This is a genomic window from Marinomonas balearica (assembly GCF_004362145.1).
GTDB classification, from domain to species: domain Bacteria; phylum Pseudomonadota; class Gammaproteobacteria; order Pseudomonadales; family Marinomonadaceae; genus Marinomonas; species Marinomonas balearica.
The window spans coordinates 252,991-310,661 of record NZ_SNXC01000015.1; the positions used below are offsets into that span (position 1 = coordinate 252,991).

Genomic DNA, 57,671 nt, shown 5'->3' on the forward strand with positions numbered 1-57,671 from the left:
CAGACTGCGCTATACTCCGAATGGCTCCCTGAACTGGACTCGAACCAGTGACCCAATGATTAACAGTCATTTGCTCTACCAACTGAGCTATCAGGGAACAACTAATTTTTTCTCACAACCTCTTTTCTGAGAAAAGGATCTTCCAAGAAGGAAGATGGCGGAGGAGGAGAGATTCGAACTCTCGGTAGGCTATTAACCTACGCCAGTTTTCAAGACTGGTGCATTAAACCGCTCTGCCACCCCTCCGTTGCGAGCGAGGTGTATATTACGGATTTGAAATTTCAGTGCAACACTTTTTTTAAAAAAATTTAACTTTTTTGCATTGCAGCCAAAAAAACACGTCCGAAGTTAATTTTGAATGTAGTTTTCGTCGGCAGAAGGTCGAATCCAAACGTTTGAAAACCAATGGTAGTGTTTAGCACTCTTATCTGGCATCGTGCAGTTGATACGACCTCTTCCCGCTGTAAATGCTTTTGGCGCGCTTGCAACGACATGATGTGCATCAATCCAACTTAGTTTGGCTTTTCCCTGACCGGATACATAGCAGGTTAGGTCTTTTAGCCGATAGTTACCTTCTTTAAAAGTCAGACTAATGGATACCGGTTCGTTATCTGCATAGATGCCTCCATTATCATAGGAAACTAAGGGCATTGGTTGAGATGCTAGCTTTGTTTTAAGAGGGCCTAATTTCGCGTAATGGCCAGCGGCAGGAAATCTAGGAAGGTTCGCGAAGTTAGAGTCCGCATTAACAACGCCAGATTGCTGTCCAAACCCAACGATTCCTTCGGATGTTAACCATTGCTGTATTACGTCATTTGATTCGCCATAAGGGTATGCGATCATTTTTGGGCTTGAACCAAGATGCATTACCAGTGCTTCTTCTACACTTGATACCTCTCTTTTCATTCGTACTAACCATTCTTCGTCTGTTTCATTCTCTATTTTTCTGAGCATGTATGGATGACTGAATGTGTGGTTTGCGAAGACGCCTCCGAACTCTGACATTTCTTTCATTTGAGTCCAGGTCAGAAAATGTCGATTTTTTTGTTCTATTTGCAGTGTGTTAATAAAGACAGTAAACGGGAACTGATGTGACTTTAATATAGGGAAGCCGTTTTCATAAATGTTTCTGTACGCATCATCAAAGGTAATAGCTACGGACTTTTCTGGCAGGGCAGTGCCAGCTTTAATCTTATCAAGAGCCGACTTTAGGTCGATTACGTTGAAGTTCTCTTCCTTTAAATAGTTCATGTGCTCTGTGAACTGCTCAGGCGTTAGACTTGTTGAGAACGGAGTGGCTTGTGAAACGTGGTGATATTGCAGTATCGGCAAATAATTTTGTGCGTAGGACATAAAGGGTGCTAATACGGCGAATAAAACTAGAATGCTTCGTAATGTGGATCGACTTGAAAAAATGAACATAAATTGGCTATCTCTGATGGTGACTTGCGTTCAGCATTGTCTCATTAGATTGTGAGATGGGAAATACATTCGTGATCTTTTCGACTTCTCCCTCTGGGGGGAAATTGGGTGCTACACTGGTTATCTAGGCGAGCCGCGGCTAAGGGCGCTTTGGGGCGGTCTGGACAAGTTAATCTCGGTTTTGTTAGATCCGTTGTAATAGGAGCAATGGGCTTTAGGGTCATAAACGAAGGTTAGAGCTTGATCTGTTTGCCGGATGGACCGTTTTTTAATCTGTTGGCAATACTAAAGGGTGATAGGAGATCAAAATGAGATCACTGGCAAAGTTATTTGATGAACCTGGAATTTGGTTAACGGATACGGATATTCCTGCGTACGGGCACAATGATGTGGTAATAAAGGTACGTAAAACAGCGATTTGCGGTACAGATATACATATTTATAACTGGGATGATTGGGCTCGAGCCACTATTCCAGTGCCCATGACAGTTGGTCATGAATTTGTGGGTGAAATTGTTCGTAAAGGACGAGACGTGACTGATTTTTCGGTGGGCGATCGAGTTTCAGGTGAAGGTCATATTACCTGTGGGCGATGTCGAAATTGCAGAGCAGGCAGAAGACACCTTTGCCCCGAAACTCGTGGCGTTGGTGTTAACCGAGAAGGTGCATTCGCTGAGTTTTTAGTCATTCCATCCAGTAATGCATTCAGTATTCCTGATGATATTAGTGACGAACTGGCTGCGATTTTCGATCCGTTTGGCAATGCTGTTCATACGGCATTGTCGTTTGATTTGGTAGGCGAAGATGTCTTGATAACGGGAGCTGGCCCGATTGGAGCGATGGCCGCTGCGGTTGCTCGCTTTGTAGGTGCTCGGAATGTGGTTATTACAGATGTAAATGACTACCGCTTGGCGTTGGCAAAACAATTAGGAGCAACACGCACGGTTAATGTTGCAAGAGAGTCTTTAGAAGACGTGATGTCTGATATTGGAATGGTCGAGGGTTTTGGTGTCGGTCTAGAGATGTCGGGCAATGGAAGTGCTTTTGAGCTTATGCTTGAAAGCATGTCTCACGGAGGGAAGATCGCAATGCTGGGTATTCTAGGGAAAGAATCTCCGATAGATTGGAATAAAGTGATATTTAAAGGTCTGTTGATCAAGGGAATATACGGCAGAGAGATGTATGAAACTTGGTTTAAGATGGTCGCTATGCTTCAGTCTGGTTTGGATATTACGCCAGTAATTACCCATAGATACGATATTCAGGATTATCAGCAAGGGTTTGATGTGATGGCATCAGGAAGGGCGGGAAAAGTCATTCTCGATTGGTCGATGGAGCTTTAGCCAGAATTTTGGAATATAGGAATAAGCAATATGAATTCGTGCATTATACGATTATTCATATTGCTTTATTGAGAAGCCTAATGACGATTAAAGGGTACAGAGAAATCAATTTGTGCTTTTTAGGAAAGTACACGTTTAAGGCTGATTCTACGTCGTTCTTTATCGATGTGTATCACCTCAACTTTTAGAGTTTCCCCTATTCTCACTATTTTCCTAGGGTCTTTAACAAATTGATTTGATAACTCTGAAATGTGTATTAGGCCGTCTTGGTGTACACCAATATCAACAAATGCACCGAAAGCTGTTACGTTTGTTATTACACCTTCAAGAACCATGTTTAAATTTAAATCTTCAATTTCTTTTATGTGGGGAGAAAATTCTGCATATTTAAATGTTGGCCGTGGATCTCTAAAAGGATGAGATAATTCAGAAATAACATTTTCAAATAAATAATATTCCTCTCCTGCATATCTGTCTTTGTAGCGCGCTTTAATTGTATTTATTGTTTCGGTGTTTCCTACTATTTGATGGATAGGGAGATTCATCTCTTCTGCAAGTCTATAAACGATTGAATAAGACTCTGGGTGCACTGCTGTTTTATCTAAATACTCATCGCCATCATCAATTCTTAAAAAGCCTGCACTAAGTTGAAATGCTTTGCTCCCAATACCTTTGATATTTAGAAGTTGTTTTCTGTTTTTAAACCTTCCATTGGACCGTCGTTGTGAGACTATATTTTGAGCCGTTTTTGACGTTAATCCCGATATATACTGCAATAATGATTCTGATGCTAGATTTAGGTCTACGCCAACCGCGTTTACACAGTCTTCGACTGTATTCGCTAACCCTTGGTTTAAATCCGCTTCTTTGAGGTCGTGTTGGTATTGTCCAACACCGATTGCTTTTGGCGGTATTTTTACTAATTCTGATAGGGGATCTTGGAACCGTCTCGCGATAGAAATAGCGCCTCGTAGGGATACATCAATGTTTGGGAATTCATTTGATGCAATTTCTGAAGCGGAATAAATAGACGCCCCCGCTTCAGAAATAACAATTACCTTGCACTTGAGCTGGTGCTTTTGGATCATTTCTCTAGCGAAATGCTCAGTTTCTTTAGATGCCGTGCCATTTCCTATTACAATCCACTGGGTTGTGTAACGTTTTAATATCTTGACTAAGATGGCTTCACTTTCGCTAATGTGTGTTTTCGGAGGAGTAGGGTAGACGACTCCCGTGCATTTCAAGGTTCCTCCAGCATCTAATGCTGCGTATTTGACGCCATTTTTATAGCCTGGGTCGAGTGCTAGCACTGAGGTCGAGCCGGCAGGTGCTGCCATAAGAAGATCTTTGAGGTTATTTGCAAAAACGTCTATGGCACTTTGCTCTGCGCATTCTTTCAATATTACGCGAACTTTTCGCTCTGCGTAACCTAGCAATTTTTGGTCCCAGCTGAGTCTTAACCAATATCGCTTACTTTCTTTTTGACATAGAATTTCGGATCCGTTGAAGTCGATTGTTAAAGGAGTGCCCATCAAAAATAAGGGAACCCCTGAAGAATCTATGTCTTTTTCTACAATTAATGAAATTTTAAGACTCTTTTCTTTTTCTCCTCTAAATAAGGCCAGTAGCCTATGGTGTGAGATATGTGTAATTTTTTCTCTGAGGTTCCAGTAATCTCGATATTTCTCAGACTTCTCTTTCTTTCCTTTGACCACTTTTGACTGGAGCTCTCCGAAACGTTTTAAGTGTTCTGTGCATTTCTTTATAAGCGTTAGATTGTGGGTTAATTTCTCGAGAATAATATCGTACGCTCCGTCTAACGCTTCCTTGTCTGATAAATCACTCAATCCGTTTTCTGATAGCCAGGTTGAGGCAACTTTTAGATGACGCACATCCGTTCCTTCTGTAGACCAAATCTTTTTAGCCAACCCTAATAATCCACGGCTTTCAGCAATTTTCGCTTTGCTTTTTTTAGAGCTTTTATAGGGGCGATAAAGATCTTCCAATTCAGTGAGAGATTTTGCTTCTTTTATAGAGATTATTAATTCGTTTGATGAAGTTTTGTTAATGGACAAAGCATTGATAATTGTATTACGACGTGCGTCTAGTTTTAGTAAATACAGGTAACGGTTGTGAAATTGTCTCAGAATGACATCATTCATTCCTTCTGTTTGATCCTTTCTGTATCGGGCTATAAAAGGGACGCTCATTCCTTCTTCGAAGAAGGAGATTAATGTTCTTACAGTCTTTAGAGAATAGTTAAATTCATCTCTTAGTGTTTCTTTAAGCATGCTACCCCTATTCTTTCCTTATTTTTTGAAATGATTAAACAATTATTAGATCGCCATTAGAAAAAAAAATGATTAAACTACATAAGAGATTAAAATAGATGGAATATCTCTTTAGCTCCTACTATAACAATAGTGAAGGCTAAATTTATAATTTAGGGAATCGAGAAAATCCACAGTAGTAAAATTAGAATTTAAAATAGAGGTAAAATATGGGGTTGTTAGAAGAACTAGCGGGAAATAAAGCCAAAGCACGTGCCGCTGCCAAAGAGCTGAATGTTGCTCAACTTGAAAATTTGATTGCTGGTTTCAACAGTGCCTTAGAGAAAGTAAAGGAAGAAGAATCTGTACGTCTTGCTGCCGAAGCTGAAAAAGCACGCCAAGCGGAAGAGATTGCTAAAATCATAGAAAAGAGCGGTTTAACGCTTGATGAAATTGCAGCTCTAAGTGCACCACGTACAACAACGAAAGGCCGTTCTGTACAGCCAAAGTATCGTATAGTTGTTGAAGGTGAGACTCATGAATGGACAGGGCGTGGTCGCACACCAAAAGTCTTTCAAGAGTATTTTGATGCTGGAAACTCTCGCGAAAGCTGTGAGATCTGATAGTAAGTACTAATTTTTTAGTGCGTGTAAAAAAAACCGACTTAATAGTCGGTTTTTTTTAATTGAAAATGGCTCAACATACATTAGTTCTTTGAGTAAATCAGATCCCATACTCCGTGTCCTAGTTTTTCGCCGCGTTGCTCAAACTTTGTTAATGGACGCCATTCAGGTCTCGGATGGAAACTACCTTTCCCTGAAATGTTTTCGTAGTTAGTTTGCGCATCCATTACTTCCATCATGTGCTCTGCATAAGGTTCCCAGTCGGTTGCCATATGGAAAAGTCCATTCGGTTTTAATGTGTCTGCAACTTGGTTCGCAAAGAGCGCTTGTACTATTCGACGTTTATTATGTTTCTTTTTATGCCAAGGATCAGGAAAGAAAAGCTGGAAGGTTGACGCTTGTTCTTTTGGAAGACATTGAGCCATGACTTCAATGGCATCATGGCAATAAACCCGAATATTAGAAATACCTGCTTCCGCCGCAAGCATCATTAATTTAGCGACGCCTGGTGGATGAACTTCAATCCCAATAAAATCTCTTTCAGGTGCTTTTTTTGCCATTTCTACCAGAGAGGCACCCATACCAAAGCCAACTTCTAGCGTGATATCTGAATCTCGGCCGAATACTTCCTTATATTCAATTGCGCCATCTTCAAAATTCAATCCATAAGTTTGCCAGTTGTTGTCGTAGGCTTTTTGTTGGCCTTCTGTCATACGACCGCCACGAACAACAAAGCTTTTGATAGTTCGCATTTTTAAGTCTTTACTTTCGTCTTGCATAAATTGGTTTTGCCAAATCTGATCAATGGATATAGCGTGTATCCTACCGAAATTATAATCATTAGATAAGTGATACATGCGGTCTGGAAGAAAAAAATTGCTTAAGGCCTTGGTGCGATGTTTCTGTAGGCAAAAGCTGCCAAAAGCATCCAGCCTATTAGATAGAGTGTGCCGCCAACGGGAGTAATTATTCCGAGTGTTTTTATGTTAGTTATCGCCAGCGCATAAAGACTGCCTGAGAAGAGAACATTACCCGCGATAAAAAAGAATGAAGGATGCTTTAGTGCCTTAACCGGTTTTATAATCAGTAAACTGCATAGTCCGGACAAAGTATGGAACATCATATACAGCGTCCCAGTTTGCCACCACCCCAGCGCAGCTTCGGTAAGAGTGCCTTTTAGAGCGTGGGCGCCAAATGCACCTGCTAAAACGGACGTGAATCCCATTAAAGACAGCGTAATTACTAAATAGTGGTATATACGGGGTGAGTTCATTGATTGGAAAGGAATCCGATTGGGTAATTTCTATTGAAGAGTATTTAGGTAACCGTTACTGCCAATTGCGTAATATCGCGCATCAGTTCCAAAGGCTAGTGCTAAGACGCTTGCCGCAGTGGGGCGAAGTACATCTTTTAAATAAAGATCCCATTCCCTTTCTATCTTCCCTGTCGCGGTATTTGCGAGTTTTACTCGTCTATTAACTGAACCAAGAAGAAGTTGGCGATTATCTTGTGAAAATTGGACTTTGCTTATTGTTGAGTTGCGCTCTTTCAATGCACCTGTATCTATATTCGAAAACTCGATGCCTGTTACCGTTTGCCAAACTTTTGCCTCACCTAACTGTGCAGCGCCGAAGACATAAGACCCGTCATCAGAAATAGCAACACTTGCGATGTTGTTAGAAAGTGTCCATTGCTTTTTTACTTGGCCGGAGTTTAGGTCCCAAAGTGTTACGTTGTTTAGGTCGTCGCCCGTTACCGCGAGTTTTCCGTCAGGTGTGACATCAACAGAGCGAACAACTGCATTTGTGCGCAGTGTTTGTAGAATCCCGCCATTTTTCACATCGAAATATCGGGCAGTTTGATCATTCATACCCACTAATGCAAAATCGCCATTTTGAGTGAGTTTTATATCGCGAATGTCCCCTGGTGTATTCCAGTATCCTGCAGATTGACCATTTTGAGTATTCCATAACACGAGAGTTCGTGCACCACCTGTAAGAGCGAAGCGACCAGAAGGGTCAATATCCACGGAGATGAGCGGCGTAGCAGTACCCTGAGCATGGTTCCAGTTATAAAGGCGTTGACTGGGCGCAAGTGACCAATAACTACCCCCATGCTGAATGGAGCCAATTAGGGCATTTTTTGCATTGGGGCTTAATGCCGCTGAATACAGCCCTTGGATTGCCAGTTTTTCTTGGTTGCTAGGGCTATCAGCTGAGCAGCCAAATAATGTCAGACTTAAGGCAACAAGAAGTGCTTTAGGCCGTTTTTTCACTGTGAGCATGGTGTAATCGTTCAATTAATTTATCTTCAAGACCGAAGCGTTCTGCCATTACGACACTTACTGTCTGAATAGAAAAAGGTAACTCTTCTAACTGAGCATTACAGTGATCTTTCGTATCGTATTTGTCGTTAAACTCAATTGCTACTTCGGTTGTACTGTCGATTTCAGGCATAAGCGCTTTAAAGAGTTCAAGAGCTCCAGTGTCATTGAAGTCTTTTGCTTCAAGAGCGAGCTGTTCATAAACACCAAAATGTCCTACAGACACATAGTCAACCAGCATTTCACACAAGCGTTGAATTTTTGGCGTATCGGTTGGGGTATATTCACCTCGTTCTTTGGTAGTGACTAATGCTTCGATTAATTGTTGGCGTTGAAGTAACCAACGGTCAATAATTTCATGCACGCCGCCCCACCTTTCTTGAGCAGATTTACAACGTTCCAACATAACTTTATCCCCGTTTTCATTATTAGTATCAAAACATCATACTATTATGTTTTTAGAATATTCCCTTAGAAATCACGGTGCAACCTATTTAGGTTGCACTTATTGTAATGTTTGGAAACCGCTGTTGTTAATTTTGATTTGAGAACTTGATTGAAATCACGAGGTTCGCAACGACAATTGACGTGAAAGCAACAAGAGTCCAACCAGGTATGCTTAAACCTAGAAAAGTCCACAACGTATCTCCACATTCTCCGGTGCCCATTACCATTGCTTGCATGATTTCTTGCCATGGGAACACTTCAAACATGTAACTTAACCCCGGTAAACACGCAGGTAATTCATCGAAGGGAAGGCTTTGTAGGTAAAGGTGGCGTATGGACAATCCTGCGCCAATAGCTGCGAAGGTGATGATAGTCGGTAGGTAGAATTTTCGCCCTGCTTTATGTAAAGCTGAAAGCGTTGCTGCTATTGCAACAATGAAAAACATGATTCGTTGTAGCATACACAATGGGCACGGCTCTAGTCCCATGGCATATTCCATATAAAATGCGACACCAAGTAGAGACAATGATGTGACGGCAATTAACAAATGAAAGTTACGTACAGTAATGAAGTGGCGCATTAAGGCGATGTCCTTGTATGGTGATCTCTTTTATAGGCTTCGAATATGCTAACTGTTAGCTTATACTATGAAAAGCTAGGATTATGAAAATCACTGACTTTTGCGAATTTTGCGTTAGCGTGTCTTGAGACCGCGAGCGAGCGAGAAAGTGCCCCATTTTTATTGTCCAATTCAAAAACTATATTTCGTCCATATAACGAGGCATAACCCAACTATTATGTCTACGCGAGGAGTGCTATGAGTATACTGACCCGAATGATTAAAGGCTGTAGGATAAAACTATGCTTAATGGTGTTTGGCTGCTCGCTGTTTGCATCATTAGCATCCGTTGTTCATGCTGAAGACGAAGCTGGGGCTCCGATGCCTGTATATATCGAGCTGACGCCTGATTTTATCGTTAACTACTCTGCGAGTGGTGGCAAACTAAAATATATAAAGACTAAAATAAGTTTGCGTTCTAGTTCTGATATGGCAGGTGCGATAGAAGGGAATATGCCGCTTGTTCGTGATGCTATTGTGATGTTTTTGAGTTCAAGAAGCCAAGAGCAAGTTTCCGGGGCGCTTGCCCGTGAGGAAACGAGGGGAGAAGCTGCCGTTGCAGTCAACGAGGCACTAAAAAATGAAACAGGGTTAGAACCCGTCAAAGACGTTTTATTTGCGAGCTTCGTAACACAGTAGCAGTTCTTCTTTTAGCGAGTGCGAATGTTTTTGGATAAACTTCGCACTCCTATTGTTGTATATCGCTTGAGCTGTACCGATCTAGAGCTCTTGAATATCATCAGGACTTACATAGCCCTGAAGTTGATCTGTCTTTTCATTATTAAAAAACTTTTCCATTTGTTCTATTAAGTAGCTTCGTGTAGCGGGCTCCATCAGATTTAAATGCTTTTCATTAATGATCATTGTCTGAAGCGATTGCCATTCAATCCAAGCTTGTTTTGACACACTTTCGAGTATTTCCTGGCCTTTTTTGCCCGGCAGAGGCGCGCGCTGCAAACCTTCTAATTCTTTTTGATACTTTTTACAAAAGACCGTAGTCATCAGTTTCTCCAAATTAAATTTTTATACCAGTGTAACAGACTCTCAAGGCTTTTTTTGCGTGAAAGGCAAAGGACGAAAGGTTGAAATAATTATAACTTTTAAAAATGAGTCGCTTTAACTAATATTTATTATTGAAACATCGTTTCCAAAATAAAAATACATTGCATCATTTATTTTTGGTTCTGATTTTGGTCGAAATAAATGATAAAAACGAAGTGGAGAAAGGAATGAACCGGTATCACTATTTAATGAGAAGTACAGCGATTGCTTCTGGTCTATTAATTGGAGCTGAGGTGAATGCGGCTAAGGATCTGTCTTGGGAAAAAGCGGACCTTCATGAAGTTGCGATTATGATGAGCGAGCCTATGATGCGAGTCGATGGAAGCTATCATGAGTTGTTAGATGCTTACTATCTTAAACCTGTGTATGGGGCGAATAACACCGTAATGGCGCCATTGGAGGATATTTTAGATGAGCTTAATGGTTTTTACGTCACGAATGGCAACCAAGTTAAAATCGAACTGAATGGGCGTATCGTGGAAATGTCGCTTGGTTCCCAAATTGCTTTGGTCAATGAAAATACGGTAGAAATGCCCATCACACCTCAGAAATTTGATGATGCCCTGTATCTTCCATTTAAATTTGTGTTTGAGCAACTAGGCGCAAAATACAGTTGGAACAAAAAAAGGGAGCGAGCAGTTGCCACTTTGTTGCGTCCTAAAGGATCCATGTTTAAGTCTGAAAAAGGTCCTATCTCGCTAAAAACGATCTATAAAAAAGACGATGGGTGGTTTGTAAGCGCTGAAGCCAAACAGGTAGCTGAAGCGATGTTAAGAAACCAAAATACAGATGGAGGTTGGTTTAAAGTCGGAAGCTCTGCGAGCCTAGCGCAGGTTTATAACCGCGATACGTTTCCAATGTATCGACAAAAGTCGACGATCGACAATGATGCAACCTATGTCCAAATTACCACACTCGCTAAGGTTTATGGACATACACAAGATGAACGTTACAAAGAGAGTGCTTTAAGAGGAATCGAATATCTGATTAATGGTCAGCTGAACAACGGTGGTTGGCCTCAATTCTTCCCGGAAACACGAGGCTATCATAAACACATTACCTTTAATGATGATGCCATATCCAACACTCTTACAGTATTAAGAGACGTTGCTAGCCAAAAAGGCGGTTATAAGTTTATTTCAGATACAATGGCGAGTGCGGCAAAAGAGGCCGTTGAAAAGGGCATTGCATTAATACTGGACCGACAGGTGGTCGTAAATGGTAAAAAGACAGGTTGGTGTGCCCAATATCATTATCAAACACTAGAATGTGAAAAAGGCCGCTCGTATGAGCTGGCAGCCATCAGTGGTGGTGAAAGCGTTAAAGTGGTGAAGTTCCTAATGTCAATTGAAAACCCTTCTCAAGATGTTATTAATGCGGTCCACGATGCCGTCGCATTCTTACAAAGCCAAAGCATAAAAGATAAAAAATTGGTAAAAGTGAAGGATCCAACGCTTGAGTTTGGGGTTGATCGCGTTGTGATTGATAAGAAAGGCGCTGTTTCTTGGCCTCGTTTCATTGACAGCACAACGCTTGAGCCATTGTTCTCAAATCGACAAGGTGACCGTTTGAATCGTTTTGATGATATAAGCTATGAGCGAAGCGTGAAATACAGTTGGTTAGTTACCTCTCCAAATAAACTCATCAATGAACTTTACCCTAAATGGCAAAAGAACTATGCCTCTACAATGCATGTGAGTTTATAGCTCCAGTTGAAAAATGAGAGAGAAGAATGGTTCCCTCTCTCATTTCATCTGTCACTATTCCTCGTACTTCATGAATACAAATGCTGTACCACTCAATACTTACTTCGCTTGTCATACATACACGCACATGTTCGAGTGGTATTATTTGGTTAAAGGTTAACCATTTTTACTGGTGATCGTGCAAGTAAACTAATTGGATTCAGTGAGGGATAGAATGAAAATTGCGGTTTTAGGCTCAACCGGATTTGTTGGACAAGCGGTCTTAGAGCGAGCATTAGCCGCAGGGTTCGACGTAAAAGTGCTGGTAAGAACGCCTGAAAAATTGAAAAACAGAGCAAGTAATCTTGAAGTGATTCAAGGCACACTCGAAGACGCGGATAAAGTAGCGGAAACATTGGAAGGTTGTGTTGCAGTGGTGAGTGCTGCTGGAGGTGTGAAAGGGTCAGACCAATACAAAGCGTTTGAAACTATTACTCATATTCTGGTTGCTGAGATGAAGAAAGCAGGGATCAAAAAACTGGTTAGCATTAACGGCTCTGGCACTATTTTACCTAATGAATATGTTGGTATTAAGCGTAAAATCTTAAGCACAATGGTCGGCATCTTCCTTAAGCATATGAAAGACGCCAAGGTCGCTGAAATGGATATTTTGCTAAAAGAAAAAGAAATTGATTGGGTCAGTGTCAGAGCCAATTTAATATTAAAGAAACCGCTTGTTGGTCATGTTTTGGCGGATGATCAAAAGATGCCAGGAAACTCGATTACATTGCCTGATCTGGCCAAGTTTATGGTTGATCAGGTAAATAGCGATACTTGGGTTCATAAAGCGCCATTTGTTTCGATCGCCTAGAAAATCACAGTACGGAGTTTCTCTGGCGACTTGTATGTTAGACGCCAGTTTCTAAGTTGAGTGACTGAAGCAGTATGTTCTCCTATTTATTCAGGCTTACTGCCAAGCAACTCTCAATCAACTCTTTGAGCTGCTGTTTTATAAACGGTAGCTTGTCTTCGTCTAATAGGTAGTGCCCCTCTTTTTGAGCCTTTTCATTTAGGTAGGTCGCCTGAGAAAGTTCCAATTGAATGGCATGAACCCCAGTATTTGGCTGACCAAATTGACGGGTGATGTAGCCTCCTTTGAAGCGTCCATTGAGTACTTGAGTGTAATTGGGTCGTAGTACTTGGGTGACGACATTAGCAATCAAATCAGCGCAGGATTGCCCTTCGTTAGTGCCCCAATTAAAGTCCGGTAATACTCCATCAAACAGCATAGGAACTTCTGCAGCAATACTGTGGGCGTCGAATAGAATAGCGTAACCGAACTTCTCTTTTAGACGCTTCAGTTCTTGCTCAATGGTGTTGTGATATGGTTTCCAGATTAGCTCTTTGTATGTGGATTTTTGCGAATCATCTGGCGCTTTATTTGGCTCAAAAACCGGAGCGTCTTCAAATAGAATGTCAGGGAAGAGCCCAGTCGTTTTGGTTTGATAGAGTGGTTTATCGTCGTACGGGCGGTTTAAATCGATGACATAGCGTGAATAATTCGCTTTGATGCAACCGACTCCTAACGTTTCCAAAAAGTCGTATAACTCGGGGATATACCAATCGGTGTCGGGAAGTTTTCGTGCTTGTTCTGTTAAGCCGGCTTCGACTTCAGATGTTAGCGCTAGGCCAGAGTGAGGCATACTGACTAAGATTGGAGTGTCGCTTTGGTGGAATTCAAATGCAGGTACATTAAGATTCGGCTGCTGACCTTTTTGTATTATTTGATCGTTTTTTGATGTCATAGTCTGTCGTTCCAAAATGGATAGGATGCGTCAATGTTAGCTGATAATACCGTTATAAACTCGATGCTTAACAAGATTTCCACCTAGCCAATAACTTAGCTCCGCGGGTGATTCTATCTGCCAATGGACGAAGTTTGCCTGTTTTCCTATTTCTATCGATCCAACTTGATTGTCTATACCGAGTGCTTTTGCCGCATGGATCGTCACGCCAGCCAGTGCTTCTTCAGGCGTCATAGCGAATAACGTGCATGCCATGTTCATCATAAGACGTAGAGACAATGCAGGCGATGTACCAGGGTTTGCGTCAGTCGCGATCGCCATCGGTACGTTGTGTTTACGAAACCAATCAATCGGCGGCTTTTTGGTTTCTTTTAATACATAGAACGCGCCCGGAAGAATGACAGCAACGGTTTCTGATGCGGCCATTGCGATAACATCTTCCTCTGTGGCGTATTCAAGATGGTCCGCAGAGAGTGCTCTATATTTGGCGGCGAGGCTTGAGCCTCCAAGTGACGAGAGCTGTTCTGCGTGGAGCTTAACAGGTAAACCTAATGACTCTGCGCATTCAAAATAGCGTGTTACTTGAGCAGGAGAAAAACCAATGCCTTCACAAAAAGCATCGACAGCATCGGCCAAACCGAGTTTTGCAACTTCCGGTAATACTTCTTCGCATAGATAATCTATGTATTCGTCTGCATTGTCTTTAAATTCAGGAGGAAGTGCGTGTGCTGCGAGACAGGTGGTTTTCACATCCACAGCGTTTGAGCTTGCTAGCGATCTTGCTGCTTGAAGCATAGCGACTTCACTTGATGTATTCAGGCCATAACCTGATTTAATCTCTACGCTGGTGACACCATCGGCCATTAAACTTTCTAATCGGCGTTGAGCCGATTGAGTCAGTTGCGACAGGGTTGCGTTTCGCGTGTCTCTGACAGAAGAAACGATACCGCCGCCGGCTTTGGCAATGTCTTCATAGTTTGCGCCGTTTAGGCGCATTTCAAACTCGTTCGCTCTGTTACCACCAAAAACGATGTGGGTATGGCAATCCACGAGACCGGGCGTAATCCATCCACCTTTTAGATCCATTTCTTGATCGGCTTGGTAATTTGGTAAATCAGAGCGCTCGCCAACCCAATCAATCTTGCCATCCAATACCGCCATCGCTGCGTCTTCGATTACAGAGTATTGACCGTTTTGCATGGTAGCGATGTTCATCCCATACCAAAGGCTGTCGCAATGACGTGAGTGGAGGGTGTTTGCAGGCATCTTGTGTTTCACTTCTTTGTTTTGATGATCTGTCCTTCCCGGCACTCCAACGTTACGGAGTACCGGGAAGGAATTCGTGCGTATAAATACCGAGCAGTTGTTAAAGGCTTGGCAATAATCCTGCTGGCATTGTGTCGTTGTGTGCGGCTTCTTGGATCAAGTGGGATGCTTTTTCGATATCCATCGCAAAGTAACGATCTTTGTCATAAAAAGGAACGCGGGTTCGCAATGTTGCTTTCGCTTGTTCAAGCGTGTCAGATGTTTTTAATGGCGCGCGGAAGTCTAATCCTTGTGCCGCAGCCAAGAGCTCTACCGCCAATATACCGCGTGTATTTTCTGCCATGTCTTTCAATCGACGTGCAGCGAAGGTCGCCATAGAAACGTGATCTTCCTGATTTGCAGACGTCGGTAAGCTATCGACCGATGCAGGGTGTGCGAAGGTTTTGTTCTCACTCGCCAACGCCGCCGATGTTACTTGAGCAATCATGAAACCAGAGTTTACGCCGCCATTGTCTACTAAAAATGGCGGCAGTTTGCTTAGATTGCTGTCGATCAACAGAGCCATACGACGTTCTGATAGACTGCCGATTTCTGCAATGGCAATGGCCAGATTGTCGGCAACCATTGCGACAGGTTCCGCGTGGAAGTTACCTCCAGAAATGATGTCTCCATCCTCTGCGAATACTAATGGGTTATCGGATACGGAGTTTGCTTCTACGCACAGTACTTTGGCAGCATTTCTGATTTGCTCAAGACATGCTCCCATGACTTGTGGCTGACAACGCAGCGAGTATGGATCTTGAACCTTTTCGCAGCCTACATGAGAACCGCCAATGTCGCTGGTTTCGCCTAAAAGGTGGCGATATGCCGCGGCAACATCAATTTGTGTTTGATGACCACGAACCTGATGGATACGATCGTCAAACGGACGTCGGCTACCTAACGCCGCTTCGACGGACAAAGAACCACAGGTGATCGCAGTGGCAAACAGGTCTTCAGCTTCAAATAAACCTTCTAACGCAAAGGCCGTCGACGCTTGGGTGCCATTTAATAATGCGAGCCCTTCTTTTGGTGCAAGCGTTATTGGCTCTAAGCCTGCAACCGCAAGTGCTGCCTGACCCGAAATAATTTCGCCTTTATAACGTGCTTGCCCTTCTCCGAGTAAAACGGCACTCATGTGAGCAAGTGGTGCAAGGTCACCGGATGCGCCGACTGAGCCTTTTTGAGGGATGCAAGGGTAGACTTCTTTGTTTATTAAGGTAATCAGCGCTTGAATAACATACAGACGAATGCCGGAGAAACCACGCGCAAGGCTGTTTACTTTTAATGCCATGACCATTTTCACGGTTGCGTCGTCCATTAGCTTTCCTATGCCTGCCGCATGAGAAAGAACAATACTACGTTGCAGTTCTTCGAGATCTTCTTCAGCGATGCGAGTATTAGCCAATAAACCGAACCCTGTATTAATGCCATAAACGGTGCGGTCTTCGCGAATGATATCATTGACGACTTTTGTGCTGGCTTCAATGGCCGAAAATGCGTCCTCGTCTAGAGTGATTTTTACATCGTTACGACTGATTTGACGTAAGTCGGAAAGAGTCAATTGGCCGGGTTTTAAAGTGAATTCAAACATAATTAGTCTCTAACCGTTTATTATTTAGTCAACATTGGTAAATGTAGGCCTTTTTCTTTCGCGCAATCGATCGCGATGTCGTAGCCTGCATCGGCGTGGCGCATAACGCCCGTCGCGGGATCGTTATTCAAAACGCGGGCAATGCGCTCAGCTGCTTCATCTGTACCGTCACATACAATGACCACTCCAGAGTGTTGAGAGAAGCCCATGCCCACTCCGCCACCGTGGTGAAGCGATACCCATGTCGCGCCTGATGCTGTGTTTAGCAACGCATTAAGTAAAGGCCAGTCCGACACTGCATCAGAACCGTCTTTCATGCCTTCGGTTTCTCTGTTCGGGCTGGATACCGAGCCGGAATCCAAATGGTCGCGCCCAATTACGACAGGAGCCGACAACTCTCCAGTGCGCACCATTTCATTAAACGCTAAACCAAGCTTTGCGCGTAACCCAAGTCCAACCCAGCAAATACGAGCTGGCAACCCTTGAAACTGAATACGCTCACGTGCCATTTCTAACCAGTTGTGAAGATGAGTATCGTCTGGAATAAGCTCTTTTACTTTAGCATCTGTTTTGTAAATGTCGTCCGGATCGCCGGAGAGTGCCGCCCAGCGGAACGGTCCAATGCCTCGGCAGAAGAGTGGGCGAATGTACGCTGGGACAAAGCCCGGGAAGTCGAATGCGTTTTCAACCCCTTCTTCCATAGCCATTTGACGAATGTTATTGCCGTAATCGAAGGTTGGAACGCCCATTTGTTGGAAAGCCAGCATGGCTTCTACATGTTTGGCCATGGTTTTTTTCGCAGCGGTCACCGTTGATGCTGGGTCATTCAGGGCGCTTTCTCTGTATTCGTCCCAGCTCATACCGTGTGGAAGGTAGCCATTTAATGGATCATGAGCCGAGGTTTGGTCAGTGACCATATCAGGACGAACGCCGCGTTTAACCAATTCCGGCAATACGTCGGCTGCATTGCCACATAAAGCAATCGAAACGGCTTTGCCTTCACTTGTATAGCGTTTAAGGCGTTCAAGAGCATCGTCTATGCTTGTCGCTTGTTCGTCTACATAGCCTGTTCGTAGACGAAAATCGATACGGCTTTGCTGACATTCTATGTTTAGGGAACATGCGCCTGCCAATGTCGCTGCTAATGGCTGCGCGCCGCCCATACCACCAAGGCCCGCTGTTAAAATCCAACGTCCCGTTAAGCTGCCATCGTAGTGTTGGCGACCTGCTTCAACAAACGTTTCATAGGTACCTTGAACAATGCCTTGGCTGCCGATGTAAATCCAAGAGCCAGCAGTCATCTGACCGTACATTGCTAAGCCTTTTGCGTCTAACTCGTTAAAGTGTTCCCAGTTTGCCCAATGCGGCACTAGGTTCGAGTTAGCAATGAGTACCCGAGGTGCGTTTTCATGCGTTTTGAATACGCCGACAGGTTTGCCGGATTGAACTAAAAGCGTTTCGTCTGTTTCGAGTTCTTTAAGGCTATCAACGATTTTATCGTAGCATTCCCAGTCGCGAGCCGCGCGACCGATCCCACCGTAAACGACTAACTCTTCTGGGTTTTCCGCAACGTCAGGATCTAGGTTGTTCATTAGCATGCGAAGTGGCGCTTCAGTTAACCAGCTTTTTGTATTGAGTTCTGTGCCGCGAGGCGCTCGAACTTCACCTTTACGATAACGATTTTGAGTCATGATGGGACTACCTCTAAACTTAAATATATAAACATGTATATACAACTTAATTTAAACATAATGGGATTTTTCAAATCGTGCAAGCACTTTTTGAGTTCCGATGTGTGTTTCGTTTTATATGTGTTAGAGGTCTTGTGTCTTGTTCTGGGTTAATTCTTTCATATAAGAGGGTGCGATTTACCCTAGTTAGAAAAATGTCCAAAGAGCTGAAATCGACTGCCGGGATGCAATAATCGAGCGGTCGTAACGATTTGGTCTGATGACCAAGTACGGCGTTTAATTTGCAAACAGGGCTCGGTGGCCTCTATTTTCAGAAGCTCGCATTCTTCTTGAGTGGGTACTACAGCCTCGACGAGATGTTCGCCTTCTGTCATAGGAGCAGCCTTCATAAGATAGACATACGGTGTTTGTTTTGTGTAATCCTGACTTCCATACTCTGGGGCTAAGTGAGCATTCACTACGCGCTCTTCTAATTGAATGGGTAGGTCGTTTTCAAAGTGTAGGATTACGGAGCAAAATATCTCTTGAGTGGTTCGTATACCTAGGTTTACAGCCTCTTCCATAGTGGCTTTACGACGTTCAAGAAGGAGTTGTTCAGCGCGGTAAGTTCCACCTCTTGAAGCCACTTCTTCAGAAATATTATGCACTTCAAATAAGGCTGAGTGCGCTTTTTGCGGAGCAACAAATGTGCCTAATCCTTGTTGACGCGTTAGGATCCCTTCCGCCGTCAACTCTCTTAGTGCGCGATTGACGGTCATTCGGCTGACGCCAATTGCTGCCACCATTTCAGCTTCGGAAGGCACTCTTTGATTTGCTTGCCACTCTCCTGAAGCAATTTTATGTGCAATGGCTTGTTTTAGGCGTGCGTAAATGGGTTGAGGCGTATCTGGAATATGAGCAAATAAATCATTTAGTAACGGGTTGATGGTTTTAGACACGCTGTATCCTTGTAAGCCGTTTTCAGGGGAGAGCAAATTATACCCTTTACACTTTTATTTAAAAAGTTTAACTTGTATATACAAATAAGGTTTGATTCAGGATAAATCCATGACACAGTTTTTTGCAAAAAGAGCGTATGTTTCAGTATGCAATACTCATGCTGTTTATCAATGGAAAAATGATGTTGTTTTCACGGTAGAGCAGGGGCAGATTTCGGCAATTGAGACGGATGCAGAGAGAACCAGTGAGATGCAGGTTTTGGATGGCCCGGTATTGCCTACTGTTTCTAATGTGCACTCCCATGCTTTTCAGCGCCTGATGGCGGGAATGGCTGAAGTTGCACTGAATCCAGAAGACAGTTTTTGGAGTTGGCGCGATGTCATGTATAAAACGGTTTCGAGTTTATTACCTGAAGAAATGGAAGTTATCGCCAGTAAACTTTACATCGAGCTGCTAAAAGGCGGTTTTACGCAGGTGGGTGAGTTTCATTACGTTCATAACCAGCCTGACGGCAATGCTTATCCAGAAAGTACATGTTTAGGCGATGCCATTCTTAGAGCGGGAGATCGAACTAAGATGGGCGTGACATTGTTGCCAGCGCTATATCAATATGCTGGCTTTGGTGAGCAGCCACCCAATGATGGTCAAGTGCGTTTTACTCAATCGACAAATGACTATATTGAGCAATATCGTGCCTACCAGCAGCGCATACACAAATCAGACAGACATCATTTAGGAATATGCTTTCACTCTTTGCGAGCGACTAATTTTAACGAGATGAAGCAAGTGCTTGACTCTCTAGAGTGTGGACAGCCAATTCATATCCACATTGCTGAACAAACTAAAGAAGTTGAAGACTGTTTAACCTACTCGGAACATCGCCCTGTCGAATGGTTGTTGTCCGAGTTTGACCTCAACGCTCAGTGGTGTTTGATTCACGCGACGCACCTTAACCACAGTGAAGTGGAAGGTATCGCGAAAAGCGGAGCCAGTGTGGGAATATGTACGACAACGGAAGCGAACCTAGGAGACGGTTTCTTTCCCGCAATTGAATACGAAGCGGCGGGTGGTGTGTGGGGAGTCGGGTCTGACAGCCATGTTAGTACTTCATTGCAAGAGGAGTTGCGTTGGTTGGAATACGGACAACGCCTACAACATCAAAAACGTAATCGATTGTATGGAGAGAGGCAGCCCTATATTGCGGATCATTTGTTTGCTATGTCGAAGCGAGGTGGCGATCAAGCGTGTGGAGTGCAGACTGGCCTTTCGATAGGGGCTAGAGCGGACTTCATGGTGTGGTCGACAGCGGAGCCATTTGTAAGTGCAAGTCAGTCTAAGGACTTGTTGAATCGCTGGCTGTTTGGGCTTAGCTCAAATGTTATTAAAGATGTCTATGTTGCTGGAGAATGTGTCATCGATAATTACCAGCATGAGCTTGATGGCCGTATAAATGACGCATTCAACGAGATTGTTGCTAAGCGTTTTGGGTAAATTTCTTTCATGGTGTCGCTAGCATTTAAAAACCTTCCTGCATTAATATTGTATCTTTACGGCATGAAGACGAGAACAAAGTTCTAGTTAGAAAATAAGGAAGGCTATGCGAGAGTCATTAAGGGAAAAAGTGATACAAGTATGTGAGAAGAAAATCGCACAAAAAGGAGAGGCAGTAGGCGTGTCATTTTATGCATTCTTTGCGAATAAGAATGACGACCCTGAGTTGTTAATGGAAGCGGCGACTTGGTGGATTCAGACTCATAAGTTGGACCACTTCGAAAAGGCGAAAAAAATTCCAGCGCTTGTGGGCGAAAGGGAGCAACCGTAGATGATTACTTGTTATGTAAAGTATATCGTTGATCCATATAAACTGGACGAGTTTGAAACCTATGCAAAACTGTGGATACCGCTTGTGAATAAATTTGGCGGTCATCACAGTGGCTATTTTCTTCCGTCTGAAGGTGCAAGCAACATCGCTTTGGCGCTGTTTAGCTTCCCAAGCCTCGCGGAGTACGAACGATACCGTACGGACTCAATGCAAGATGCGCAGTGCATTGCCGCATTTGAATACGCTGAAAATACAAAATGTATTATCAGCTATGAGCGCAGCTTCTTCAGGCCAGTTTTTGAGTAATGAACTCAATCCAATTTTTTGAGTTTGTTTGTTGAGTTTTCAATCAGCTCATCGGTTAGTTTTACAGTAGCAATCACCTGACTGTAATCATCTGGGTCTCGTTGTATGTTAAAGCCTAAGCGTTTACAAAACTCGATCATGTGAACGTTTTCTAAGAGCACGATACCTTTCATAATGCGTAAGCCTTTATCGTTAGCAATGATAAAGAGCTTTCTCATTAGGTAGGAAGCGAGGCCAAGTCCTTGAAAATCATCGCCGATTACAACGGCAAATTCACAACTCTTATCGTCAAAGTTATCAATGTATCGGGCGGCACCGATTAGCTCGCTGTCGTTATTTTGCTCTATTACTGCTAGGAGAGCCATCTCGCGGTCATAATCAATGTGAGTCATGTTGGCTAACATTTTAGGCGTGAGTTCTGATATGTTGGCAATAAACCGGAAGTAGCGACTTTCGTGCGATAGGTTTTTAACGAACTCGGCCATCATCCATGCATCTCGGGGTAAGACTGGGCGTACTGTCGTTGTCAGTATTTCATTTAGTTTTATCTTTGAAATCCACTGTCGAGGATAAGGTTGAATGGCAAGATGCTCGTAGCGACGTAAGTTAGGCCGCGATGAGATCGAAGCACTGGATTTAGTGCTAATACTGCCATCTTTATGAATGTACACGTCCATTAGATGCAGTTCTAATATTTCGGGCAACTCGCATACCATGCTGGAGAGGTTACGCAGTAAGGCTTCCAGCTCAAAGCATTCTGTATTGGGTAAAGCGCGGTTAATTAGATCTTTCGCCAGTATGGTATTTAAAGGCGGTAAACCGACGGCTTCAACGTATTTGGAAGATTGATGGCTACCGCCAAAAGACAGCGCGATAGCAGGTCCAAAGGTTGTGTCTTGAAACACTCGTAAACTAATAGGTGAATTCAGCAGGCCAGACTGCGGGCCCGTTTCGACCATTATGTGGAATAAAGAAAATATAGGCTCTAAATCTAGATGATTTAGTTCCGAAATACCTTGATCTAGTTTGCCCTGTAATTGTTTACGGGCTTGATTAACATCAATCTGAAAACGGAATGCATGGCTGTCAGGAGATTGTTTTGCGAGCTGTTGGTTGCGCTGGAATAACTCCAAAAACTGATAACCTTCAATAGCGGTTTCTGGCGTTCTAAACGTCGGAATACCCGCCTCATTAATACGAGTGCGAAGATCTACAATGCCTCCGCCACCCATCAGACAGACCATGACTAGCTTACGTTGTTTTTTGTGTAATTGAACGACCTGTTCCTGTAACGACTGTAAATCGATTAGTGCGGTTGGACTCAGCATTAGTAGTACCGCACCACACTGATTATCAGTAAGTGCAGTAGTCGCTAGGTTTATGAAAAGATCTGTTGGGCAACTTGCCCAAACGGTGGTGACTGAACCCACGCTGCCTCGACTGTCCATCACGCTTTCAAGTTGCGCCTGCAATTTTTGAGATGGAGCAAGCAAATTAATATTCAGCTCGTTTGCTTTTTGAGCTGCGAGCTCACCAGGGCCAGCCCCGTTGCCTATGATCATCAATGCACCTTCCTGTATTCGTCGAGCATTGGTCATTACTGACGCCGCTGCGACTAAATCGTTGAGGCGGCGGCCTCGAACGGCACCTGTTCTGCTAAGTGCGGCATCAAGTACTCTGTCATCAGCGCCTAAAGAGTGTTCTGTCACGATTGCTACGGGCTTTGAGCGACTGGTTGAGCGCAGACTGCTGAGAAACCGTGTTGGATTCCCTATGTTTTGGACATACATAAGGATGGATTGAGTCTGAAAATCATTTGAGAGGTAATCCATAACCTGATGCGGCATTACATCGATGGGTGTTCCCGTCGCCACTACGTGAGAAAAGCCGATACCCTGCCACGCCGCCCAATCGACTATGGCACTGGCGATGGTTCCTGATTGAGATAACAGCGCGAGACGACCCGCAATGGGATTCGTTAGACCCAGCCATGCGTTTAAACCTTTCGACGGTGAACAAATGCCGAAACTGTTGGGCCCTAAGAGGCGCATATTGTATTGTCGCAGTAAAGCTTGAAGGTGCTCTGGTGAATCAGGAATCCAAGTTAACACCAATAGCGTGCTGATGCCGGCTTCATGGCATTGTTTGATAATGGTTTCTATTGATTTATCTTGTCGACCACACAGAACAGCTAATGTGTCTGAGGGCATCGGAAGCGTCTGCTGTATTAGCAATGATTCTAGCGAGTCGGTATGTGAATATTGGCTTAGGTGATCCTCATGAGGACGACAGCCGACTAACATAATGGATTTGAATACTTTCAGGGTATAGGTAGACGGTCCACATAAATTAGACAGTAAGGCAAGCATCAGAGGGTCGTTTGGGTCGTTTCCCGTTAATACAACGACAGAACGAGGATGGAATAATGTATGCAGAACATGTTGAGTCATAAGGTGCGTTGCTGTCCGTCTAAGTTATACGTTGAGACCTTTGCACGACGACTGCGCGCTCCTATACAGTGTTAAAAAGAGCCTCAAAATGCTCATTTATAGCGCATAAACTCCGCTTTTTCGTCTATTTTTGCCTTGTCTTGGCTTTGCTCGTGACTTCGTGCAAAGACCTCATATTGGAATATTATGCAACGAAAACCTCTCATACACTTAATGTCAGTGAATAGACTTTAGTAGAATAGGACACCATCAAGCAAATGTGTTTTGATAAACCACAAGAGTAACGTTTAAAAAACAACAAAGTAGCTTAGAGGCGTGCCATGACCACGGCTTATCTGTCCCATTATTATTGTGAAAAACACAAAATAAATTCTGAACACCCAGAATCTCCCTTTCGTTTAGGTGCAATACAGGATCGCCTAATTGCGGGTCAATTATTTGATTACTTGATGCTGGTGGATGCGACAGAGGTAAAGCGTGAGCATCTCTACAATACGCATTGTCGTGATTACGTTGATAGTATTTTCAACAGTTCCCCTCTAGAAGGTTTTATAGAGCTTGATGCTGAAACTGTTATGACACCGCACTCTCTTAAAGCGGCATTGTATGCGGCTGGGGCAGTGGTGCAAGCGGTGGATTTGGTTATGAGCAAAGAAGTGGAGAACGCATTTTGTGCTGTGCGCCCACCTGGGCATCATGCTGAATACGATAAAAGTATGGGCTTTTGTTTCTTTAATAACATTGCGGTTGGTGCTCAATATGCGATTAAAAATTATGGGCTTGAACGTGTTGCGATCGTGGATTTCGATGTTCATCATGGAAATGGAACAGAAGACATTTTTGAGGGGAATCATAAGGTGTTTTTCGCGTCGAGTTATCAGCATCCGTTGTATCCATACACTGATCCTGGAGACTCTCATGATAATGTCCTACATATTCCGTTAGAGGCGGGTACAAATGGAGAAGCTTTTCGCGCTGCGATGAACGCTCAATTATTTCCCGTGTTGGATCGTTTTCGACCGGAGCTTATTATGATTTCAGCGGGGTTTGATGCGCATAAAGAAGAGCCAATGGGGCAATTACGATTAAATGCCAGTGACTATGCTTGGATCACCGATAAATTGGTGGCATTGGCTGATGTACATTGTGATGGAAAAATCGTTTCCGTGCTTGAAGGAGGGTATCATCTAGATGCGCTGGGTAGAGCGGCATTTAACCATATTCGTAGCCTAATGAAGCTCTGTTTAGATTGATTCAATTTGGTTGCTTTTGGTTATCGAGTCAAGCTCTTTGGTTTCGAAATATAGATTGAGTTCATCAATTTATATGTTTACTCAAAACGATGGTAATTTCCTAGATGCTCCCCGCCTTTTCTACGACTAAAATTCTGGCTTCGCCAATGGGAGTGGCAATATGCTCTGTACCAATGGAAGCAAAGAATAAATCGCCGAGATTAAGATAAACTTTATACTTTTCATTTCCCTCCTTATATTGCATCTCCACTTTACCATCTAATACAACAAATACTTCTTCTCCATCATTGATGTGCCACTTATAGGGTTCATTAGTCCAATGAAGTCGGGTCGAGATGCCGTTCATGTGAGCGAATCAAGTGCTTCCCATGCTTTGTCAGCTTTGAAATCCTTTGAGCGAATGAGTTTCATGTTATGTTCTTTCCTTTGTCAGATTGTCAGATTGTCAGATTGTCAGTGGATCTCAAAAGTAACGTCTTGGGATATCGATGACAAATTTACGGACGGCAAAGGGTCAATTTGCAACATGAACCGACCACCCTCCATGTTAATCAGTCAAATTGTAATAAAATAAGCGTGTACGTATAAATAATTGCGCAAAGTAGCAATAAAACTAAGGCAATAGAGTTGAGCTGAGGAGGTTGCTTTTTATGAAGTGCTTTTACTAAAGAGAAAGCCCCATGGCTGCTTAACAAAGGCAAGCTTGTATACATTATCAAAATTCCAGAAATAAAAGCGGCATTTCCCCAAAAGTCGCCTAAATGCTGCATCCCATACCAACATGTATTCCACACTGCGCCGAATAAAGTCAGCACAGCTAATTTTTGCTGATAATCAGCAAGTCGCGCTTGCATTGGATTTTTGACAGACATAACTAAAATTAGAATCATGCAAACGGTTACAACGATACCCATCTATATTCTCCTGAAAACGTGTGCTCAAGCGTGGTCTTTAGCTCTTTGACGGGCTGAGGTCTGTATTTATTACACTAGTCAGTGAAGAAGTTTTGGGGAGGATGTGCTTATCTGAAAGGGTGGACGACAAAACCTGTCTGCTACCTACCAAATAGTTCAATAGGCGTAATAGTGTTCTTACGCCTATTGAACTTTCGAGAATACAGGAAAAAATTAATCTTTTGTATTGATTGCCTGGTAAGCCAAGTGCCCGAACATGCTAAAAATGATAACAACAAATAATCCAGCGACAAAAATTAAAATATTGCGTTTACTAACAAGCTCTACGTTATTTACTTGTGGCTCATCGATGTATCGGAAGAGATCATTCACAACACCATATTGACTGCTGTCTATTTTATCAATGATACGTTGAGCAATTGTCGCGTAATCTGCCATAGATTTTTGTATATCATTTAGTGATGGCGCTTGTGTTAATTCTATATTTTGTAAATACACATCATTTGGTTGTTTGTAGTTAGATTCTAGGAATACCTTCTCTATTTCTTCAGCATAGCGTAGTCGGTTTGATATTCGTTGAGAAACTTGTGCAAAAGAGCCAAGTTTTGCGAATGCTGTTGGAAACTTTTCCTGTATTTCGTTGATGTATTCGTTTTTCAGAGTCTCATCAACTTTGTCTTTTTGTGCCTCCGTAAATAAGCTTAAATACTCTCTCAATTCGTTTATTTGTTTTTCAATAACGATTGCTTGTTGTTCTAGGTGAATAGTGTTTTTGTTTAGATCTTGGCGATATTCCATATCGCCACCTTTCTCACTCATTGCGATAATCTTATCCAAAAACGCATCGCCCAGTTGAGGGATAAGAGTAGTTGTTTGTCCCAATGAACTATTGCTTGTTCCACTGTTTTGAGGTACCGAGGATTGGCCTGCTCCACCTGAAATATAGCGACTTTCAGCCGTTTGGATTGCTAGCACTTGTTGGTTCAGGGCATCGCGATCTCGTTCAAGTTCTCTAATTCTAAAGTTGTAGTAAAGAGGGACGCGAGATGTGTTTTTGCTGATTCCCAGTTCAAGCAATGGAGCTCTTAATTGCTGAAGGTCATATGTTTCCATATCGGCAATCAAACGACTTAGGTCTTGAAGCGTTAATCCTGATTTAGGGTCTGTCGCAAGAGACGCGAAAGGTTCGCCTTCAAGAGTTGAAAGATTATTTCTTATCAGTTGGATTCGTTGTGATAGCACGTCAACAGCGACAAGGTAATCAAGATTTTGGACTAGAGATATATCAAACAGTCTTGGAGAGAAAAGGCCTTTATTTAAACTGAGAGGTCCTTCATGGTCATAAGTCCAAGGCGAAGGTGCTTGAACCAGTTGCTGCTCCAAGTTTTCTAAAAGTATTTGTAGGTCGTTGACGGTGAGGTTGGTTTTTTCATCTCTGGCCGTAGTCGCGCTAGAAAGTGTCGCAATTTCAGATAGGTCCAGCTTAAGTTTTTGAAAGTAGTTCCACAGGGTGGTCAGCTGTTGAAGAGGTGATTGACTCTCAGAGAGAACAGTATTAATCACATTTGGTGAAAGCAATGAAATTTCGTGCTTCGTTACTCCACGTACAAAGATGGCTTGTTGTGCCCAGAGTTTTGGGATTTTATTAACGACTTCTACTGCTTGAGCTTGTGTTAGGTAGTTGTTGCTATTACTGAAATCAATTCTTGCAGACGCAACTAACGCATTTTTAAGTTCTTTGGCCATGTTGTTGCGAGCATCAGACTTATCTTCATCTGACCGGTTTTTATCGTTAATAACTGCACTATATTTTTGAATAATGAATTCACGCTCAGGCGAGTAAGGGTATATCTTTAACTCGCTTGCCAATTCATTTAGTGTTATTCCTGTTTGAACTAGGTTGAGTTCATCGTAGGCTGCGTTAATTATGCTGGGTGCTAATATGTCTTCCAATCTAAAAGTATCACCATTAGGGTACTTTCCTTCTTCAATACCCTTGAACGTAAAACCGATTAATTGCGAGTAAGAAGGTATGCTTATAGCTGCCTTTATTGCCAAAACTGCGCTAAAAAGAGCGATAAAAAAGATAGAAAAAAGTAATACGCTAAACCGAGTGCTCCAAATGCGCTTTAGTAATTTTGTTAAATCAATTTCATCGGAGTGATGGCTGTCTTGGTTGAAAACTGCTTTATCCATTAATCGTGCTCGCCTGTTAATAACGTGTAGGATTTAAATGATGCTGTTTCCCTAGCATAAAGGATATTTGTGATAGTTCAATATAAGTAAGTATTTTTCGTATAAAGAAACAAATATCTCTGTATTTTTTGGGTTCTTGTCATTTTTTTAATGACAAGTGAAATTGCTGTGTTGTGACGTAACTTATAATCTATGAATAATTAATATATTTGTTAGGACTCTATGGACTCCGATTTTATGGCTCAAGATATTGTTGTATTAGCGGCTGGCAAAGGCAGTCGCATGAAATCAAATGCTCCAAAGGTGCTTCACAAAGTTGCTGGTAAGCCTATGATTCATCATGTGCTTAATTTAGCTTCTCGCTTATCTGATTCGAAGTTGCACCTTGTTGTAGGTCATCACGGAGAATTGGTCGAAAAATCTTGTCAAGGTTTTAATGCCAATATTGTGTGGCAGGATAACCCTCAAGGTACGGGTGATGCATTACGCCGATCATCTGATTCATTGTCTGAGCGCGGATCAACATTAACTCTGTATGGAGATGTTCCGCTTATTCAACAAGCAACATTAGCTAGAATGGTTGCTTTGTCTTCATCCAATGTCGTGGTTTTGTTAACTATTGAGCTAGATGATCCTTCAGGATATGGACGTATTGTTAGGGATGATTCTGGAAAGGTTACGGCAATTGTTGAACAAAAAGATGCAAACGATGAACAGCTTAATATTAGTGAAGTTAATACAGGAATACTGTTGGCCCCTAATGCTCATCTAAAGCGTTGGTTAAGCAAGCTTACCAACAATAACGCTCAAAATGAATATTACCTCACTGATATTATTGAAATGGCGGCAAATGAAGGTGTTGAAATAGTGACAGCCCACCCTGAGTTTGATTGGGAGGTGTCAGGAGTAAATGATCGTGTACAGCTTGCAACGCTTGAGAGAGTTTGGCAGCGGTTTCAAGCTGAAACAGTTATGAAAAATGGCGCGACGTTAATGGATCCGGCTCGAATTGACATCCGAGGTGAGTTAACTACAGATCAAGATTGTGTGATTGATATCAATTGTGTTTTCGAAGGTGATGTGAATTTAGGTAAAGGTGTTCATGTCGGCCCTAATTGCATACTTAAAAACTGTTCTATTGCAGATGGTGTTGTTTTAAAAGCTAATACTATGATTGAAGATTCTGTTGTAGGTGAGTACTGCGAGATAGGTCCATTTGCTCGTCTTCGACCTGGAACCAATTTAGCTAAAAAGGCAAAAATCGGAAATTTTGTCGAAACGAAAAAGGCTGTGATTGGAGAAGGGAGTAAGGTCAATCATTTAAGTTATATTGGCGATGCTCACCTTGGATCTGCTGTGAACGTGGGTGCAGGTACAATTACCTGCAATTACGACGGCGTCAATAAATTTGAAACTCTGATCGGGGATCACGTCTTTGTAGGCTCAAATACTTCTTTTGTTGCCCCAGTTGAAGTGCAAAGTGGAGCTACGGTTGCTGCGGGCTCAACGATTACAAAATCCGTTTCGAAAGATCAGTTAGCATTTGGTCGAGCAAAACAAATGAATATAGATGGTTGGGCGCGCCCGACGAAAAAGGAAAAGTAACATGTGTGGAATTGTTGGCGCGATTGCGCAGCGCAATGTGGCAAAAATTTTATTAGAAGGCCTGTCTCGCCTTGAATATCGTGGTTACGATTCATCAGGTGTTGCCATTAACAATGAGGTCGGAGTGCGAGCGCACCGTGCTGTCGGTAAAGTGCAGGCATTAAAAGATAAGTTTGAAGCGACCCCACTTGATGGGAAAATAGGCATTGCACACACGCGATGGGCAACACACGGTAAGCCAACTGAAAATAACGCTCATCCTCATTTTTCAGGTGATGACCTTGCAATCGTTCACAATGGAATTATTGAAAATCACGATAAGCTGCGTAATCAACTAAAGACGCAGGGCTATGTTTTTAAATCTGAGACAGATACCGAAGTCATTGTACATTTGATACATCAAGAATTACAAAGTGAACCTGATTTTCTTCAAGCTGTGAAAAATGCTTTGAAATATCTGGAAGGCGCATTCGCCATTGCTGTTACGTTGAATGATCAGAATCATCGGCTTGTCGCCGCGCGTAAGGGAAGCCCACTCGTAGTTGGTATCGGTATTGAAGAAAACTTTGTTGCTTCGGATCAACTTGCTCTTTTGCATGTAACAGATCAATTCGTCTTTTTAGAAGAAGGTGATGTAGTGGAAGTGACTCGTGACGGTGTTACCATTTTTGATTCTCAAGATGTGATTCAAGAGCGTCCGGTTCACGTTTTCAATCACAACGTCGATGCGACTGATAAAGGTGAATTTCGTCATTACATGATGAAAGAAATCTACGAGCAGCCAAAAGTGATCGCTGCGTGCTTAGAAGGGCGTATCAGTGAGAATAAGGTTCTGACTGATTGTTTCGGGGCGGATTCAAGTTTTCTGAAAAATGTCGAGAATGTCCATATCGTAGCGTGTGGGACAAGCTATCATGCAGGAATGGTGGCAAAATATTGGATCGAGGATTTAGCTAACCTGCCTTGTACAGTAGAAGTTGCGAGTGAATATCGCTACCGCAAAGTGGCAGTGCCTAAAAATACGCTCTTCTTGACTTTGTCTCAGTCGGGCGAGACCGCCGATACGCTCGCAGCGCTGCGTAAGGCGAAAGAGTTAGATTACTTGACTTCATTAGCGATATGTAACGTCCCTTCTTCAACGTTAGTACGTGAATCAGCGTTAACGCTTCTTACCAATGCCGGAGCTGAAATCGGTGTTGCGTCTACTAAAGCCTTTACTACTCAGCTGACTGCTCTACTAATAACCGCGATTGCTATTGCGAGTGAGAAGGGTGCTTTGTCAGCTATTAAAGAAGCTGAGTTGGTTAATTCTATGCACTCTTTGCCAGCTCACATCGATGAAGCTTTAAAGCAAGATGTTGCAATTAAAAAGGTATCAGAGAGATTTGCGAATAAGCACAACGCCTTGTTCCTTGGACGTGGGCCGATGTTCCCAATTGCGCTAGAGGGGGCATTAAAGTTGAAAGAAATTTCTTATATTCATGCAGAGGCTTATCCAGCCGGAGAACTTAAACATGGGCCTTTAGCTTTAGTTGATGAGGATATGCCGATTATTTCGATAGTGCCTCACAATAGCATGCTTGATAAGTTGAAGTCTAATCTACAAGAAGTTGCGGCACGTGGCGGTGAATTGTATGTGTTTGCGGACAAAGATGCAGAGCTTCAAAATGCAGAGGGCGTGATATTTACTGAAGTGCTAAAGGTAGATGAAATTTTAGAGCCAATTGTCCATGTTGTTCCCTTACAGCTGTTGTCTTATCATGTTGCAGTTGTTAAAGGGACTGATGTAGATCAGCCAAGGAATTTAGCAAAGTCGGTGACAGTGGAATGAACCTAAACAGCGCTACACATTTGCTATAGAGTTTAAGCTTTAGGGTGTTAGTTTGGTGCTCGATCAAGTCCATAGCTTTACTGTGACTTGGAGGAAACGTGTCGCAATGTTGGGTCGAGCTCTACGAGTTTACTAATTTATTGTAACAATCACCCGCGCTGTCTACTACAGCTCTTCCATTCACACCTATTAGCTATTTAGGAGCCTACCTCCAAACAAAATAGACGTGTGTTCTAACTAAGTGTTTTGATGTTAACCTGCATAACTCTTATTATGATTAACGATCTTACATCGGAAAATCTGCTATTTATTGATTGGGGTTTGGGAGGGCTGCCGTATTCAGTTTACACAAATGATAGTCTGCATTATTATTGCTTATCTTGTGAACGCTCGCTTTGTTAAGGATCTTGCATATGACCCTTTTAGTGGTATCTCGAATTTTCTATTTCGAATTTTTTGTTCGCTCTATTGCTACGCTTGCTAATTATGTTGCCTTGTTACCTGTTCGTACCTTATTTGACATTTATAATCCCAATCAAAGTGATTCCAATATTTTAAGGCTCGACGCTATAATAGAAGATTATCGCTACAAAATCCTAAAGGTCCTGAGTCAGGTCCGCACATCTGCCAGCGTGAGCTCGCTCGCCGTTTCAACATCAGCCTGGGCAAAACCAGTTTCCACCTCGAAGCTCTGATTAGCGCCGAAAAGCTTCAAAAAACAACAAAAAAGGGTACTTATACCTGTTTACCCTGAGTAGTATTGAAGAAAAATCGGCACTGACAAAACGGTTTTTAGAACGAAAGATTAGAGAAAATGAAGAGCTGACGGCCGAGATAGCTAAATTAAGTATCGAAGCATCAGAACAAAGACGGTTGTAGAGAATTTCTCAACGTAACTAATACAAGATTGGTAGTTTAAAATGAGAACAGTTGCATTTATCCCCGCAAGAGGTGGGTCAAAAGGAATACCTGGCAAGAACATCAAAGACATTGCAGGAAAGCCTTTAATAGTATGGAGTATTGAGCGAGCTAAAAACTCCAAGTTGGTCGATAAGGTAATTGTTTCAACGGATAGCGAAGAGATTGCAAAAATTGCCAAAGAAAATGGTGCGGAGGTTCCCTTTTTAAGGCCGGAAGATATTTCAGGAGACACAGCGACTACCGAGAGCGCAATGTTGCATTATTGTGACTGGTTAGAAAAAAATAACGAGCTATATGATAATCTTCTTTTAGTTCAGGTAACATCACCTATTCGAGCTGAAACAAGATTTGATGATGCGATTAACTATTTTAAAAATAATCAACTTGATAGTTTGCTTTCTGTTTGCCCTTCCCACCGTTTTTTTTGGCGTGATTTAGAAAATCCTGTTGCATCATATGATTTTAAAAATAGACCGAGAAGACAGGATTTAAAACAGAGTGAAATACCTTATATGGAAACCGGGTCATTCTATATAACGAAAATAGAAAAGTTAAGAAAACATAAAAATCGACTATGTGGGAAAGTGGGCATGTTTGTAACACCAGAAGAAGAATCATATGAAATTGATTCTCTAGTTGATTTTAAATTCTGTGAAAGCATGTTAACGAATTCTATAGGAACTAAATAATGCTGATAGTAAAAGACATTCAGAAGTTTATGGTTTTTTCTGAAGATTCATTAGGCGATGTATTAAAGAAAATTAACGAAAACAAAGCACGTGTAGTGTTTGTTGTTACGGAGCATACAGTACTTTTAGGTAGCATTTCCGATGGAGATGTTAGGCGTTGGATGACTCAGAGTGAAACTATCAGTCTAGATGTTCCTGCTAAAGAAGTAATGAATGAGTCTTGTAAAACTTTCTTGCTAGGAGAAGACAAAAAGAATCTTGGAGCTTACTTTAAAGATGGAGTCGAATGTGTCCCTGTAGTCGATAGTTCTAATCATCTTGTACAACTGCTTTTTCAGAAAAATGATGGTTTTTTCATTGGGGAGCATGAAGTATCAGAAAGCTCGCGTTCTTTTATTATCGCTGAAATTGGCAACAACCATCAGGGTGACATTAATTTAGCAAAGCAACTAGTTGATCATGCAGTAGAGGCTGGAGTGGATTGTGCTAAGTTTCAGATGAGAAATGTAAAGCAGCTTTATGCGAATCAAGGTGACAGTGATGATGATTCTGCTGACTTAGGCGCTCAGTACACTATGGATCTTTTATCCCGCTTCCAATTGAGCAATGAGGAACTTTGCGAAGTCTTTGACTACTGTAAAGAAAAAGGCGTCATGCCATTATGTACTCCTTGGGATAAAGACTCTCTTGATGCTCTAGAAGAGTACGGAATGCCTGCTTATAAGGTCGCTTCAGCAGACTTCACCAACTTTGAACTCTTGGAAGCAATAACAAAAACAGGTAAGCCATTTCTGTGTTCAACAGGGATGTCTAGCGAGTCAGAAATAAAAAGTACAGTTACTTTTCTCGATAATTTAGGTGCAGATTATATTTTACTGCACTGTAACTCAACTTACCCAACGCCATTTAAAGATGTAAATCTTAAATACATGACACGTCTTAAGAAAATCACTGGAAAGCTAGTAGGTTATTCTGGACATGAACGTGGAACTTGTATTCCTGTTGCCGCAGTGGCCTTGGGAGCAACTGTAATCGAAAAGCACCTTACTACAGACAAAAGTTTAGAGGGAACTGACCATAAAGTTTCATTGTTGCCTGACGAACTGAAATCAATGGTGGAGCAGATTCGTAGTCTGGAGGAAAGCTTAGGGTCAGATTTAGCTCCTAGAGAAATAACTCAAGGTGAGCTTTTAAATAGAGAAAATCTTGCCAAAAGTTTATTTGCTGCTTGTGAAATTAAAAAAGGTGAAAAAATAACTAGATCAAAAATAATGGTCAAAGCTCCAGGGCAAGGCTTACAACCTAATCGAATTGATGATTTAGTTGGTAAGATCGCTCACAGAGATATCGAACTTGATACATGTTTTTTTGACTCAGATATAAATGGAGTTGTAGAGAAGAAACCGGAATATAATTTTAGTAGACCTTTTGGAGTTCCTGTTCGCTATCATGACTTAAGGAAAATTGTAGCAGATACAAATTTAGATTTTGTAGAATTCCATCTTTCATATAAAGACTTAGATGTAGATCTGTCAAAGTATTTTTCAGGTGAAGAAAGAATCGGGTTTGCTGTTCATAGTCCAGAACTCTTTTCTGGTGATCACATATTAGACCTATGTTCAGAAGACGAAGCATATAGAGAGCATTCAATTGCTGAGCTGAAACGAGTCGTTGAGATAACTCGAGATCTTAAAAAGTTCTTCCCAAAAACAGCGTGTCCAGTAATTGTTGTGAATGCTGGCGGATGGGACAGTAAAGGTTTTACTGATCAATCATTGAAAGAACTTAAGTACCAAAAAATATCTGATGCTTTAAAACAGATTGATTTAATTGGTGTTCAAATTGCAATTCAAACAATGCCTCCGTTTCCATGGCACTTTGGTGGACAGTCATACCATAACCTATTTGTAGATGCGGATGAGATAGTAGACTTCTGTACTAGTAATCCAGATATAAAAATATGTTTAGATGTTTCACATTCAATGATGTCCTGTAATTATTACGGTTGGGATCTTATTGAATTTGTTCGCAAGGTTTCTCCTTATAATGTCCACATGCATATCGTAGATGCAAAAGGTGTTGATGGTGAGGGAGTCGAAATTGGAGAAGGCGATGTGGATTTTGAGGCATTGTCAAATCTATTAAACTCTTTAAACCCTGGCACTCAGTTTATTCCTGAAGTATGGCAGGGACATAAGAACGGAGGCGAGGGGTTTTGGGTTGCGCTCGAATTTCTTCAAGAGGTGATGAATGAAGACTCTAGTACTTTATAATAATTCTTATAGTAGAGACTTGAGTCTAGATTATCTTAAATCTAATGTCATGGAAGGTGAAGATTTAGTAGTAAATATTGGTATGACACCTCATGTAGATAGTCCGTATTGTAGTATCTACAAAAAAGGGGTTTTGAGTAGAGTTTCTTTAATAAAGAAGTTGAAGCGAATATCTGATCAATTCGATGTTTTAATTGTGCCAAATAGAAATAGCATTGTCTCGAATGTTTTAATTAGTGCTTTTAAAGAGAAGACTGTTATTCAAGTGACTGAAGGAACACTAAATTATCACCAGAGACCTGAAGAGTCACTCTATAAAGAGTGGTTTAAGAAAATACTATTACTATTTTATTTTGAGAAATACTATCGTGTGCAAGGAGATCCACTAGATCATATTGCTAGTAAAGATGGCGGTATTATTTGTAGGTCTGAGGTTGGTTTAGTTACTAATAATAAAAATATAATTAAGGTTAATAATTTAAAGGTCGAAAATAAAAAGAAGAATAATTTTCTTTATATTGTCGGTCAACATATCATTGAGAAGTCAAGTGATTTTGTGGGTTTGTCAAATATAAAATGCTGGATGGAAAGAAATAGTCTGTGTTTTGATGAGATCTTTTATATAAAGCATCCAAGATCTAAATTCGATGTGGAATATAGATATCTTACAGAGGGGATTGATTGTAAAGTTATAGACAACAAAACTAGTGCCTATGATATATGTACTCAAGTTCCACCATCACATGTTATTGCTCTTGGTGGATCTACTTTATTTCTTGAGTTATCCGATTTTATAGATATAAAGCGAACCGCCTTGGGTATAGATTTTTTGATCTCTAAAGGATTTTCTCAATACAGGCAGCTTAGGGATTTCCACGAAAATATTGGAGTAAATATCTATGAATGATTTCTTTAATGAAATGCAAGAATCTAGCTATTTTATGGAGGTTGATGGGGTTGATGAAAAAACTTCTCACAGCCTTCGTAAAAGGTTACGAAAGCATCTTCTTAATTCAGGTGTAAGCATTGATGGAGGAGCATTACAGCCTGACTTATTTTCTTATGTAGAAAATGTATATGAAGCATTTTCTTCTTCTAAAGTTTTAAAAGAATTGCTAAAAGATCATGATGTTATTTTCTGTCGACATGCAGATGCTCATTTAAACAAGGGAACTGGCTGGCATAAGGATCGTCCGGAAGATCGTTTTTTTAACGAAGATTATAATATTTATAAAATAGGAATATATTTGCAAGATCACACTTTAAAAAAATATAAGGATCGGGCTTTAAGTATTTTAAGTGGTTCTCATAAATATAAGGAATTGTTCTCTGAAAGCTGTAATGTGAAAGTAATTAACCCAAAAGCTCAAGATATATTATTCTTCGATTTAAGAGCTACTCATAAAGGAGAGGAGCTTAGTAAAGTTGAGAAGGTGATGAATAAATTTGGGGTGTTAAGTTGGTTGGATTATATATACGGCAGAGGTCTAAGAAAAAAAGAGGAGAAGTTAGCCGTGTTCTTTTCAGTTTGTATCTTTAAAAAAGGAGATAAAAAATTTAAATTTTTAAAAGATCATATGGCTGAGGTTAGTGAGCGTCAAAATAAACAGAATAAGTCGGAAGGAAGTGATTCAGTCTTAGAGAAGAATATAAAAGGTCTTAAGGAAATTGGATTTAAATTTTATGAATAAGAAAGTCTACCTCGTAAATGACACCTCTGATGACTTGAATTGGGGCTGTAATGCAACAAGCTTGGCGTTAAAAGAAATTCTAAGAGATAAAGGTCACATTGTTGTTGGTGAGCCTTTACTCAAGAAAGCTAGTGGCGCAGAAACTGGTGGTTTTAAAAAATATATAAAAAAAATTGCGCATTATATATCCTCTAGGAGTAAGTTTTTAAATGGTCTTGTATTTTCTCTCATAAAGGCATATAAAAAGAATAAACATGATTATATACCTTATAGCGTGGAAGAATTATTTGCAAATGAAGGGATTCCTAGCGAGTTAAAGGAGGAAGAGCATTTTATTTCTGACAGTGATGTAGTTCTAATTAATGGAGAAGGCAGTATTTATGATTCTCAAAGAAAAGGCTTTTTTCTACTTACATTAGCTCACTATTCAAAAAGTATAATGGGTAAGCCTACTTTTATGGTGAATCATACATGCTCCTTGACTGATAGGAGTATGAGGAATTTTGTGGATAAAATATATCCAAAATTGGACGGTGTCCTTTTTAGAGAAGAAGTTAGTCAGAATGAATATAAAGCTTTAAATCAGGCTGATACTTTTGAAGTTGTTCCAGATGCCGCGTATTATTATTTTAGGAAAGTAAAAATAAAGTCGCAGTACCTTGATTCAAAAAAAATAAAAAAAATATGCCTTGGTGGTTCATCCTTTTTCGGCAGAATTGATCGGTATTATAAAGATCCAGTCGCTTCCTATATTGATCTTATAAAAAAGCTTAGAGGAAAAGGATATAGTATTGTTTTTGCTTGTGCCGATGAAGTGGATGAGGCTATATATCTAAGAATAAAGGAAGCTATTCGTGATTTAGATTCTATTCCTCTACAAACACCTACGAATGATATTCTTGATTCTTTATCTGGTTGTGATCTACATATTAGCGGAAGGTGGCATCCTGCTATATTAGCTGCTTGTGTTAATGTTCCTACCATTTCATTAAGTGCGAATACTTTCAAAACAAAAGCATTTCAAAAACAAGTGGGATTAAATATTCCTATTATAGATGCTTCTAATTTTTCTGCTGAGTTGATTATTTCAGAAATAGAATCACTAAATATTGATTTAGAAGTTTTTCAAGAATCAGTTTCTAAACTCAGTAAATTGTCGGTTCGAAATATAAGTGTATTGGATGAAATTCTACAATAACTTTATTAGATTTTTTTTATATGCAGGAGCGTCCTCTGGAAATAGGGGGCTGCACCTTGTTGTTGGGTTGATTCTTCCTCTATTTTATAATGATGATGATTTAATAAAAACTTGGTACCTATACCTATCTCTTGGTCCTCTCTTCTATTATATTTTTGATGTGGGATTTAGTCGTATAGCATTTAGGGAGGCTTTCTCCAAAGATTTGTCAGAAGCTAATTTATGTTTTCATTTTTGGGCGTGTTTAGCTGTTACAATTCTTGTTATATTGTTTGGAGTTGTTTTTGGAGGCGGTGTTATAATATTTGCCTTGATATATGGTCTACTTGAGAGTATTGCTAATAGCTTTTACAATTATTATCGAGGTATTGGAAAAGAAAAATTATCTTTTCTAATTAAGTATTCCCAGTCTATTTCTTGTTTTGTTTTTTTTATGGCTTTGTTTTTATATGAACAGCCTGAGTATATTTACATATTTTCATTATTGTCTTATCTCTTGACTTTTTTTATTATTTTATTTGTTTGTGATTTTAGGTTTTCGATAAATTATGGTTTAAATAGATACAGATTTTCAGTTTTTTTAAATGATTCGGTATGGTGGGCCCGTTCAACGAGTATTCCTCTAATAATTGGGGTTTTGTTCTCAGATAAAATAGTAATAGAACTAAGTCATACGTTAGTTCTTCTTCAGTCATTATTCGTAATAAACTCCGCATTAGATGGTGTTTTCTCAAGAGAACTATATAGCAGATATAGATCTAACGTTAGTGCGGTTCCAATTTTAATTTTCTGGGCTTTTGCGTTGTTTATTGTAATGTTCTGTTGTGTAGTTATAGGGTTGTTTGTTTTTGAGATGGATTTTTTATATGTTTTTCTTTGCTCTTTATATTGCTACCTTGTATCTATATCTTTGATTTTATCTAAAAAGTTATTTTTTTATAGAGAGACTGGGAAGGTGTTTTTTTCATCATTCATTGGGGTTATTTTAATTTTTATAATTTCTTTGTATGGGGTTTTATATAAAATTGAGGTTTGGTCTTTCTTGGTTGGCTTGATTGTTTCTTCGTCTTTTAGTGTGTTCTTTATTATTTTTTTTAGGGGTAGGAGGTGAACTATTTTTTCGTTTCCTGCTCTTTTTTGTTCACTTTTTTAGTGTTACTTATTTGTTGGTTCTTATTAGATAAAAGAGTCAGGTTTTTTTACACAATAATAATGTATTCTTTATTGAGTAAGCTAGCTTCAATATTCTACTTGTCAAATATTGAAGTGTTTATGATTGAACCTGGAGAAATGTCTAGTATTGATTTTTCATATGTCTATGTTTCTTTATTTCTTGTTGTGTTCTTCTTTTTTTCGGGTGGGTTGACTAGATTTTTTATTCCTTTTTTCGAAAGGAATAATTTTAATGGTTTGTTATATGAGAAGAAATTCTTTTTGTTTTTCCTGGTTTTTTCAATATTTTTTTACGTTTTAAATATTTTGTATTCTGCTGGCTCGATACCTGTAGATAGGTTTTATTTTTGGAAGATGGATTCATTTGTTCCAGAAGAATATATGGTTTTTGGGGTGCTAATGATATATTTTCCTGCCCTAGTTTCAGTTTTGTTTAATAGGAAGTCTACAGTATTTTTTTATATGTCGTTGTATTTTTTTTACTTGTATATTTCTGGTCAAAAGTTTCATGGGTTTTTAGTTCCGTTCGCACTTTTCATTGCAGTTTTTAAAGTTCATTGTTGTTTTAATAGGAAAGAAAAAATATTTTTTTTACTGGCTTCGGTGTTAGTTGTTTTAATTGCAGCATACGACGTTTCCAAAAGAGGGATTGCAAAAGGCTTTGAAGGTTTTTTAGACCCGATATTATATAGGTTTTTTGCCCTACAGGGCGCAGCTTTTAAAAGTTTATATCAAGAGTGCTTTAATGGCATAGAGTGCTCTGGGTTAAATTTTATGTCTTCAATGTCAGATGTTGTTATTGCTGTCTTGAATAAAGGTGGAGTTGATGCATATTTAGAAAAAGGTGTTAATCTATCGGTAGGCATTTTTCACTTGCCTTTTACAGATGGTTTTTTGGGTGTGATCTCTGTAGTTTTCTTTGCAATTATCAGTTCTGCTTTTTTAAGTTATTTTTATGTTTCAGTTAGTCGGCGATCGTTGCTAGATATATTTTTTTGTTCATATGGATTCATATGGATGATTTCAATTGCTGCGCAAGGCTCAATCGCTTACTCTCTAAAAAAATTATTGATGTTATTTGTTATTCTCTTAGGTCTATTTTTTGTTAGAAAAATTTCAAGTAGGTGTTAACTATGAATTTTTTAATAACTGGCGGTGCCGGTTTTATTGGTAGCGCTGTAGTGCGCCATTTACTTTCATATACAGGTCATAGTGTTGTTAACCTTGATAAATTAACTTACGCGGGGAATCTCGACTCTATCCCTGACCACTTAAAGTCTGATCGCTATAGCTTTGAGCAGGTTGATATCTGCGATAGTGCCGAGCTAGATCGCGTGTTCGCTACTCATCAGCCTGACGTAGTGATGCATTTGGCGGCGGAAAGTCATGTGGATCGTTCTATTGATGGTCCTGGTGACTTCATCCAAACAAATATTGTCGGAACTTACATCCTGTTGGAGGCTGCTCGTAAATATTGGGTGACATTAGAGAGCGAAAAGAAATCTGTTTTCCGCTTTCATCACATTTCTACCGATGAAGTATATGGTGATCTTCCTCATCCTGACGAGGTTTATGGCGATTTGCCGTTATTCACAGAGACGACTTCATATGCTCCAAGTTCCCCTTATTCAGCCTCTAAAGCAAGCTCAGATCATTTGGTGCGTGCTTGGTTACGTACTTATGGCTTCCCAACAGTAGTGACCAACTGTTCTAACAATTATGGCCCATATCATTTCCCTGAGAAGTTAATTCCCCATATGATTTTGAATGCACTAGCAGGTAAGTCGCTACCTGTTTATGGAGATGGCTCTCAGATTCGTGATTGGCTATATGTTGAAGATCATGCTCGCGCCCTAGTAAAAGTAGCTACTGAAGGTAAGGTTGGCGAAACTTATAATATTGGCGGCCACAATGAGAAGCGCAATATCGACGTGGTTAAGACATTGTGCGGACTGCTAGAAGAGTTTGTGCCTAACAAACCCGAAGGTGTTGAGCTGTATGCCGATCTGATTACCTATGTAATAGATCGTCCAGGCCACGATGTACGTTATGCTATTGACTCAACTAAGATTGCCGATGAACTCGGTTGGACGCCAGAAGAAACTTTTGAGTCAGGGATGCGTAAAACAGTACAATGGTATTTGGAAAACGAAGTTTGGTGGGAACGCGTTGTCAGTGGTTCATATAAACGAGAGCTTTAGATGGAGAAGTTAAAAGCGTTATGAAGAACAAAATATATTATAGGCCTGAAGTGGATGGTTTACGGGCTGTCGCAATTCTATTCGTTTTAATCTATCACGCAGGCTTCTCTTATAATGGGGAGGCTATCCTTAAGGGGGGATATATAGGTGTAGATGTCTTTCTAGTTATTTCAGGCTACTTGATATCCTCTATATTAATTAGAGAGGTTAAGGATGGTGAATTTAGCTTGTTGAAATTCTATGAAAGACGTTTTCGAAGAATATTTCCTGCATTAATCTTTGTTTTATTAACAACGGTTGTTGTTTTTTATTTTGTTCTTCCTCCTAAGGCGTTAAAAGAGTTCTCTCTATCTGCCTTATCTACACTTTTCTTTTCTGCAAACTTCTTTTTTTATTTTGAAGATAGTTACATGGCAGAAGCTAGTCAACTTAAGCCATTGTTGCATATGTGGAGTTTAGCGATTGAAGAGCAATATTATATATTTTTCCCTTTTTTGATATTGTTGCTTACCAATAAAAGAAAGCTTGTATTTTTAGGTTCTATATTTTTATTGTTTTTTATGTCTTTGCTTTTTTCTACGCATATGGCAACTGCTAACTCAGAAGCAAATTTCTTTCTTCTACCATCTAGGGTTTGGGAGTTTCTTGTTGGTACAGTTATTGCGTTTAACACTTCGTATCTGATTTTTAAAAAGAAGTCATATATATATGATATAGTCTCTTTAATTGGCCTTTCCTTAATTTTTTCATCTGCGATTTTTTTTGATTTTCAGACTAAGCATCCCTCTTTCTATACCCTGTTTCCAGTTTTGGGTTCTGCTTTGATTATATTATTTTCGAATAATTCGATTTTATTTAATCGTTTTATCTCAAGTAAATTGTTGGTTTTTATAGGGCTGATTTCCTATTCTCTATATCTTTGGCATGTTCCTGTTTTGGTTTTTGGTAGGTATTTAGGCTATCTTGATAATAATTTAAATAAATTTACATTTTTGTTTTTTTCGTTTTTTCTTTCGTTGTTCACCTTTTATTTTGTTGAAAGTGTATTTAGGAGCAAGAAAAATTTTACGATGAAAAAACTTTATTTGATATTTTTACCTACATCGTTTTTGCTATTTATTTTTCTAGTATTTTTTGTTTTTACAGGAGGTGCAAACTATCGATATTCTAATATAGACTTTGATGCGGCAAAGCTATCAAGCGAAAGAAGAGATTACGTAAAGAAAAATAAAAGTAAGGTTTTTCAAGATAATGGCTTGAAAAATATAGTAATTGTTGGCGACTCCATGTCAGAGGGTTTGTTTATTTCCCTGAAATCTTCTGATTGGGGTAAAGGTAAATTTAATGTTCAGCCTTTACCATTTGATGATACTTGTTTTATGGCTTGGTATAATTTTGATAGATTTGAGAATTTAGTTGAGGCATCTCCTTATATATATAGGAGGTGTGATGTTAATAAACTCAATCGTCTAAAATCGCATTCTTTGATTGAGAATGCAGATATTATTATAGTTTCGGCTGCATGGACAAATTTTAGCACATCATTACTACCCGGATTTATTGACTATTTGCATCGTGAATACTTACCTGATCGTGTGATTTTGATTCAGAGGCAGGTTTTTAAAGGAAAAATTGAGGATATGCTTATAGAGTATGCCTCGAAAGAAGTTGACTTGAGTGTTGGTGAATTTTTATATAAAAATCGAAAGCCAGACCAAGTAGTAGTAGATCGTCTTAAAAAAATATCTATAGAAGAAAATGCCGAATTTATTGATTTATCTGGTCTTGTATGCAATGTATCTGATGGTTGCATATATAAGGCTGAAGATGAATCATTATATATCGATCATATACATTGGAGTGTTAAAGGCGCTGAACTTGTTGGGGAGAAAATTATAGATGAGGATGTCTTACTCTCAGATTATATCGATAGGTAATTATATTAAAAAGTATTAAGTTGATTTTTGGGCATTCAAATGAATATATCAAAGCGTAAAGGAATTATTTTAGCTGGAGGAAGCGGCACCCGCCTGCATCCGCTGACATTGGCGACTTCTAAACAGCTCATGCCAGTCTATGACAAACCCATGATTTACTATCCGTTATCGGTGCTAATGTTATCTGGCATTAGGGAAATCCTGATTATTACTACGCCAGAAGATCAGTCTAGCTTCCAATATCTTTTGGGAGACGGCAGTCAGTTTGGTGTAGAGTTAAGTTATGAAGTGCAGCCTTCGCCAGATGGCTTGGCGCAAGCATTTGTCATTGGTGAGACGTTTATTGGTGATAGTGATGTTGCGTTAGTGCTTGGGGATAACATTTTCTTTGGGCAGCATTTTTCGGACAAGCTAAAAACAGCGGCAGCTCAAGTATCCGGTGCAACCGTGTTTGGTTACCATGTACATGATCCAGAGCGATTCGGGGTGGTGGATTTTGATGCGACGGGTAAGGCCATTAGTATCGAAGAAAAGCCCGCTAATCCTAAGTCTAACTACGCAGTAACTGGACTGTATTTTTACGATAACGATGTCGTAGACATTGCAAAAGCTATTAAGCCATCGGAGCGTGGTGAATTAGAGATTACCGATGTGAACTTGGCCTATTTAGAGCGTGGTGACTTGCAAGTGTCATTACTGGGGCGCGGATTTGCTTGGCTAGATACTGGCACTCACGATTCTTTGTTAGAGGCTGGTCAGTTCGTTCAAACCGTAGAGCATCGTCAGGGCTTGAAGATCGCTTGCTTGGAAGAGATTGCATACCGACACGGTTGGATTACTACTGAAGAATTGAAAGGTGTTGGCTCTTCGATGAAGAAAACTGGCTATGGGCAGTATCTACTTAAAGTGGCAGATGGATATCAGTAGCTCTAAGATTGAAGGATAATTATTATGAATATTATTAAAACATCGATTGCCGATGCTGTGATCATAGAGCCTAAGGTCTTTGGAGATGAGCGTGGTTTTTTTCTTGAGACATTTCAGGCCGAACGTTACGCTGACGTAGTAGGCATCGATCTTCCATTCGTCCAAGACAATCATTCCCGCTCTTGTAAGAATGTATTACGCGGGTTGCATTTTCAAAAGTCCAAGCCACAAGGAAAGCTTGTACGTGTGGTTCGAGGAGAAGTGTTTGATGTCGCCGTCGATATTCGTAAAGGCTCGTCGACCTATGGTCAGTGGGCTGGTGTCTGTTTGAGCGAAAACAATAAGCGTCAGTTTTGGGTGCCGCCAGGCTTGGCCCATGGATTTGTTGTCTTATCTGAGGTTGCTGACTTTGAGTACAAGTGCACGGATTACTATGACCCGTCTGATGAAGGGGCGTTAATTTGGGATGACCCTGATGTGGGAATCAAGTGGCCTGAAGGTATTGAGCCTATTCTGTCTACTAAAGACCAATTGGCGTTACGGTTAAAAGATATTTAGAAGAGCGTAGTAGCAAACCATGCGAATTTTATTAACAGGTAAGAATGGTCAATTAGGTCGTTGCTTTCTTGATGTAGCAAGCTCTGAACATGAGATATATGACTTCGGCTCTGATCAATTGAATATCTCAGATCCGAGCCAAGTTGCTGAGCGTATCGCTCAGGTTAAGCCTGATATCATCGTTAATGCAGCGGCTTATACCGCTGTTGATAAAGCAGAAGAAGAAAGTGAGCGTGCCTATGCAGTTAATGAATTAGGCGTGAAATATCTAGCAGAGCAGGCAGTTTTGCTAGATATCCCTGTTATTCATGTATCAACAGACTATGTTTTTGATGGAAAGGCTGTTATGCCTTACCTGCCTAGCGATCAAACGAATCCACGAGGTGTTTATGGTGCGTCGAAGTTAGCAGGTGAGAAGGCTTTGGCTGTTGTAACGACAAAATATATCGTGTTACGTACTGCATGGGTGTTCAGTGAATATGGTAACAACTTTGTGAAGAGCATGATTCGTTTGGCGAAAGAGCGAGATTCTCTTAATGTGGTGGCGGATCAGTATGGTTGTCCTACCTATGCTGGAGATCTCGCGGTTGCGATTAAAGAGCTTTGTGAGCAATACCAATCGCAAAACGAGCTTCCATGGGGGATTTATCATTATTGTGGTGATACACCCGCTAGCTGGCATGGTTTTGCACGTACGATATTTGCTTTAGCAAAAGAGCGTGGCGTGATTGACAATATTCCGAAGTTGAGTGCAATTAGTTCAGATCAATATCCGACGCCTGCTAAACGGCCTGAATATTCTGTGTTGAATCTAGAGAGCCTTCATAAGTTAGGGGTTCAAAAAAGTCAGTGGATAGATTCTTTGAACCAAGTATTGATAAGGTTGATGTAATGAGTTTGACAGTGATTATCCCTACCTATAATGGTGGATGTTTGTGGAAAGAGTCTGCTAAAGCAATCTCAACCCAGTTAATGAATATTGATCAAATCAAAGTTATTGATTCTAGTTCAAAAGACGATACTAGAGAGGTTGCTAAGAGCTTTGGTTTTGACGTTTATGTGATCGATCAAAAGGATTTTGATCATGGTGGAACGCGATCTATAGCTTTAGAGGGGGTCGCTACTGACTTAGTTGTTTTTCTTACGCAAGATGCCTTGTTGAATTCAAATGATGCGATTTCTAAACTGATTGCAATTTTTGATGAGGCAGATGATATTGTATGCGCATACGGTAGGCAGCTGCCACATATAGATGCGAACCCTCTCGCTCAACATGCTAGATATAATAGCTATAAAGAACAAGGCTACGTTACAGGGTTAGATGATCACTTTCCAATGGGGTTTCGAAAAGCATTTATATCTAATTCATTTGCTGCATATAGAACCGATTTTCTTAGATCAATTGGAGCGTTTCCAAAGCACTTGATTTTAGGTGAGGATGCTTATGTTGCAGCGAAAGCATTGAGCGCTGGAAAGCGTGTTGCGTATGTAGCAGAGTCTCATGTTCTTCACTCTCACAACTATTCTACTTTCGAAGAGTTTAAACGCTATTTTGATATTGGCGTTTTTCATACCACTCAATCTTGGATGGTTAAACAGTTGGGAGGCGTTGAAGGGGAAGGTGTCAAGTTCGCACTAGATCAAATCAAGTATGTCATCAAACAGAATAAGTATCCTTGGGTGTTCAAATCTATATTTGCTTCTTTGGCGAAGTATTTAGGATATAAGCTTGGAAAAAAACACAAAATTCTTGGACCAAAGATTTCAAGGAAACTATCGATGTATAAAAGTTACTGGAATAGAGTTTGAATAAGGGGGCTGCGTTAAGCGGCATTCTTATGCACAAATCCTTTCCAAAAAGTCAAAAACACAATTTTAATATCCAGCCAGAGTGACCAGTTTTCTATATAGTGAAGATCAAATTCAATGCGTTTTTCTAAATCCGTATCACCTCGCCATCCATTGATTTGTGCCCAGCCAGTGATGCCAGCTTTTACCATGTGTTTTTGCATATAACCTGGTATCTCATGTTTAAACTGATCAACAAACACAGTTCGTTCTGGTCTTGGACCCACAATTGACATGTCACCTTTTAAAACATTGATAAATTGCGGAAGTTCATCAAGGCTTGTCTTTCTGATAAATGCGCCAATTGGCGTCACAGACATTGTGGTTGCTCCCCCCCATTTCACCCCATCCTTCTCACTGTCTACGGACATAGAGCGAAACTTCAGCATGTTAAATGCTTTGCCGTTCCAGCTTACTCGTTCTTGCTTGTAAAATACAGGCCCTGGCGAAGTCAGTTTTACAGCTAATGCAAGGATTAGCATTATGGGGCTAATACAAAGCAAAATAATCGAAGCTAGTACTTTGTCTTCGATAGATTTGATAAAGCGGTTTTTGCCTTCCATCATAGGGGATGTAGTGACGTTGATGATAGGCATTCCAGCGACTTCAGTCATCGACTGATTTAACAGTCTAAAGCCAAACAAGTCTGGTACCATTCGGATGATGGCGGCACTTGAATGTAGTGCTTTTTGCACATCTTGCATTGTTTCAGCCTCGCTCATAGGTAAGGCTATCCAGACTTGGTTGATTTGATATTCTGTTACCAAACGATCTAAATCCTTAATATCACCAACTACTGGCACACTTTTAGGTAAGGCTGTTTTGATCTTGGCTTGTTTATCCGTCACGAACCCTGAAACTGTTAACCCAATGTTTGGATTAAGAATTAGTTTGGCGGCAACCTGCTGACCTAGTTCGCCATCGCCCACAATCAAAATTCGACGAGCGTTAAATCCTTTGCCCCTTAGAAACCCTAGAACTTTTCTCAATGAATATCGCGCAGTAACAATGAGGATAAGTGAGCTTGTAAACCAAGCGAACGTCCATTCCCGAGAGTATGAGTCTGAAGATTGCGTTAGGAATGCGCTGAATATTAATAATCCAAATGTGATGATGTTGGCAATAATCACCGTTTTAAGCTCTGAGAGGAAGGCTGTCCCTCGCCATCCGCGATAGGCTCCAAGGGACGCAAAAGTGACCTCGGCTATCAACATTCCGAGTAAAAGGGCATTTTTATAGCCCCGTGGTAGATCGTAGCTGTTTTGAAACCACCAGAAACATGCTAACCCCGATGTAATAATGGCGATGGCATCCATAACTCGTAATGTTAGTCCAATTGATGCACTGTGTTCTTTTAATGCTTGACCAGCTTTCATTTTATAGTCCTAGAATCGGTAATACAGATGTTTAAACGACTCGATCAAAGAGCTTTTAGTTTTTCGATTACACCAATTACGATTGAATCAGACAGCATTTGGTCGTCTGACTCGCTATAGCATCTTAATTCCGGTGCGTTACCTGACGGGCGGAGGTGGATTACTGTATCGTTTGATAAAATCATTCGGAGCCCGTCTATTTCATTGAATTGTTTGATGGCTACTTTGCTTGAATCGTCAAAGATGCTTAAGAGGTTATTTTGTTCGCTTAAATCTTCTTTGAGGCATGATATATAGTGTTTGCTTTTTTCACTCGGGATATCTTTAATTCTATCGCTTGCTGTGAAGCGCATGGGTAGGCTATTCACCAGTTCACTGATGGCTTTGTTTGCCTTAAACGCCACAGCGAGTATCGCAAAAATAGGCAGAACTGAATCCCTAGTAGGGAGCGCTTCAAGTCTCTCGTTGTTTACATAAAATGCATTGCCAGTTAAAACACCGCCATTTGCTTCGTAGCCGACGACAGATGTACTTTGGTTCTCTGAAGAGAGTTGCTCCATCCCTTCGATGACATAAGGAGAGCCGATGCGAGTACGAAGTGTTACAAGCTTAGGATTAGATAACTCTAGAGCTGTATTGGCATTAATCGGGCAGCTGACATGTGTTGCTTTGAGGTATTGGGATACTAGAATTCCAACGATGTCACCTCGTAGCCATTTACCGTCTTCGTCACTGATAAGAGGTCGGTCACCATCCCCATCGGTGGATACGATGGCAGCTAGGTCATACTCTGCAGACCAAGATAACGCTTTTTGTTGATCTTCTTTTGATACCGCTTCGGTATCAATCGGAATAAAGGTGTCAGTGCGCTCTAAAGAAACTACATCTGCCCCAAAGTGGCTAAGTAAATCTTTAATGGTATCTCTAGCAACACTTGAGTGTTCGTACACCCCAATGCGTTTTCCTTTCAAAAAACCATCTGGGAAAATAGATGCATATCGTTTTTTGAATGTTTCTAGTGCTTTATAATGGATAGTTACTTCATGAGCTGAACGCCCCTGCAAAGGATTATCTATAGCAATAGAATATGAGAGTATTGCTTGTTCGTGGGCTTTAGTAATTTCACCATGTGGGGTATAGAATTTAAAACCATTACGGTCAAAAGGGATATGACTGCCAGTTACCATGATACCTGGAATTTGCTGTGTCATGGCAAAATACGCTAGTGCTGGCGTTGGTAGCTCGCCACAGTAAATAACCTCTACATTCAGGTCTTCTGCTGCTAAGATCATTGCGTTAGCAATAGAAGGGCTGCTCGGTCTAAGGTCAATACCGATAGCGACGGTTTGTGCACTAGGGCATACCTGTGTTAGAAATGCTCTAGCATAAGCGTAGTTAATTTGAGGCGTTAAGCTAGTGTCTAGGGCTCTTACTCCACTGGTGCCGAAACTTACATCTGCCTCGTTGCTGAGTTCTTTCAATGTTTTCATATACAAACTGTCCTGTGGCTATCGGCCATAGCGATCATTGAAACGAACAATATCATCCTCACCTAGGTAACTACCTGACTGAACTTCGATAAGTTCGAGAGGGATTTTACCTGGGTTTTCTAAAGCATGGATCTCACCAATTGGGATGTAAGTGGACTCATTTTCTGTTAGCAAAATCTCTTTGTCACCATTCTGGACTTTTGCTGTACCTGAGACGACTACCCAATGCTCCGCACGATGATGATGCATTTGGACGCTTAGTTTTTCACCGGGTTTCACCATGATTCGTTTAACTTGGTGGCGGTTACCTGAATCTACCGTTTGATAGGTTCCCCATGGCCTGTGAACAGTAGTATGAAATGCGTGCTCTTTACGACCTTCTTTTTGGATGCGTTTAACAATTTTTTTGACATGTTGAGCATTGTTTTTATCAATGACTAATACCGCGTCAGCGGTTTCAATAATGGCGAGATTGCTTACTCCAACTGCCGCCACTAGTCGAGACCTAGCATTGATTAGAGTATTATTAGTGTCTTCTGCCATTACATCGCCGATCAAGACGTTTTGGTCGCTATCTTTTTCTGAGAAGTCATACAGTGCATCCCATGCGCCTATGTCACTCCAATCTCCCGAATAAGGGACTACTTTTGCTTTCTTCGTTAGTTCCATTACTGCGTAATCAATAGACTCTTCGGGACATTCGGAAAAAATTGTAGTGTCTACTCTGACAAAGTCCAGATCTTGTGACCTTTTCTCGTATGCTTTTGATACTGCTTGATATATGTCTTCACGGTGTGTTTTTAGTTCTGTTAAGAATGTGCGTGCTTTAAATAAAAACATGCCGCTATTCCACAAATAATCACCAGATGCCAGGTATTCTGTTGCTTTATCAGAATCAGGCTTCTCTACGAATCGCTCCACATCAAAGTTTTGACCTGCTTTTATATAGCCGTAGCCTGTCTCTGGGCGTGTGGGCTGTATTCCAAAGGTCACCAGTTTGTTTTCTTTCGCTAGCGAAGTGGCTTGCAAAATTGCTTCTTCGAATGCATTAGTGTCGTTAATGACATGGTCTGCAGGTAAAACTAGAAGCATTGTGTCATCTGAGTTGACTTCTAGTGCTGCTAGGGTTATGGCGGGGGCGGTGTTGCGGCCAATAGGTTCGAGAACAATACGAGCGTCTTTGATACCAAGTTCTTGAAGTTGTTGTGCGATTAGAAATCTGTGATCTTCGTTGCAAACTACAACCGGTTCTGAGACATCTAAGTGTTGGGTACGTTGTGCTGTTTGCTGTAATAAGGACAAATGATCGTGAGTAAGGTTTAAGCATTGCTTTGGAAAGTGCTCACGAGATAGCGGCCATAAACGACTACCCACGCCACCAGAAAGAATTACAGGTATGATCTTCATTATAAGTCCTTTAGTACATAAATCGGAAAAGAGTTGTATCTTAAAGAAAAAGCTTAAGGTTGAAGAGTGATACTACTCTGCGAATAAGTGCTCCAGCTTATCAAAAAATAGCCAGATTAGAAATTCATTTAAATAGCCTATAAAATACTTCGATCTTAAATGGAGTGTTTCGCAATGATGTGGTTTGATCGAGGTTTGTGGTGGCTAGCTGGTTTGAGTTTGATGTTATCTTTAGTTGTTCCTAATGGCTACAGTATTGGCATGGCCATGTTGTTTTTAGCCAGTTTATTTGCCTTTTTTCTTAAGGTTACCCCTTCCCTTACTAAACAAGATAGAGCTCTTTTTTTTGTCTTAGTTACCTACTTTCTGCTTATGGTGTTATTTGTTTACTTAGATGGTTGGCATGTCAGAGAGTTAGATCGGCCTTCAAGATTTTTGTTTGTTCTCCCTGTCATGCTTTTGTTGTTAGGCCGCAATGGTCAGCGCATAGCGCTTTGGGTGGGGGTAATTATAGGCGCTTATGGTGCTTTTGGCGTTGCTGTATATGAGCGATTTTTATTGAATTATGATAGAGCGCAAGGTGGCGAGCACTCAATTATGTTTGGTGATACTTCTATGCTATTGGGTTTATTGTCTGCCGTTGCGACACTATTTTTCTTGTCTAGGCGACAATTCTTATTTTCAATACTAGCATTATTTGCCAGCATTGCTGGCATTATGGGGTCTTTGTTATCGGGCTCTCGGGGAGGGTGGGTAGCTTTGCCGCTAATTATGTTTTTTATTCTTTGGCAAAGCCGCGAACTTCTTGGAAAGAAGCTATTGTCAATGATTTGTATTGCTGGAATTGTCAGCATCACAGCCGTTCTAAATATACCTAACTTAAATGTATCCAAACGCCTTTATGATGCCGTACATAATGTTCAAGCTTATATTGATGGAAACCCAGATTCATCTGTTGGCCTGAGGTTTGAGATGTGGAAAGCGAATTTGTATTTGTTTACAACTGCACCAGTATTAGGTGTGGGAGAATACCGTGGTATGGAGCTAAAAAAGCAATTAGCGGATGAAGGAAAGATGGCGCGACCTGCCGCTCAATTCTCTCACGCCCATAATGAATATATTGATGCTTTGGGTCTACGTGGGATTGTCGGCTTTCTCGCATTAATGGCAGTTTATCTTGTTCCGCTTCGCTTATTCCTAGCAAAGATGCGTGAATACAAAGATAACTGGAATGTAAAAGCTTACGCTATGGCCGGGGCTTTAGTTCCGATGAGTTATATGGATTTTGCGTTAACACAATCGATGTTTAGTCACAATATCGGTGTAATGATGTATGTATTTCCAATAGTCTTTTTCTGGGCAGCTACAAGGTGGGCTGAGCGAGAAGAGAAAGGAGAGGTTTAGATTCAAAAGAGTAGGAGGTCGTCTCCTACTCTTTTATGTCCAGGCTAAGAACTATAACCGTTGGGGTTATTACTTTGCCAGTTCCACGAGTCGCGACACATTGCATTGAGGTCCAGTTCTACTGACCAGTCTAGGTTGTCTTTCGCTTTATTTGCATCCGCATAGAATTCTGCAATATCTCCAGCGCGGCGCGGTACAATCTCGTAAGCGATAGTTTGACCGCTCGCTTTTTCAAATGCTTTCACTACATCTAAGACACTGTAACCTTTTCCTGCGCCGAGGTTATAAGCTTCAATGGAAGGGGTTGTTTGTAGGTTTAATTTTTCCAATGCTTTGATATGGCCTCTAGCAAGGTCAACAACATGGATATAATCTCTGACACCAGTTCCGTCTTGCGTTGGATAATCTCCTCCAAAAATGCTTAGCTTTTGTCTTTTACCGACAGCAACTTGAGTGATGAAGGGCATTAAGTTATTTGGGATACCGTTTGGGTCTTCTCCAATTCGTCCACTTGGATGTGCTCCCACAGGGTTAAAGTAACGTAATAACGATATGTTCCAGCGCGGGTCGGCATTAAAATTATCTTGTAAAAATTGCTCTATCATTACTTTTGTACGGCCATAGGGACTCGTTGAAGATAGAGGAAAGTGCTCAATATATGGAATAGGGTTATCTTCACCATAGACTGTTGCTGATGAGCTAAATACAAAATTAAAGACGTTAGCTTCTTGCATGCACTCAAGTAACATGAGTGTACCAGTTAAGTTGTTATGATAGTAAGTGAGTGGTATTTTTGTAGATTCTCCAACAGCCTTTAAGCCAGCGAAGTGGATCACACTATCTATGTTATGTTTGGAAAACACTTTTTTAATGTCTGACTTGTTCAAAAGGTCATACGGGTAGAACGTTAAAGATTTCCCAGTAATTTGTTGAACTCGTTCAAGCGATACCTGATTTGAGTTAATTAGATTATCAACGACTATGACCTCATAGTTTCTTTCTAGTAGTTCTACGCATGTATGGCTACCAATAAAGCCTGCTCCACCTGTCACTAGTATTGTCTGCATCAATTGACTCCTTTTAAATATAGAAGATCATAACATAGCGCCTCTTAACGTGGCAGTCCCTGAAACTAGCGTCATTTAGACGAGAATAAAACAAAAACCGGCCTCAAATGAGGCCGGTTTTTGACGTTTGAACGTTTTATTTATAGAGCGTTCTATCGCTTCTTACTCTGCTTTCGTTTCTTCTGCAGGAATTTCCGCTTTTTCGATATCTAATAGTTCAACAACAAACTTAAGTGCAGAGTTTGCTGGAATTGGTCCTGTGCCACCTGGGCCGTATGCAAGGTCAGAAGGGATGTAAAGTTCGTATTTAGAACCTACAGACATAAGTTGTAAGCCTTCTGTCCAGCCCGGGATAACTTGGTTAAGAGGGAAAGAGATTGGCTCGCCACGTTTGTAAGAGCTGTCGAACTCAGTGCCGTCGATTAGCGTGCCTGCATAGTGTACTTTTACAGTGTCTTCTGCGGCTGGTTTATCACCATCGCCTTGAGTAACGACTTTATACAGTAGCCCAGATTCTGTTTTCTCAACACCTTCTTCAGCTTCTTTTTCAGCTAACCAAGCGTCAGACTTTGCTTTTTGTTCTTCAGCTAATTGTGCTTGTTCTGCTTGAACTTGAGCCATTTTTTCTTGTTGGAATGCTTGGATAACTTGTTGAACTTCTTCTTGGCTCATTTGAGGTTCATTGTCTTGGAAGATGTCTTTGAATCCAGCAATAAATGCATCAATATCGATATCCGTTTCATTGAAGGTTTGAGCAACATTACCACCTACTGCTGCGCCGATTCCGTATCCCAACTTTTGTTCTTTGCTGGTTAGGTCAGTTGTAGTTTCTGCGTTTGCAAAAGAAACGGACGACATAACAAGTGCTGCAATAATCGTTTTTTTCATAAAATAGTTCCATGACTTATGTGGATGTTACTTCAATATTCGAAGCATCGTAGGGTTTTTAGTTGGGGCGAATTGTTGAATTTCAACAGTATTACTAAAAGAGGTCGTAGAGAAGTTTAGTAATTTGCCTTGTGCTTTCGTATCGTAATTAGACAACGTTTTATCGCAATTTGATGACATTTTTTTGAAAAAGCCTCTAATTGGATAATCACTTACCAAAGTGACGCCTTCACCTGTACACATTTGAGTCTCAACGAATTAAAAGCACAAGGCATGATTTGGATTTTGGGTCAGGAATATTGCTTTCGCAACGGCCTTTACAATAAGGTGACGGAATTTATCAAATCGACTTTTTCTTTTCCAAAAATTTCAACATTGTACTTGGAACTACTTGAGTGAATAGAAATACATTAGTCTGCTGATGGCGTATTCGTTACTTTTTCCCATAAAAGATTAACCGCGTTTTTATCTTGATCCGTTAAGTTTTCCGCGGAAATGGTGGCTTGCAACTCGTCGTAAAAGTATTGATCAAACGTAACGCAAGCATCGCCTTCAACACTGCTGTGGAGACCAAGAAGCCCCATGATGTAGGCACAGTAGAAAAGTTCGTCGCTATCTTGAGTTGCGTGTTCGATAGCGCGAAGTTGCTCTGTCAGTTGGTCGGCACGTTCTGAGAAGTGGGTTGTCATAATGAAGCTCGTATATTGTTTGATTGTGCAGTTTGATGCGTGTTTAGAAGAGTTTTAATATAAAAAAGCCGAGAGTGTTCTCGGCTTTTTTATTAATTAAGGTAGCTTAAGTTTGAGGTTGCTCTGGGGCTAATTGAAGTGTATTTAGTGTCTGTTTTCTCACTTCAAGCAGTAGATCGCTATTTTCAATCAAGGATTGTCCATAAGAAGGAACCATTTCTTTCATCTTAGTTTGCCATTCTGAACCAGAAATACGCTCTTTAAAGCAGCTTTCTAAGATCTTAATCATGGTGTTAACCGTGGTTGATGCACCAGGCGATGCGCCAAGAAGAGCGGCTAGTGTGCCATCTTCAGAGGTGATTGCTTCAGTACCGAATTCCAGTTTACCACCGCCATCGGTTTTCTTGATGATTTGAACACGTTGTCCGGCATATGCCAGTTTCCAGTCTTCATTTTTTGCTTCAGGGAAGAACGTGCGCAAAGAGTCACAACGGTCGCTGTGCGATTGCTTAACTTCGCTGACTAGGTATTTAGTCAGGTCCATATTGTTCTTTCCGACGCTTAACATCGGGATTAAATTGTCTGCTTGGACACTTTTAAACAGGTCTAGCTTAGAGCCATTTTTCAGGAACTTCGTAGTGAATCCGGCAAATGGGCCAAATAGAATGGCACGTTTTCCGTCGATAATTCGAGTGTCTAAGTGTGGAACGGACATTGGGGGAGCGCCAATTGGTGCAGCGCCGTATACTTTGGCATAGTGTTGTTCTACTAGTTCTGGTTTCTCGCAGACAAGCCATTGGCCACTGACAGGGAAGCCACCGTATCCTTTGGCTTCTTTAATACCAGACTTTTGCAAAAGTGGTAATGCGCCACCACCAGCCCCTAAGAAGACAAACTTTGCGTTTACTTTGTTGTTTTTACCATTTTGGTTGAACTCAACATCCCACGATCCATCTTTTTGTTGCTTCAGATCGGAAACATTTGCATTCAGTTCAACATTAAAATCGCTCAGAGACGTAAGGTGTTTAGTCATATTACGAGCGATAGCGCCGAAGTTAACATCTGAGCCGTGTTCGATTCGAGTCGCAGCTAGCTTTTCGGTATTGGTGCGTTGACGCATAATCAGTGGCATCCACTCAGTAAGAGTATCGATGTCTTCTGAATATTTCATTTCTTTAAAGGCTGGATGGGCGCTCATTGCTTCGTAACGAGATTTCAGCGCTTTAACGTTATCTTCACCCCAAACAAAACTCAAATGAGGAACGCGATTTATAAACTCTTTGGGGGAGGGTAGAAGGCCTTTATTGACCAAATACGACCAGAATTGAAGGCTTACTTCAAACGCAGTATTGATGTTGACTGCCTTGTCAATATTCATCGTTCCGTCTGCGTTTTCCGATGTATAGTTGAGCTCGCAATATGCCGCGTGTCCAGTTCCTGCGTTATTCCAACCATCGGTACTTTCTTGAGCAATGTTACCTAATCGCTCAAGCATGGTAATTGAAATCGTAGGGTCAAGCTCTTTTAATAGCACTCCAAGGGTAGTACTCATCGCACCCGCCCCGACCAATAATACATCTACAGAATTTGTGGTCATTACATTTCGCCGTGTTGTAGCCAATAATTTCTATGAGAGGAAGCACAAAGGGGCTTTTGGCAAAGAGATAATTTTATATCTCCCCTATAAATGCTTTCTCTCCTCAGAACGTCAATTTCTTATAAAGTTAATTACTTAATGGATTTAGAAACTAAGTTTATAAGACTCTGATAGGGGTAGTCGAAGCTTTAAATTAAGCTTCTGAATTGATTATACGGATTTTAACGCTAATGTCTTGGGACGAAAGTACAACTTTTTATGAAAAAAGGGTTCCAAAAGTCCCCAAACTTGATTATTTCGTGATTTTTGGCTCGATTTTGAAAACTTAGCCTGAAAATTGCTGCTAATATTTAAGTATAGGGAAGATAAATAGTCGAAATTGTTTGCCGAAATGTTTCTCAAAACAGGAGTTCACATGTTAGTGCAAGATGTCATGGTTAAAGAGGTCGTGTGTGTTGAAATGGATGCTCGGTTGCCAGAGGTCAAAACAATTCTGCAAAATCGAGGATTTCATCATCTACCCGTACTAGAAGACGGACGATTAGTCGGTATTATTTCGGACCGCGACATATTGAGGCTAGTGAGCCCATTTATAGGAAAAGTGAATGAGCAAGCGAGAGATCTGGATACGCTCAACCGTGCTGCTCATCAGATTATGACGCGCCAGCCTATTACAGTGAAAGGGGATGCTGAAATCAAAGATGTCGTAAATTGGATGCTAAAAGTGGGTATTTCTTGCGTGCCCGTGGTGGACGACACCGAAGCCGTTGTGGGAATAGTGACTTGGCGCGACTTGATTAACCACGCCAAGTTTGAATTCTAGTGCTCGGT

Annotated in this window: 52 protein-coding genes and 2 tRNA genes (1 of these 54 running past the window's edge); 27 read left to right on the forward strand and 27 right to left on the reverse strand. The window is 40.8% G+C overall.

Annotation, left to right across the window (positions count from 1 at the left end):
- Positions 1 to 21: 21 nt before the first annotated feature.
- From DFP79_RS16375 to DFP79_RS16385, 3 genes are all read right to left on the reverse strand, one after another.
- Positions 22 to 97 (reverse strand) — tRNA-Asn (locus tag DFP79_RS16375).
- Positions 98 to 155: 58 nt separating this feature from the next.
- Positions 156 to 246, reverse strand: a tRNA-Ser gene (locus DFP79_RS16380).
- Between the two features lie 102 nt (positions 247 to 348).
- On the reverse strand, positions 349 to 1,353 hold the full coding sequence (locus DFP79_RS16385) for a polysaccharide deacetylase family protein (protein ID WP_243730299.1): 1,005 nt from the start codon (positions 1,351 to 1,353) through the stop codon (positions 349 to 351).
- Between the two features lie 377 nt (positions 1,354 to 1,730).
- Between DFP79_RS16385 and tdh the strand changes: the two genes are divergently transcribed.
- On the forward strand, positions 1,731 to 2,765 hold the full coding sequence (tdh, locus tag DFP79_RS16390) for an L-threonine 3-dehydrogenase (RefSeq protein WP_133505017.1): 1,035 nt from the start codon (positions 1,731 to 1,733) through the stop codon (positions 2,763 to 2,765).
- Positions 2,766 to 2,884: 119 nt separating this feature from the next.
- Here the strand turns inward: tdh and DFP79_RS16395 are convergent, their stop codons facing one another.
- Positions 2,885 to 5,056, reverse strand: coding sequence for a helix-hairpin-helix domain-containing protein (locus DFP79_RS16395; protein ID WP_133505018.1), 2,172 nt, complete (start codon positions 5,054 to 5,056; stop codon positions 2,885 to 2,887).
- Positions 5,057 to 5,265: 209 nt separating this feature from the next.
- Here DFP79_RS16395 and DFP79_RS16400 point away from each other — a divergent pair, with 209 nt between their 5' ends.
- Positions 5,266 to 5,658, forward strand: a complete 393-nt coding sequence (locus tag DFP79_RS16400; RefSeq protein WP_133505019.1) for an H-NS histone family protein — start codon at positions 5,266 to 5,268, stop codon at positions 5,656 to 5,658.
- An 83-nt stretch (positions 5,659 to 5,741) separates the two neighbouring features.
- On the opposite strand, the gene trmB is transcribed toward DFP79_RS16400, so the two are convergent.
- From trmB to DFP79_RS16425, 5 genes are all read right to left on the reverse strand, one after another.
- Positions 5,742 to 6,410 (reverse strand): tRNA (guanosine(46)-N7)-methyltransferase TrmB, encoded by a 669-nt coding sequence (gene trmB, locus DFP79_RS16405; RefSeq protein WP_424960650.1) that lies wholly within the window; start codon positions 6,408 to 6,410, stop codon positions 5,742 to 5,744.
- A gap of 128 nt (positions 6,411 to 6,538) precedes the next feature.
- Positions 6,539 to 6,931: a DUF423 domain-containing protein gene (locus DFP79_RS16410; protein ID WP_133505021.1), complete on the reverse strand. Its 393-nt coding sequence runs from the start codon at positions 6,929 to 6,931 to the stop codon at positions 6,539 to 6,541.
- A 30-nt stretch (positions 6,932 to 6,961) separates the two neighbouring features.
- Complete coding sequence (locus tag DFP79_RS16415; RefSeq protein ID WP_133505022.1) at positions 6,962 to 7,942, reverse strand: WD40 repeat domain-containing protein; 981 nt, start codon at positions 7,940 to 7,942, stop codon at positions 6,962 to 6,964.
- The gene (rsd, locus tag DFP79_RS16420; protein ID WP_133505023.1) at positions 7,917 to 8,387 is read right to left on the reverse strand and encodes a sigma D regulator; all 471 of its coding nucleotides are present in this window, start codon (positions 8,385 to 8,387) and stop codon (positions 7,917 to 7,919) included. The genes DFP79_RS16415 and rsd overlap by 26 nt, the downstream gene beginning before the upstream one ends.
- A 127-nt stretch (positions 8,388 to 8,514) precedes the next feature.
- Complete coding sequence (locus DFP79_RS16425) at positions 8,515 to 9,009, reverse strand: disulfide bond formation protein B (RefSeq protein WP_133505024.1); 495 nt, start codon at positions 9,007 to 9,009, stop codon at positions 8,515 to 8,517.
- 237 nt (positions 9,010 to 9,246) lie between these two features.
- Between DFP79_RS16425 and DFP79_RS16430 the strand changes: the two genes are divergently transcribed.
- Entirely contained in the window at positions 9,247 to 9,687 is a 441-nt protein-coding gene (locus DFP79_RS16430; RefSeq protein WP_133505025.1) for a flagellar basal body-associated FliL family protein, read from the forward strand.
- 81 nt (positions 9,688 to 9,768) lie between these two features.
- On the opposite strand, the gene DFP79_RS16435 is transcribed toward DFP79_RS16430, so the two are convergent.
- Positions 9,769 to 10,053, reverse strand: a complete 285-nt coding sequence (locus DFP79_RS16435) for an oxidative damage protection protein (protein ID WP_133505088.1) — start codon at positions 10,051 to 10,053, stop codon at positions 9,769 to 9,771.
- A 224-nt stretch (positions 10,054 to 10,277) separates the two neighbouring features.
- Between DFP79_RS16435 and pelA the strand changes: the two genes are divergently transcribed.
- Both pelA and DFP79_RS16445 read left to right on the forward strand, forming a co-directional pair.
- The gene (gene pelA / locus DFP79_RS16440) at positions 10,278 to 11,816 is read left to right on the forward strand and encodes a pectate lyase (protein WP_133505026.1); all 1,539 of its coding nucleotides are present in this window, start codon (positions 10,278 to 10,280) and stop codon (positions 11,814 to 11,816) included.
- A gap of 214 nt (positions 11,817 to 12,030) precedes the next feature.
- Positions 12,031 to 12,666 (forward strand): NAD(P)-dependent oxidoreductase, encoded by a 636-nt coding sequence (locus tag DFP79_RS16445; RefSeq protein WP_133505027.1) that lies wholly within the window; start codon positions 12,031 to 12,033, stop codon positions 12,664 to 12,666.
- An 82-nt stretch (positions 12,667 to 12,748) separates the two neighbouring features.
- On the opposite strand, the gene hutG is transcribed toward DFP79_RS16445, so the two are convergent.
- The 5 genes from hutG to hutC all read right to left on the reverse strand — a co-directional run bounded on the left by hutG (position 12,749) and on the right by hutC (position 19,128).
- A complete protein-coding gene (gene hutG / locus DFP79_RS16450; protein WP_133505028.1) occupies positions 12,749 to 13,600 on the reverse strand; it encodes an N-formylglutamate deformylase in 852 nt (283 codons plus the stop codon).
- 36 nt (positions 13,601 to 13,636) lie between these two features.
- The gene (hutI, locus tag DFP79_RS16455; protein ID WP_133505029.1) at positions 13,637 to 14,866 is read right to left on the reverse strand and encodes an imidazolonepropionase; all 1,230 of its coding nucleotides are present in this window, start codon (positions 14,864 to 14,866) and stop codon (positions 13,637 to 13,639) included.
- A gap of 100 nt (positions 14,867 to 14,966) precedes the next feature.
- Positions 14,967 to 16,499 (reverse strand): histidine ammonia-lyase, encoded by a 1,533-nt coding sequence (gene hutH / locus DFP79_RS16460; RefSeq protein WP_133505030.1) that lies wholly within the window; start codon positions 16,497 to 16,499, stop codon positions 14,967 to 14,969.
- 20 nt (positions 16,500 to 16,519) lie between these two features.
- A complete protein-coding gene (hutU, locus tag DFP79_RS16465; RefSeq protein WP_133505031.1) occupies positions 16,520 to 18,190 on the reverse strand; it encodes a urocanate hydratase in 1,671 nt (556 codons plus the stop codon).
- Between the two features lie 182 nt (positions 18,191 to 18,372).
- Entirely contained in the window at positions 18,373 to 19,128 is a 756-nt protein-coding gene (hutC, locus tag DFP79_RS16470; RefSeq protein WP_133505032.1) for a histidine utilization repressor, read from the reverse strand.
- Between the two features lie 109 nt (positions 19,129 to 19,237).
- Here hutC and hutF point away from each other — a divergent pair, with 109 nt between their 5' ends.
- The 3 genes from hutF to DFP79_RS16485 all read left to right on the forward strand — a co-directional run bounded on the left by hutF (position 19,238) and on the right by DFP79_RS16485 (position 21,257).
- Entirely contained in the window at positions 19,238 to 20,620 is a 1,383-nt protein-coding gene (hutF, locus tag DFP79_RS16475) for a formimidoylglutamate deiminase (RefSeq protein WP_133505033.1), read from the forward strand.
- A gap of 106 nt (positions 20,621 to 20,726) precedes the next feature.
- Positions 20,727 to 20,951 carry a DUF6500 family protein gene (locus tag DFP79_RS16480; RefSeq protein WP_133505034.1) on the forward strand — a complete coding sequence of 75 codons (225 nt, stop codon included), beginning with the start codon at positions 20,727 to 20,729 and terminating at the stop codon, positions 20,949 to 20,951.
- A complete protein-coding gene (locus DFP79_RS16485) occupies positions 20,952 to 21,257 on the forward strand; it encodes an NIPSNAP family protein (RefSeq protein ID WP_133505035.1) in 306 nt (101 codons plus the stop codon).
- 5 nt (positions 21,258 to 21,262) lie between these two features.
- On the opposite strand, the gene DFP79_RS16490 is transcribed toward DFP79_RS16485, so the two are convergent.
- Positions 21,263 to 23,707 (reverse strand): bifunctional acetate--CoA ligase family protein/GNAT family N-acetyltransferase, encoded by a 2,445-nt coding sequence (locus DFP79_RS16490; RefSeq protein WP_133505036.1) that lies wholly within the window; start codon positions 23,705 to 23,707, stop codon positions 21,263 to 21,265.
- Between the two features lie 320 nt (positions 23,708 to 24,027).
- Here DFP79_RS16490 and DFP79_RS16495 point away from each other — a divergent pair, with 320 nt between their 5' ends.
- Positions 24,028 to 24,960, forward strand: coding sequence for a histone deacetylase family protein (locus DFP79_RS16495; RefSeq protein ID WP_133505037.1), 933 nt, complete (start codon positions 24,028 to 24,030; stop codon positions 24,958 to 24,960).
- A 100-nt stretch (positions 24,961 to 25,060) separates the two neighbouring features.
- Here DFP79_RS16495 and DFP79_RS16500 read toward each other — a convergent pair whose 3' ends face one another.
- The 3 genes from DFP79_RS16500 to DFP79_RS16510 all read right to left on the reverse strand — a co-directional run bounded on the left by DFP79_RS16500 (position 25,061) and on the right by DFP79_RS16510 (position 28,070).
- Complete coding sequence (locus DFP79_RS16500; protein WP_341777658.1) at positions 25,061 to 25,306, reverse strand: cupin domain-containing protein; 246 nt, start codon at positions 25,304 to 25,306, stop codon at positions 25,061 to 25,063.
- A gap of 205 nt (positions 25,307 to 25,511) precedes the next feature.
- A complete protein-coding gene (locus DFP79_RS16505; RefSeq protein WP_133505038.1) occupies positions 25,512 to 25,874 on the reverse strand; it encodes a hypothetical protein in 363 nt (120 codons plus the stop codon).
- 213 nt (positions 25,875 to 26,087) lie between these two features.
- Positions 26,088 to 28,070, reverse strand: a complete 1,983-nt coding sequence (locus DFP79_RS16510) for a hypothetical protein (RefSeq protein ID WP_133505039.1) — start codon at positions 28,068 to 28,070, stop codon at positions 26,088 to 26,090.
- Positions 28,071 to 28,307: 237 nt separating this feature from the next.
- Here DFP79_RS16510 and glmU point away from each other — a divergent pair, with 237 nt between their 5' ends.
- The 16 genes from glmU (at position 28,308) to DFP79_RS16590 (ending at position 46,883) form a co-directional block, all read left to right on the forward strand.
- Positions 28,308 to 29,675, forward strand: a complete 1,368-nt coding sequence (glmU, locus tag DFP79_RS16515) for a bifunctional UDP-N-acetylglucosamine diphosphorylase/glucosamine-1-phosphate N-acetyltransferase GlmU (RefSeq protein WP_133505040.1) — start codon at positions 28,308 to 28,310, stop codon at positions 29,673 to 29,675.
- Position 29,676: 1 nt separating this feature from the next.
- Entirely contained in the window at positions 29,677 to 31,506 is a 1,830-nt protein-coding gene (gene glmS / locus DFP79_RS16520) for a glutamine--fructose-6-phosphate transaminase (isomerizing) (protein WP_133505041.1), read from the forward strand.
- Between the two features lie 655 nt (positions 31,507 to 32,161).
- The gene (locus DFP79_RS18110) at positions 32,162 to 32,260 is read left to right on the forward strand and encodes a hypothetical protein (protein ID WP_243730304.1); all 99 of its coding nucleotides are present in this window, start codon (positions 32,162 to 32,164) and stop codon (positions 32,258 to 32,260) included.
- A gap of 166 nt (positions 32,261 to 32,426) precedes the next feature.
- Positions 32,427 to 33,116 carry an acylneuraminate cytidylyltransferase family protein gene (locus DFP79_RS16530; protein ID WP_133505042.1) on the forward strand — a complete coding sequence of 230 codons (690 nt, stop codon included), beginning with the start codon at positions 32,427 to 32,429 and terminating at the stop codon, positions 33,114 to 33,116.
- The gene (locus tag DFP79_RS16535; RefSeq protein ID WP_133505043.1) at positions 33,116 to 35,389 is read left to right on the forward strand and encodes an N-acetylneuraminate synthase family protein; all 2,274 of its coding nucleotides are present in this window, start codon (positions 33,116 to 33,118) and stop codon (positions 35,387 to 35,389) included. The genes DFP79_RS16530 and DFP79_RS16535 overlap by 1 nt, the downstream gene beginning before the upstream one ends.
- Entirely contained in the window at positions 35,367 to 36,296 is a 930-nt protein-coding gene (locus DFP79_RS16540) for a hypothetical protein (RefSeq protein WP_133505044.1), read from the forward strand. Before DFP79_RS16535 ends, DFP79_RS16540 begins: the two co-directional genes overlap by 23 nt.
- Positions 36,289 to 37,080, forward strand: coding sequence for a hypothetical protein (locus DFP79_RS16545; protein WP_133505045.1), 792 nt, complete (start codon positions 36,289 to 36,291; stop codon positions 37,078 to 37,080). The genes DFP79_RS16540 and DFP79_RS16545 overlap by 8 nt, the downstream gene beginning before the upstream one ends.
- Positions 37,073 to 38,278 carry a polysaccharide pyruvyl transferase family protein gene (locus tag DFP79_RS16550; RefSeq protein WP_133505046.1) on the forward strand — a complete coding sequence of 402 codons (1,206 nt, stop codon included), beginning with the start codon at positions 37,073 to 37,075 and terminating at the stop codon, positions 38,276 to 38,278. The genes DFP79_RS16545 and DFP79_RS16550 overlap by 8 nt, the downstream gene beginning before the upstream one ends.
- Entirely contained in the window at positions 38,262 to 39,389 is a 1,128-nt protein-coding gene (locus DFP79_RS16555; protein ID WP_133505047.1) for a hypothetical protein, read from the forward strand. The genes DFP79_RS16550 and DFP79_RS16555 overlap by 17 nt, the downstream gene beginning before the upstream one ends.
- Before the next feature lie 161 nt (positions 39,390 to 39,550).
- Positions 39,551 to 40,582: a hypothetical protein gene (locus tag DFP79_RS16560; RefSeq protein ID WP_133505048.1), complete on the forward strand. Its 1,032-nt coding sequence runs from the start codon at positions 39,551 to 39,553 to the stop codon at positions 40,580 to 40,582.
- Positions 40,583 to 40,584: 2 nt separating this feature from the next.
- Positions 40,585 to 41,652 carry a dTDP-glucose 4,6-dehydratase gene (rfbB, locus tag DFP79_RS16565; protein WP_133505049.1) on the forward strand — a complete coding sequence of 356 codons (1,068 nt, stop codon included), beginning with the start codon at positions 40,585 to 40,587 and terminating at the stop codon, positions 41,650 to 41,652.
- Positions 41,653 to 41,672: 20 nt separating this feature from the next.
- On the forward strand, positions 41,673 to 43,589 hold the full coding sequence (locus tag DFP79_RS16570) for an acyltransferase family protein (protein WP_133505050.1): 1,917 nt from the start codon (positions 41,673 to 41,675) through the stop codon (positions 43,587 to 43,589).
- Between the two features lie 39 nt (positions 43,590 to 43,628).
- Positions 43,629 to 44,516 (forward strand): glucose-1-phosphate thymidylyltransferase RfbA, encoded by an 888-nt coding sequence (gene rfbA, locus DFP79_RS16575; RefSeq protein WP_133505051.1) that lies wholly within the window; start codon positions 43,629 to 43,631, stop codon positions 44,514 to 44,516.
- 24 nt (positions 44,517 to 44,540) lie between these two features.
- Positions 44,541 to 45,074, forward strand: a complete 534-nt coding sequence (gene rfbC / locus DFP79_RS16580) for a dTDP-4-dehydrorhamnose 3,5-epimerase (protein ID WP_133505052.1) — start codon at positions 44,541 to 44,543, stop codon at positions 45,072 to 45,074.
- Positions 45,075 to 45,093: 19 nt separating this feature from the next.
- A complete protein-coding gene (gene rfbD, locus DFP79_RS16585; RefSeq protein ID WP_133505053.1) occupies positions 45,094 to 45,966 on the forward strand; it encodes a dTDP-4-dehydrorhamnose reductase in 873 nt (290 codons plus the stop codon).
- Positions 45,924 to 46,883, forward strand: a complete 960-nt coding sequence (locus tag DFP79_RS16590) for a glycosyltransferase family 2 protein (RefSeq protein WP_243730300.1) — start codon at positions 45,924 to 45,926, stop codon at positions 46,881 to 46,883. The genes rfbD and DFP79_RS16590 overlap by 43 nt, the downstream gene beginning before the upstream one ends.
- 14 nt (positions 46,884 to 46,897) lie before the next feature.
- Here the strand turns inward: DFP79_RS16590 and DFP79_RS16595 are convergent, their stop codons facing one another.
- Genes DFP79_RS16595 through DFP79_RS16605 form a run of 3 tightly spaced genes read right to left on the reverse strand, consistent with a single transcriptional unit; the run spans position 46,898 to position 51,195 of the window.
- A complete protein-coding gene (locus DFP79_RS16595; protein ID WP_133505054.1) occupies positions 46,898 to 48,298 on the reverse strand; it encodes an undecaprenyl-phosphate glucose phosphotransferase in 1,401 nt (466 codons plus the stop codon).
- A 44-nt stretch (positions 48,299 to 48,342) separates the two neighbouring features.
- A complete protein-coding gene (locus tag DFP79_RS16600) occupies positions 48,343 to 49,788 on the reverse strand; it encodes a phosphomannomutase (protein ID WP_133505055.1) in 1,446 nt (481 codons plus the stop codon).
- An 18-nt stretch (positions 49,789 to 49,806) separates the two neighbouring features.
- Positions 49,807 to 51,195 carry a mannose-1-phosphate guanylyltransferase/mannose-6-phosphate isomerase gene (locus DFP79_RS16605; RefSeq protein ID WP_133505056.1) on the reverse strand — a complete coding sequence of 463 codons (1,389 nt, stop codon included), beginning with the start codon at positions 51,193 to 51,195 and terminating at the stop codon, positions 49,807 to 49,809.
- Positions 51,196 to 51,369: 174 nt separating this feature from the next.
- Here DFP79_RS16605 and DFP79_RS16610 point away from each other — a divergent pair, with 174 nt between their 5' ends.
- Positions 51,370 to 52,599, forward strand: a complete 1,230-nt coding sequence (locus DFP79_RS16610) for an O-antigen ligase family protein (protein ID WP_133505057.1) — start codon at positions 51,370 to 51,372, stop codon at positions 52,597 to 52,599.
- 44 nt (positions 52,600 to 52,643) lie between these two features.
- Here the strand turns inward: DFP79_RS16610 and galE are convergent, their stop codons facing one another.
- From galE to mqo, 4 genes are all read right to left on the reverse strand, one after another.
- Entirely contained in the window at positions 52,644 to 53,666 is a 1,023-nt protein-coding gene (galE, locus tag DFP79_RS16615) for a UDP-glucose 4-epimerase GalE (RefSeq protein WP_133505058.1), read from the reverse strand.
- Positions 53,667 to 53,828: 162 nt separating this feature from the next.
- Positions 53,829 to 54,554 (reverse strand): BamJ family beta-barrel-assembly machinery protein, encoded by a 726-nt coding sequence (gene bamJ / locus DFP79_RS16620; RefSeq protein WP_133505059.1) that lies wholly within the window; start codon positions 54,552 to 54,554, stop codon positions 53,829 to 53,831.
- Between the two features lie 410 nt (positions 54,555 to 54,964).
- Positions 54,965 to 55,243, reverse strand: a complete 279-nt coding sequence (locus DFP79_RS16625) for a YfcL family protein (RefSeq protein ID WP_133505060.1) — start codon at positions 55,241 to 55,243, stop codon at positions 54,965 to 54,967.
- 106 nt (positions 55,244 to 55,349) lie between these two features.
- Complete coding sequence (gene mqo, locus DFP79_RS16630) at positions 55,350 to 56,840, reverse strand: malate dehydrogenase (quinone) (protein WP_133505061.1); 1,491 nt, start codon at positions 56,838 to 56,840, stop codon at positions 55,350 to 55,352.
- 415 nt (positions 56,841 to 57,255) lie between these two features.
- Here mqo and DFP79_RS16635 point away from each other — a divergent pair, with 415 nt between their 5' ends.
- Entirely contained in the window at positions 57,256 to 57,663 is a 408-nt protein-coding gene (locus DFP79_RS16635; protein WP_133505062.1) for a CBS domain-containing protein, read from the forward strand.
- Here DFP79_RS16635 and nudC read toward each other — a convergent pair.
- On the reverse strand, positions 57,660 to 57,671 hold the end of the coding sequence (gene nudC / locus DFP79_RS16640) for an NAD(+) diphosphatase (protein ID WP_133505063.1). It continues 813 nt past the right edge of the window; only the last 12 of its 825 coding nucleotides appear in the window; the start codon falls outside the window, past its right edge — the gene reads right to left on this strand; its stop codon occupies positions 57,660 to 57,662. The two genes, DFP79_RS16635 and nudC, sit on opposite strands and share 4 nt — an antisense overlap.

Excerpts from the sequence above, each read along its gene's own strand:
- pelA (WP_133505026.1), top strand. The coding sequence starts at position 10,278 with ATGAACCGGTATCACTATTTAATGAGAAGTACAGCGATTGCTTCTGGT.
- hutG (WP_133505028.1), bottom strand. The coding sequence starts at position 13,600 with ATGACATCAAAAAACGATCAAATAATACAAAAAGGTCAGCAGCCGAAT.
- bamJ (WP_133505059.1), bottom strand. The coding sequence starts at position 54,554 with ATGAAAAAAACGATTATTGCAGCACTTGTTATGTCGTCCGTTTCTTTT.
- DFP79_RS16395 (WP_133505018.1), bottom strand. The coding sequence starts at position 5,056 with ATGCTTAAAGAAACACTAAGAGATGAATTTAACTATTCTCTAAAGACT.
- DFP79_RS16385 (WP_243730299.1), bottom strand. The coding sequence starts at position 1,353 with ATGTCCTACGCACAAAATTATTTGCCGATACTGCAATATCACCACGTT.
- rfbC (WP_133505052.1), top strand. The coding sequence starts at position 44,541 with ATGAATATTATTAAAACATCGATTGCCGATGCTGTGATCATAGAGCCT.
- DFP79_RS16550 (WP_133505046.1), top strand. The coding sequence starts at position 37,073 with ATGAATAAGAAAGTCTACCTCGTAAATGACACCTCTGATGACTTGAAT.
- DFP79_RS16430 (WP_133505025.1), top strand. The coding sequence starts at position 9,247 with ATGAGTATACTGACCCGAATGATTAAAGGCTGTAGGATAAAACTATGC.
- DFP79_RS16540 (WP_133505044.1), top strand. The coding sequence starts at position 35,367 with ATGAAGACTCTAGTACTTTATAATAATTCTTATAGTAGAGACTTGAGT.
- DFP79_RS16500 (WP_341777658.1), bottom strand. The coding sequence starts at position 25,306 with ATGAACGGCATCTCGACCCGACTTCATTGGACTAATGAACCCTATAAG.
- glmS (WP_133505041.1), top strand. The coding sequence starts at position 29,677 with ATGTGTGGAATTGTTGGCGCGATTGCGCAGCGCAATGTGGCAAAAATT.
- DFP79_RS16410 (WP_133505021.1), bottom strand. The coding sequence starts at position 6,931 with ATGAACTCACCCCGTATATACCACTATTTAGTAATTACGCTGTCTTTA.
- DFP79_RS16635 (WP_133505062.1), top strand. The coding sequence starts at position 57,256 with ATGTTAGTGCAAGATGTCATGGTTAAAGAGGTCGTGTGTGTTGAAATG.
- DFP79_RS16400 (WP_133505019.1), top strand. The coding sequence starts at position 5,266 with ATGGGGTTGTTAGAAGAACTAGCGGGAAATAAAGCCAAAGCACGTGCC.
- tdh (WP_133505017.1), top strand. The coding sequence starts at position 1,731 with ATGAGATCACTGGCAAAGTTATTTGATGAACCTGGAATTTGGTTAACG.
- DFP79_RS16445 (WP_133505027.1), top strand. The coding sequence starts at position 12,031 with ATGAAAATTGCGGTTTTAGGCTCAACCGGATTTGTTGGACAAGCGGTC.
- DFP79_RS16625 (WP_133505060.1), bottom strand. The coding sequence starts at position 55,243 with ATGACAACCCACTTCTCAGAACGTGCCGACCAACTGACAGAGCAACTT.
- DFP79_RS16530 (WP_133505042.1), top strand. The coding sequence starts at position 32,427 with ATGAGAACAGTTGCATTTATCCCCGCAAGAGGTGGGTCAAAAGGAATA.
- rfbA (WP_133505051.1), top strand. The coding sequence starts at position 43,629 with ATGAATATATCAAAGCGTAAAGGAATTATTTTAGCTGGAGGAAGCGGC.
- DFP79_RS16495 (WP_133505037.1), top strand. The coding sequence starts at position 24,028 with ATGACCACGGCTTATCTGTCCCATTATTATTGTGAAAAACACAAAATA.
- hutH (WP_133505030.1), bottom strand. The coding sequence starts at position 16,499 with ATGTTTGAATTCACTTTAAAACCCGGCCAATTGACTCTTTCCGACTTA.
- hutF (WP_133505033.1), top strand. The coding sequence starts at position 19,238 with ATGACACAGTTTTTTGCAAAAAGAGCGTATGTTTCAGTATGCAATACT.
- rfbD (WP_133505053.1), top strand. The coding sequence starts at position 45,094 with ATGCGAATTTTATTAACAGGTAAGAATGGTCAATTAGGTCGTTGCTTT.
- DFP79_RS16505 (WP_133505038.1), bottom strand. The coding sequence starts at position 25,874 with ATGGGTATCGTTGTAACCGTTTGCATGATTCTAATTTTAGTTATGTCT.
- trmB (WP_424960650.1), bottom strand. The coding sequence starts at position 6,410 with ATGCGAACTATCAAAAGCTTTGTTGTTCGTGGCGGTCGTATGACAGAA.
- DFP79_RS16605 (WP_133505056.1), bottom strand. The coding sequence starts at position 51,195 with ATGAAGATCATACCTGTAATTCTTTCTGGTGGCGTGGGTAGTCGTTTA.
- DFP79_RS16510 (WP_133505039.1), bottom strand. The coding sequence starts at position 28,070 with ATGGATAAAGCAGTTTTCAACCAAGACAGCCATCACTCCGATGAAATT.
- DFP79_RS16570 (WP_133505050.1), top strand. The coding sequence starts at position 41,673 with ATGAAGAACAAAATATATTATAGGCCTGAAGTGGATGGTTTACGGGCT.
- mqo (WP_133505061.1), bottom strand. The coding sequence starts at position 56,840 with ATGACCACAAATTCTGTAGATGTATTATTGGTCGGGGCGGGTGCGATG.
- galE (WP_133505058.1), bottom strand. The coding sequence starts at position 53,666 with ATGCAGACAATACTAGTGACAGGTGGAGCAGGCTTTATTGGTAGCCAT.
- DFP79_RS16535 (WP_133505043.1), top strand. The coding sequence starts at position 33,116 with ATGCTGATAGTAAAAGACATTCAGAAGTTTATGGTTTTTTCTGAAGAT.
- DFP79_RS16600 (WP_133505055.1), bottom strand. The coding sequence starts at position 49,788 with ATGAAAACATTGAAAGAACTCAGCAACGAGGCAGATGTAAGTTTCGGC.
- DFP79_RS16425 (WP_133505024.1), bottom strand. The coding sequence starts at position 9,009 with ATGCGCCACTTCATTACTGTACGTAACTTTCATTTGTTAATTGCCGTC.
- DFP79_RS16485 (WP_133505035.1), top strand. The coding sequence starts at position 20,952 with ATGATTACTTGTTATGTAAAGTATATCGTTGATCCATATAAACTGGAC.
- DFP79_RS16610 (WP_133505057.1), top strand. The coding sequence starts at position 51,370 with ATGATGTGGTTTGATCGAGGTTTGTGGTGGCTAGCTGGTTTGAGTTTG.
- hutI (WP_133505029.1), bottom strand. The coding sequence starts at position 14,866 with ATGCCTGCAAACACCCTCCACTCACGTCATTGCGACAGCCTTTGGTAT.
- DFP79_RS16490 (WP_133505036.1), bottom strand. The coding sequence starts at position 23,707 with ATGACTCAACATGTTCTGCATACATTATTCCATCCTCGTTCTGTCGTT.
- hutU (WP_133505031.1), bottom strand. The coding sequence starts at position 18,190 with ATGACTCAAAATCGTTATCGTAAAGGTGAAGTTCGAGCGCCTCGCGGC.
- glmU (WP_133505040.1), top strand. The coding sequence starts at position 28,308 with ATGGCTCAAGATATTGTTGTATTAGCGGCTGGCAAAGGCAGTCGCATG.
- rfbB (WP_133505049.1), top strand. The coding sequence starts at position 40,585 with ATGAATTTTTTAATAACTGGCGGTGCCGGTTTTATTGGTAGCGCTGTA.
- DFP79_RS16595 (WP_133505054.1), bottom strand. The coding sequence starts at position 48,298 with ATGAAAGCTGGTCAAGCATTAAAAGAACACAGTGCATCAATTGGACTA.
- DFP79_RS16415 (WP_133505022.1), bottom strand. The coding sequence starts at position 7,942 with ATGCTCACAGTGAAAAAACGGCCTAAAGCACTTCTTGTTGCCTTAAGT.
- DFP79_RS16555 (WP_133505047.1), top strand. The coding sequence starts at position 38,262 with ATGAAATTCTACAATAACTTTATTAGATTTTTTTTATATGCAGGAGCG.
- DFP79_RS16545 (WP_133505045.1), top strand. The coding sequence starts at position 36,289 with ATGAATGATTTCTTTAATGAAATGCAAGAATCTAGCTATTTTATGGAG.
- rsd (WP_133505023.1), bottom strand. The coding sequence starts at position 8,387 with ATGTTGGAACGTTGTAAATCTGCTCAAGAAAGGTGGGGCGGCGTGCAT.
- DFP79_RS16480 (WP_133505034.1), top strand. The coding sequence starts at position 20,727 with ATGCGAGAGTCATTAAGGGAAAAAGTGATACAAGTATGTGAGAAGAAA.
- DFP79_RS16560 (WP_133505048.1), top strand. The coding sequence starts at position 39,551 with ATGATTGAACCTGGAGAAATGTCTAGTATTGATTTTTCATATGTCTAT.